This is a genomic window from Streptomyces roseoverticillatus (genome assembly GCF_000719265.1).
GTDB classification, from domain to species: domain Bacteria; phylum Actinomycetota; class Actinomycetes; order Streptomycetales; family Streptomycetaceae; genus Streptomyces; species Streptomyces roseoverticillatus.
In genome coordinates this window covers 1-48,679 of the sequence record NZ_JOFL01000039.1, presented here as the reverse complement: position 1 = coordinate 48,679, position 48,679 = coordinate 1, and the positions used below count along the sequence as shown (strand labels likewise).

General features: G+C 72.7%; 36 protein-coding genes and 1 pseudogene. 27 read left to right on the top strand and 10 right to left on the bottom strand.

What is annotated here, in order from left to right:
* The 4 genes and pseudogenes from IF61_RS0130755 to IF61_RS0130740 all read left to right on the top strand — a co-directional run.
* Positions 1-172 (top strand): annotated as a pseudogene (locus IF61_RS0130755) (flavodoxin-dependent (E)-4-hydroxy-3-methylbut-2-enyl-diphosphate synthase); the annotation flags it as partial.
* Between the two features lie 238 nt (positions 173-410).
* A complete protein-coding gene (locus IF61_RS0130750) occupies positions 411-1,256 on the top strand; it encodes a GNAT family N-acetyltransferase (RefSeq protein ID WP_030369840.1) in 846 nt (281 codons plus the stop codon).
* A 45-nt stretch (positions 1,257-1,301) separates the two neighbouring features.
* Positions 1,302-1,835 carry a GNAT family N-acetyltransferase gene (locus IF61_RS0130745; RefSeq protein WP_030369839.1) on the top strand — a complete coding sequence of 178 codons (534 nt, stop codon included), beginning with the start codon at positions 1,302-1,304 and terminating at the stop codon, positions 1,833-1,835.
* Positions 1,836-2,042: 207 nt separating this feature from the next.
* Positions 2,043-3,740: a proline--tRNA ligase gene (locus IF61_RS0130740; RefSeq protein ID WP_030369838.1), complete on the top strand. Its 1,698-nt coding sequence runs from the start codon at positions 2,043-2,045 to the stop codon at positions 3,738-3,740.
* Between the two features lie 372 nt (positions 3,741-4,112).
* Here IF61_RS0130740 and IF61_RS0130735 read toward each other — a convergent pair whose 3' ends face one another.
* The 3 genes from IF61_RS0130735 to IF61_RS0130725 are packed head-to-tail and all read right to left on the bottom strand — an operon-like array spanning position 4,113 to position 6,168.
* Positions 4,113-5,042 carry an aminoglycoside phosphotransferase family protein gene (locus tag IF61_RS0130735; protein ID WP_030369837.1) on the bottom strand — a complete coding sequence of 310 codons (930 nt, stop codon included), beginning with the start codon at positions 5,040-5,042 and terminating at the stop codon, positions 4,113-4,115.
* Between the two features lie 29 nt (positions 5,043-5,071).
* Complete coding sequence (locus tag IF61_RS0130730; RefSeq protein ID WP_030369836.1) at positions 5,072-5,569, bottom strand: ferritin-like domain-containing protein; 498 nt, start codon at positions 5,567-5,569, stop codon at positions 5,072-5,074.
* On the bottom strand, positions 5,566-6,168 hold the full coding sequence (locus IF61_RS0130725; RefSeq protein ID WP_030369835.1) for a hypothetical protein: 603 nt from the start codon (positions 6,166-6,168) through the stop codon (positions 5,566-5,568). Before IF61_RS0130725 ends, IF61_RS0130730 begins: the two co-directional genes overlap by 4 nt.
* 169 nt (positions 6,169-6,337) lie before the next feature.
* On the opposite strand from IF61_RS0130725, the gene rimP reads away from it, so the two are divergent.
* The 9 genes from rimP (at position 6,338) to IF61_RS0130675 (ending at position 18,974) form a co-directional block, all read left to right on the top strand.
* Entirely contained in the window at positions 6,338-6,883 is a 546-nt protein-coding gene (gene rimP / locus IF61_RS0130720) for a ribosome maturation factor RimP (protein ID WP_030369834.1), read from the top strand.
* A 2-nt stretch (positions 6,884-6,885) separates the two neighbouring features.
* A complete protein-coding gene (gene nusA, locus IF61_RS0130715) occupies positions 6,886-7,887 on the top strand; it encodes a transcription termination factor NusA (RefSeq protein ID WP_030369833.1) in 1,002 nt (333 codons plus the stop codon).
* A 118-nt stretch (positions 7,888-8,005) separates the two neighbouring features.
* On the top strand, positions 8,006-8,287 hold the full coding sequence (locus IF61_RS0130710) for a YlxR family protein (protein ID WP_078660643.1): 282 nt from the start codon (positions 8,006-8,008) through the stop codon (positions 8,285-8,287).
* Positions 8,288-8,470: 183 nt separating this feature from the next.
* On the top strand, positions 8,471-11,521 hold the full coding sequence (infB, locus tag IF61_RS34865) for a translation initiation factor IF-2 (protein WP_078660642.1): 3,051 nt from the start codon (positions 8,471-8,473) through the stop codon (positions 11,519-11,521).
* Between the two features lie 196 nt (positions 11,522-11,717).
* Positions 11,718-12,014: a DUF503 domain-containing protein gene (locus tag IF61_RS0130700; protein ID WP_030369830.1), complete on the top strand. Its 297-nt coding sequence runs from the start codon at positions 11,718-11,720 to the stop codon at positions 12,012-12,014.
* Positions 12,015-12,065: 51 nt separating this feature from the next.
* On the top strand, positions 12,066-12,521 hold the full coding sequence (rbfA, locus tag IF61_RS0130695) for a 30S ribosome-binding factor RbfA (protein ID WP_030369829.1): 456 nt from the start codon (positions 12,066-12,068) through the stop codon (positions 12,519-12,521).
* On the top strand, positions 12,518-13,420 hold the full coding sequence (gene truB, locus IF61_RS0130690; RefSeq protein ID WP_030369828.1) for a tRNA pseudouridine(55) synthase TruB: 903 nt from the start codon (positions 12,518-12,520) through the stop codon (positions 13,418-13,420). The genes rbfA and truB overlap by 4 nt, the downstream gene beginning before the upstream one ends.
* Positions 13,421-13,784: 364 nt before the next feature.
* Positions 13,785-17,957 carry a S1 family serine peptidase gene (locus IF61_RS36710; protein WP_211264960.1) on the top strand — a complete coding sequence of 1,391 codons (4,173 nt, stop codon included), beginning with the start codon at positions 13,785-13,787 and terminating at the stop codon, positions 17,955-17,957.
* Between the two features lie 51 nt (positions 17,958-18,008).
* Entirely contained in the window at positions 18,009-18,974 is a 966-nt protein-coding gene (locus IF61_RS0130675; protein ID WP_030369826.1) for a bifunctional riboflavin kinase/FAD synthetase, read from the top strand.
* Positions 18,975-19,060: 86 nt separating this feature from the next.
* Here IF61_RS0130675 and IF61_RS0130670 read toward each other — a convergent pair whose 3' ends face one another.
* Positions 19,061-22,288: an SCO5717 family growth-regulating ATPase gene (locus tag IF61_RS0130670; RefSeq protein WP_030369825.1), complete on the bottom strand. Its 3,228-nt coding sequence runs from the start codon at positions 22,286-22,288 to the stop codon at positions 19,061-19,063.
* 739 nt (positions 22,289-23,027) lie between these two features.
* On the opposite strand from IF61_RS0130670, the gene IF61_RS32935 reads away from it, so the two are divergent.
* Entirely contained in the window at positions 23,028-24,614 is a 1,587-nt protein-coding gene (locus IF61_RS32935) for an outer membrane protein assembly factor BamB family protein (protein WP_052393303.1), read from the top strand.
* 92 nt (positions 24,615-24,706) lie between these two features.
* On the opposite strand, the gene IF61_RS0130660 is transcribed toward IF61_RS32935, so the two are convergent.
* The gene (locus IF61_RS0130660; RefSeq protein WP_030369823.1) at positions 24,707-25,471 is read right to left on the bottom strand and encodes a hypothetical protein; all 765 of its coding nucleotides are present in this window, start codon (positions 25,469-25,471) and stop codon (positions 24,707-24,709) included.
* Entirely contained in the window at positions 25,471-26,751 is a 1,281-nt protein-coding gene (gene eccE / locus IF61_RS0130655; RefSeq protein WP_078660641.1) for a type VII secretion protein EccE, read from the bottom strand. Before eccE ends, IF61_RS0130660 begins: the two co-directional genes overlap by 1 nt.
* A 181-nt stretch (positions 26,752-26,932) precedes the next feature.
* On the opposite strand from eccE, the gene eccB reads away from it, so the two are divergent.
* The 4 genes from eccB (at position 26,933) to IF61_RS0130635 (ending at position 31,172) form a co-directional block, all read left to right on the top strand.
* Positions 26,933-28,552 carry a type VII secretion protein EccB gene (gene eccB, locus IF61_RS0130650; RefSeq protein WP_030369821.1) on the top strand — a complete coding sequence of 540 codons (1,620 nt, stop codon included), beginning with the start codon at positions 26,933-26,935 and terminating at the stop codon, positions 28,550-28,552.
* Positions 28,553-28,560: 8 nt separating this feature from the next.
* Positions 28,561-30,141, top strand: coding sequence for a type VII secretion-associated serine protease mycosin (gene mycP, locus IF61_RS34855; RefSeq protein ID WP_078660640.1), 1,581 nt, complete (start codon positions 28,561-28,563; stop codon positions 30,139-30,141).
* A 253-nt stretch (positions 30,142-30,394) separates the two neighbouring features.
* On the top strand, positions 30,395-30,787 hold the full coding sequence (locus IF61_RS0130640; protein WP_052393302.1) for a WXG100 family type VII secretion target: 393 nt from the start codon (positions 30,395-30,397) through the stop codon (positions 30,785-30,787).
* Positions 30,788-30,863: 76 nt separating this feature from the next.
* The gene (locus IF61_RS0130635; RefSeq protein WP_030369818.1) at positions 30,864-31,172 is read left to right on the top strand and encodes a WXG100 family type VII secretion target; all 309 of its coding nucleotides are present in this window, start codon (positions 30,864-30,866) and stop codon (positions 31,170-31,172) included.
* 125 nt (positions 31,173-31,297) lie between these two features.
* On the opposite strand, the gene IF61_RS0130630 is transcribed toward IF61_RS0130635, so the two are convergent.
* Entirely contained in the window at positions 31,298-31,528 is a 231-nt protein-coding gene (locus IF61_RS0130630) for a DUF397 domain-containing protein (protein WP_030369817.1), read from the bottom strand.
* A 273-nt stretch (positions 31,529-31,801) separates the two neighbouring features.
* Complete coding sequence (locus IF61_RS0130625) at positions 31,802-35,758, bottom strand: type VII secretion protein EccC (RefSeq protein WP_030369816.1); 3,957 nt, start codon at positions 35,756-35,758, stop codon at positions 31,802-31,804.
* Between the two features lie 240 nt (positions 35,759-35,998).
* On the opposite strand from IF61_RS0130625, the gene eccD reads away from it, so the two are divergent.
* The 6 genes from eccD (at position 35,999) to IF61_RS0130595 (ending at position 43,348) form a co-directional block, all read left to right on the top strand.
* Positions 35,999-37,453, top strand: a complete 1,455-nt coding sequence (gene eccD, locus IF61_RS0130620) for a type VII secretion integral membrane protein EccD (RefSeq protein ID WP_030369815.1) — start codon at positions 35,999-36,001, stop codon at positions 37,451-37,453.
* Between the two features lie 475 nt (positions 37,454-37,928).
* Positions 37,929-38,216, top strand: a complete 288-nt coding sequence (gene rpsO / locus IF61_RS0130615; RefSeq protein WP_030369814.1) for a 30S ribosomal protein S15 — start codon at positions 37,929-37,931, stop codon at positions 38,214-38,216.
* Positions 38,217-38,480: 264 nt separating this feature from the next.
* Positions 38,481-40,706: a polyribonucleotide nucleotidyltransferase gene (locus tag IF61_RS0130610; protein ID WP_030369813.1), complete on the top strand. Its 2,226-nt coding sequence runs from the start codon at positions 38,481-38,483 to the stop codon at positions 40,704-40,706.
* Positions 40,703-42,082, top strand: a complete 1,380-nt coding sequence (locus IF61_RS0130605; protein WP_030369812.1) for a M16 family metallopeptidase — start codon at positions 40,703-40,705, stop codon at positions 42,080-42,082. Before IF61_RS0130610 ends, IF61_RS0130605 begins: the two co-directional genes overlap by 4 nt.
* 49 nt (positions 42,083-42,131) lie before the next feature.
* A complete protein-coding gene (dapB, locus tag IF61_RS0130600; protein WP_030369811.1) occupies positions 42,132-42,884 on the top strand; it encodes a 4-hydroxy-tetrahydrodipicolinate reductase in 753 nt (250 codons plus the stop codon).
* Positions 42,885-42,889: 5 nt separating this feature from the next.
* Entirely contained in the window at positions 42,890-43,348 is a 459-nt protein-coding gene (locus tag IF61_RS0130595; RefSeq protein WP_030369810.1) for a tetratricopeptide repeat protein, read from the top strand.
* A gap of 115 nt (positions 43,349-43,463) precedes the next feature.
* Here the strand turns inward: IF61_RS0130595 and IF61_RS0130590 are convergent, their stop codons facing one another.
* Positions 43,464-44,030 carry a PH domain-containing protein gene (locus IF61_RS0130590; protein ID WP_030369809.1) on the bottom strand — a complete coding sequence of 189 codons (567 nt, stop codon included), beginning with the start codon at positions 44,028-44,030 and terminating at the stop codon, positions 43,464-43,466.
* A gap of 125 nt (positions 44,031-44,155) precedes the next feature.
* Entirely contained in the window at positions 44,156-44,398 is a 243-nt protein-coding gene (locus IF61_RS0130585; RefSeq protein WP_030369808.1) for a hypothetical protein, read from the bottom strand.
* Positions 44,399-44,620: 222 nt separating this feature from the next.
* Here IF61_RS0130585 and thyX point away from each other — a divergent pair, with 222 nt between their 5' ends.
* The 3 genes from thyX to IF61_RS0130570 all read left to right on the top strand — a co-directional run bounded on the left by thyX (position 44,621) and on the right by IF61_RS0130570 (position 48,312).
* Positions 44,621-45,370, top strand: a complete 750-nt coding sequence (gene thyX / locus IF61_RS0130580) for an FAD-dependent thymidylate synthase (protein ID WP_030369807.1) — start codon at positions 44,621-44,623, stop codon at positions 45,368-45,370.
* 189 nt (positions 45,371-45,559) lie between these two features.
* The gene (dapA, locus tag IF61_RS0130575) at positions 45,560-46,462 is read left to right on the top strand and encodes a 4-hydroxy-tetrahydrodipicolinate synthase (RefSeq protein ID WP_030369806.1); all 903 of its coding nucleotides are present in this window, start codon (positions 45,560-45,562) and stop codon (positions 46,460-46,462) included.
* A gap of 164 nt (positions 46,463-46,626) precedes the next feature.
* Positions 46,627-48,312 carry a ribonuclease J gene (locus tag IF61_RS0130570; protein WP_030369805.1) on the top strand — a complete coding sequence of 562 codons (1,686 nt, stop codon included), beginning with the start codon at positions 46,627-46,629 and terminating at the stop codon, positions 48,310-48,312.
* Positions 48,313-48,679: the final 367 nt, after the last annotated feature.

The following is a 48,679-nucleotide window of genomic DNA, read 5'->3' as shown; positions in this document are numbered from 1 at the left end:
GGTGGCCTCGGGCAATGGCAAGGGGCAGATCTTCGTCAAGGGCGAGGTCATCAAGACCGTGCCGGAGTCGAAGATCGTGGAGACCCTCATCGAGGAAGCCCTGAAGATCGCCGAGCAGATGCAGAAGGACGGCGTCGAGTCCGGCGAGCCCAAGATCAGCATTGCCGGCTGACCACTGCCCCCGCGCCTCGTGCACCTGAGCACGAGGCCGCCCCGTGCACCTGTGCACGAGCCGCCTCATGCGCCCGCGCATGAGGCAGTGCCCCGCCTTCCGTCCAGTACGGGGCGGGGCACCGCTGTTTCCCGCCCCATGCGGGCCGCGAAGGGGGTGCGTCCCGAGGCCTGGAGGTACAGTTCCAAGACCTGTTTCCCATGGCCTCGGGCCCCGCGACGGTGAGGCAAGACCACACGTGCTGACGACGACCACCACCAAGGTCCTGGAGCCCGGCGACATCGAGGCCGCCCTCGCCGTCCTCGGCCGCGACCCCGTCGCCAACGCCTTCGTCGCCGCCCGCGTCCAGGTCGCGGGTCTCGACCCCTGGCGGCTCGGCGGCGAGATGTGGGGCTGGTACGCCGACGGGCGCCTCGAATCCCTCTGTTACGCCGGCGCCAACCTCGTCCCCATCTGCGCCGGACCCGAGGCCGTACGGGCCTTCGCCGACCGCGCACGCCGCGCGGGGCGCCGCTGCTCGTCCATCGTGGGCCCCGCGGAGGCCACCGCCGCGCTGTGGTCGCTCCTCGAGCCCCACTGGGGCCCCGCGCGGGAGGTGCGCACGCACCAGCCCCTCATGGTCACCCGCTCCATGCCCGCCGACATCGAGCCCGACCCGTTCGTCCGCCGCATCCGCAAGGACGAGATGGAAGTGATCATGCCGGCCTGCGTGGCCATGTTCACCGAAGAGGTCGGCGTCTCTCCGCTCGCCGGCGACGGAGGCCTCCTCTACCAGGCCCGGGTCGCCGAGCTCGTCGGCTCCGGCCGCTCCTTCGCCCGCATCGAGGACGGCCGCGTCGTCTTCAAGGCGGAGATCGGCGCCGCCACGCCCCAGGCCTGCCAGATCCAGGGCGTCTGGGTCGCCCCCGAGCACCGCGGCCGCGGCCTGTCCGTCACCGGCATGGCGGCCGTCCTGCGCTACGCCCTCGCCGAGGTGTCGCCGGTCGTCAGCCTTTACGTGAACGACTACAACACCGCCGCACGGGCCGCCTACCGGCGTGTGGGCTTCGAGGAGACCGGCGCGTTCATGAGCGTGCTGTTCTGAGCCGCCCGGCCCCGTGTGCGGGGTACGGGCGGGTAGCCTCCCCGCATGGATGACATCGTGGTCGGGCCGCTCGACCTCGCCGCGCGGGTCGACGACGCACTGGCCGTGCAGGCACTGGCCTTCGGGCTCACCGAGGAAGAGATCGCCGTACGGCGCCACATCGTGCTGCGCCACCTCGCCTCCCGCGGCTCCCGCGCCCTCGGGGCGACCACCGGCAGCGGGCGCCTCGTCGGCTTCGTCTACGGCATGCCGAATGACCGCGGCCACTGGTGGTCAGGGGTCGTCGAACCGTATCTGCGCGCCACCGGCACCGACGACTGGCTCGACGACTCCTTCGTCATCACCGAGCTGCACGTCCACCCCGACTTCCAGAAACGGGGCATCGGGAGGTCTCTCATCACCATGATCACCGACATTGCCGCGGAGCCCCGCTCGATCCTCTCGGCCATCGACACCGAATCGCCCGCCCGCGCCCTCTACCGCAAGCTCGGGTACCGCGACCTGGCACGCCCCGTGCACTTCCCCAGCGCGCCCAGCCCGTACGTGGTGATGGGGGCACCGCTGCCCTTGCTGGGGTGATGGCGCAGACGGAAGCGGGCGGGGCGCGCCGCTCCGATCGTGGGGCGCCCCACGGCCCGGCGGACCCGCCTCATGCCGCCCTGTTGGGATGCCCAACGATTGAGCATGAGGCGGCTGACGCCAGCGTCACCGGGAACTCGTTTCAGGGGTGCCCCCGGCTCCCGCTAGGCTCCTGACAATTCCCTACGCCCTGCCAGGAGACCGACCATGGCCCATGTCCAGCGCATGTCCACGACGCTGCTGAAGACGCTGCGCGACGACCCTGCCGACGCGGAGACCGCCAGCCACAAGCTGCTGGTCCGTGCCGGCTACGTCCGCCGCTCGTCCGCCGGTGTCTGGACCTGGCTGCCGCTCGGCAAGAAGGTGCTGGACAACGTCTCGCGCGTGGTGCGGGAGGAGATGGACGCCATCGGGGGCCAGGAGGTCCTGCTGCCCGCGCTGCTGCCCAAGGAGCCGTACGAGGCGAGCGGGCGCTGGGAAGAGTACGGCGACCTCCTCTTCCGCCTCAAGGACCGCAAGGGCGCCGACTACCTGCTGGGCCCCACGCACGAAGAGATCTTCACCCTCACCGTCAAGGACCAGTGCACGTCCTACAAGGACCTGCCCGTGATCCTCTACCAGATCCAGACCAAGTACCGGGACGAGGCGCGCCCCCGCTCCGGCGTGCTGCGCGGGCGCGAGTTCCAGATGAAGGACTCCTACTCGTTCGACACCACCGACGAGGGGCTCGCCGAGTCCTACCGCCTGCACCGCGAGGCGTACACCCGCATCTTCGAGCGCCTCGGCCTCGACTACCGCGTCGTCTCGGCCGTCTCGGGCGCCATGGGCGGCTCGGCGTCCGAGGAGTTCCTGGCGCCCGCCGCAGCGGGTGAGGACACCTTCGTGGACTGCCCCCGGTGCGACTACGCCGCCAACACCGAAGCCGTGACCGTCGCCGTGAGCCCCGCGGACCCCGCCGGCCACGGCCCCGTCGAGGAGCTCGACACCCCGGACACGCCCACCATCGAGACGCTCGCGGCCCACCTCGGCGTACCGCCCTCCGCGACCCTGAAGAACCTCCTCGTCAAGGTCGACGGCGAGATCACCGCCGTCGGCGTGCCCGGCGACCGCGAGGTCGACCTCGGCAAGCTGGGGGAGCACCTGGCGCCCGCCGTCGTCGAACTGGTCACGGCCGAGGACTTCGAGGGCCGGCCCGAACTCGTACGGGGCTACGTCGGCCCGCAGGGCCTCGGTCTGCGCTACATCGCCGACCCGCGCGTGGCACCCGGCACGGCCTGGATCACCGGCGCCAACAAGTCCGGCAAGCACGCCCGCAACGTGGTGTGCGGCCGGGACTTCGAGGTCGACCAGTACCTCGACGTCGTCGTGGTCGAGCCGGGCGACCCCTGCCCCTCCTGCGGGGCGGGCCTGGAGATCGGGCGGGCGATCGAGATCGGCCACATCTTCCAGCTGGGCCGCAAGTACGCCGACGCGTTCGGCCTCGACGTCCTCGGGCAGAACGGCAAGCCGGTCCGCGTCACCATGGGCTCGTACGGCATCGGCGTCTCGCGCGCCGTGGCGGCGCTCGCGGAGCAGACGCACGACGAGGCCGGCCTGTGCTGGCCCCGCGAGGTCGCGCCCGCCGACGTCCACGTCGTCGCCGCGGGCAAGGCCGTGCAGACCGAACTCGCCCTGGAGCTCGCCGACAAGCTGGGCTCCGCGGGAGTCCGGGTCCTCGTTGACGACCGCAACGGTGTCTCCCCGGGCGTGAAGTTCACCGACGCCGAGCTGATCGGCGTGCCGACCATCCTGGTGGTCGGCCGCGGCGCGCCCCAGGGCATCGTCGAGCTCAAGGACCGCCGCACCGGCACCCGTGAGGAACTGCCGGTCGCCGAGGCGATCGAGCGCCTCAGCGCCCTCCGCTGACGTTCCGTCGGAGACGGTCGGGGCCTCGTGCCCCGACCGCATGAGGCGGGCCGGCGGACCCGCATGAGGCCGTCATTGCGACGGCGCGCGCATGGCCACCCACCTGCATGAGGCGCCCCCGCATGAGGCGCCGTATGTGCCGCATGGAGCGCTGCGCATGAGGCGGCGTCCTGCATGAGGCAGCGTCCTGCATGAGGCGGTGCCCCGCATGAGGCGGCGCCCCGCATGAGGCGGCCCGCCGTACGGGGCTGCGGCGCATGAGGCGCAGGGTTGAAGCAACGAGGCATGGCCGAAGAGCCTCATCCGGCCCCGCCTCATGCCCGCCTCATGCCCGCCCCGTGCCCTCCCGCCCGGGCCCCTGCCTCTGCCCCCTCAGAGCATCCCCGCGAACTCCAGCAGGAGTTCGCCCCGTGCGCGGGCACCGCCGGAGAGTTCCCGTACGCCTGCTTCGGCGGCGCGGAAGAGGGTCCAGCCCCGCAGCCGGTTGTTGTCGACGTCCAGGGCGTCGGCCAGCTTGGCCACACGCCGGCGGGCGATTGCCGCGGCGCCGGGGGAGGCCATCAGGGTGTCGACGCGGTCCAGGGCGAGCCACGCGAGGTCGTAGGCGCGCTCGCCCACCAGCGGCCTGGGGCCGACGGCCAGCCACGGGGCCCGGTCGCCCGCCAGCACCTTGCCCTGCTGGTAGTTGCCGTGCAGCAAGGACGGTGCCTCGCCGGAGTCGGCAGTCAGCGCGTCCCGCAGTTCCAGGGCCTCGTCGACGACGGTCCGCGCGTCGGCGGCCCACGGCTCCTCGGACCGCTTTCGCAGCGCGCCCGCCAGCCGTGCCGTGTGGTCGGCCACCGTCGTGAAGGGATGGTCCTCCGTGGGCCGCACCCACAGCCGCTGCAGCGTTGCGGTCGCCTCCAGGACGGCCTTCGGCTCCGCAAGGGACCGCAGGCTCACACCGGGCCGCAGTCGCTCCAGGAGGAGCGCGCCCGCCTCCGGCTCGGCGCGCAGTACCCGGACCGCCCCCAGGCCGTTCCAGTGCGCGAGCGCCGCGTGCTCCAGTGCGGCGGCCCCGACCGGCGTCTCCAGCTTGAGCACGGCGCCCGTGCCGTCCGCCCGGTGGGCAAGGACGACGACGCTGCTCCGCCCGCCCGGCTGGTGCACCCGTTCGGGCGCCAGCTCCCAGCGCTCCGCGAAGTCGCGCACCCGTTCCGGCAGCGACGCGAGCCACTGGTGGGCGGCTTCGTCCGCCGGCTCGGAGCCCAGGGCCCGCACCAGCCGCTCCGGTGGTGCGAAGCGGTCGTCGGCGTTGCTCATCCCTGTGCTGTCCTTTTCGTCTTCGCTGGTCAGGTGCGGTCGGGTGAACCGCTCGGCTGGTCCGGAGCGTTCCGCTCCGTGAGCCCAGGGAAGGCTACGCCGCCGCCGCGCCAGCGCACGGCGCGCACTGCCGCCTCCCGCAGCGCACCGGCGGCCTCGCCCCGTAGGGCACCGCCTGCGGCACCCACGAGATCGGCGTACACGGCCGCGACGCGTGCCTCCAGTTCCGCCGCCAGCCGTACGGCGCCGTCCGCGTCGGTGACGGCGAACGGCAGCGCGTATCCGGCGGCCGCGGCTTCCGGCACGCCGCCCAGGTCCCGCACGGCGCGGCTCATCGCATCCCGCCGCGCGCGGTGCGCGTCGTACGCCTCACGCGCCTCCGCCGCCCGCTCCTGCGCGACACGCGCGCCGACGACCCCGTAGCCGTAGACGGCGGCATGCTCGGCCCCGAGCGCGGCCTGTGCGGCCTGCAGCGCCCTTCGTGCGGCGGGGTCCTTCGGCGCGCGAGGGCTCGCGGTCTCCGTCATGAGTCACTCCCCAGCAGGTACGCGTGGGCCGCTCCGGCGGCGGCCACGGAGGCGAGCAGCCGGGCGAGTTCGGGCGAGGCGGAGCCGAGACCCTTGGTGCGGCTGTCCGCCGTGCGCCGCTCGGCGTCGGCCAGCGCCGTCAGCGCGGCCTTCTCGTCGCCCGGCACGCCGTCCGCACGGGGCGATGAGGAGGAACCGGCCGGCGAGGAAGCACCGGCGGCGGGCGAAGGGCCGGGGGGAGACGCGGAGCGCGAAGAAGACGAAGGGGAGGAGGAGTCCGACGCCCCCCGCGCCGCCCCGAACGCCTCCGCATGGCGCGCCACCTCCCCGCGCAGCGGACGCAGCCGCTCCGCGAGCCCCCCGTGCACCGCGAGCGTGGCGTCGTAACGCGACAGCAGGTCCAGCGAGGCGCGCCCCGCAGCGGCCCGCAGGCGCTCGTCGCCCGAGCGGCCCGAGGCGTCGGAAGACGCCCCCGTGCCGCCGGAACAGCCGGTCAGCAGCCCCCCGCCGGCGGCGCTCAGCAGAGCCGCCGCGCCCCCCGCCAGTACCCTGCGTCGGTGCGGGCCGGCCGGGCCCCGCGTCGTCGTCGTGAACGCCACGTTCCTCTTTCCGCCGGTCGGGTCATGATCACCGCACGTGAGCGTACCGGCGCGCCACCCGATGGCCACGGACGAGGCACCGAATCGTCAGTCGGCTGCCGGAACAGATAGGCTTTGACCTGACACGCGACTTTCCCACAACAGCACACGCGGCCGAGGAGTCACCCGGATGAGCACCACCCAGAGCGAGCGGCTGCGCGAGCTGCTGGCCCCTCTCGTGAGCGCGCGGGAGCTGGATCTGGAAGAGATCGAGGTGACCACGGCGGGCAAGCGGCGTGTGCTGCGCATCGTGGTGGACTCCGATGCGGGGGTCGAGCTGGACGAGTGCGCGGAAGTCAGCCGCGCCGTCTCCGAGAAGCTCGACGAGACGGACGCCATGGGCGGCGCCCCGTACGTTCTGGAAGTCACCTCTCCCGGCGCCGACCGACCCCTGACCGAGCACCGTCACTACGTGCGTGCCACCGGCCGCCTGATCAAGGCGCAGCTCACCGAGGGCGGGGAGCTCGTGGCCCGCATCATCGCGGTGGACGACGAGGGGCTGGACATGGAGGTCCCCGGGGTGAAGGGCCGCAAGCCCACCTCGCGGCGACTGGCCTTCGGCGAGATCGCCAAGGCGCGCGTGGAGATCGAGTTCAACCGCAAGGCCGCGGAGAAGACCGCAGACGCGGCGGCACAGGCCGCCGACGAATCCGACGAGAGCCAAGAGGAGGCGTAGCCGTGGACATCGACATGAGTGCCCTGCGGGGTCTGGTGCGAGAGAAGGAGATCTCCTTCGACCTGCTGGTCGAGGCGATCGAGTCGGCCCTCCTCATCGCCTACCACCGCACCGAGGGAAGCCGCCGCCGCGCCCGCGTGGAGCTGGACCGCTCGACCGGTCACGTGACGGTGTGGGCCAAGGAGGACCCGCAGGACCTGGAGGAGGGCGAGGAGCCCCGCGAGTTCGACGACACGCCGTCCGGCTTCGGCCGGATCGCCGCGACCACCGCCAAGCAGGTCATCCTCCAGCGTCTGCGCGACGCCGAGGACGAGATCACTTTCGGTGAGTTCGCGGGCCGTGAGGGCGACGTCGTCGCGGGCATCGTCCAGCAGGGCAAGGACCCGAAGAACGTCCTGGTGGACATCGGCAAGCTGGAGGCCATCCTGCCGGTGCAGGAGCAGGTCCCCGGCGAGGAGTACAAGCACGGCACGCGCCTGCGCACGTACGTCGTACGGGTGGCGAAGGGCGTGCGCGGCCCGTCCGTCACGCTCTCGCGCACCCACCCGAATCTGGTCAAGAAGCTCTTCTCCCTCGAGGTACCGGAGATCGCCGACGGCTCCGTGGAGATCGCCGCCATCGCCCGTGAGGCCGGTCACCGCACCAAGATCGCGGTCCGCTCCACGCGCTCCGGCCTCAACGCCAAGGGCGCCTGCATCGGCCCCATGGGCGGCCGGGTCCGCAACGTCATGGCGGAGCTGCACGGCGAGAAGATCGACATCGTCGACTGGTCGGACGACCCCGCCGAGCTGGTGGCCCACGCCCTGTCCCCCGCACGGGTGAGCAAGGTCGAGATCGTGGATCTCGCCGCGCGCTCCGCCCGGGTGACCGTGCCCGACTACCAGCTCTCCCTGGCGATCGGCAAGGAGGGGCAGAACGCCCGCCTGGCCGCGCGCCTCACCGGGTGGCGCATCGACATCCGCCCGGACACCGAGCAGCCCGACCGGGAATCCGGCCGAGCCTGATCACGTTCACCATGCCGGGGTCCGCATTCCTGCGGGCCCCGGCATCGTGGCCGAAACGCATACGTGCCCGATCACTGCCCCCCAGGGGTGGGGACGGCGCGGGGAGGTAGACTGAAGAGTGTCTGGCCGGACGCATGCCCGCGCATGCCCTGAGCGAACCTGTGTGGGATGCCGGGAGCGAGCGGCCAAGGGCGATCTGCTGCGGATCGTGATGATCGAGGGCGCCTGCGTCCCCGACCTTCGCGGTACGCTGCCCGGCCGGGGTGCTTCTGTGCACCCCACACTGGTCTGTCTCGACCTGGCGGTCCGCCGCCGGGCGTTTCCCAGGGCCTTCAAAAGCCCGGGGCCGCTCGATACGGCGGAGCTCCGCCGGTGCATCGAACAGATCGAACCGCAGTAGTTCGGCCCCGCGTCCGCGGGGTATGGCCCCACTGTAAGAAGCACGGCACGGGTAACCGTGCGGTCAGGTACCTCGCGAGTTGGAAGTAGGTCGAGATTGCGATGAGCACTCGATGAGTACGCGATGAGTACGCCCATGAAGTAGCGACGGTCCGGTGGACACCCCGGACCTAGAAGGAGCGAAGTGGCTAAGGTCCGGGTATACGAACTCGCCAAGGAGTTCGGAGTGGAGAGCAAGGTCGTCATGGCCAAGCTCCAAGAACTTGGTGAATTCGTCCGTTCGGCGTCCTCGACGATCGAGGCGCCGGTTGTCCGCAAGTTGACTGACGCACTGCAGGGACCCGGCGGCGCCGGTAAGCCCGGTGCGAAGCCCGCGGCGCCGCGCAAGTCCGCGGCCCCCAAGCCGGGTGCCCCCACTCCGGGTGCGCCCCGTCCCGCCGCCCCCAAGCCGGCGGCGGAGGCAGCTGCCCCCAAGCCGTCCCAGGCCGCGCCGACCCCCGGCCCGCGCCCGGGTCCGAAGCCTGCCCCGGCGGCTCCGGCCAAGCCGGCCCCGGTCACCCCGGTGCCCGCTGCGGAGTTCTCCGCCCCGGCGCCGGCCCAGCAGGCTCCGTCCGCGCCGCGCCCCGGCGCGGCGCCCGGTCCGCGTCCCGGCGGCGCCCGCCCCGGCCCCGCCGGTCAGCGTGACGGCGGCCGTCCCGAGCGCGGTCCGCGTCCCGGTGGTGCGGGCGAGCGTGCCCCGCGTCCCGGTGGCGCCCGTCCGGCCGGTCCCCGTCCGGGCAACAACCCCTTCACCTCCGGCGGCTCCACGGGCATGGCCCGTCCGCAGGCCCCCCGTCCCGGTGGCGCTCCGCGTCCCGGTGGTCAGGGTGCCCCGGGCGCTCCGCGTCCGCAGGGCGGTCCCGGTGGTGCTCCCCGTCCGCAGGGTCCGGGCGGCGCTCGTCCGACCCCGGGCGGCATGCCCCGTCCGCAGGGTGCCCCCGGTGGCGCCCCGCGTCCCGGTGGTGCCCCCTCCGGTAACCGCCCGAACCCGGGCATGATGCCGCAGCGTCCGGCTGCCGGCCCGCGTCCGGGCCCCGGTGGCGGCGGTCGCGGTCCCGGCGGCGGTGCCGGTCGTCCCGGTGGCGGCGGCGGTGCCCGTCCGGGCTTCGCCGGTCGTCCGGCCGGTCCCGGTGGCGGCGGTCGTCCCGGTGGCGGCGGCGGCTTCGCCGGTCGTCCCGGTGGCGGTGGCCCCGGTGGCGGTGGCGGCGGCTTCGGTGGCGGTCGTCCCGGCTTCGGTGGCCGTCCCGGCGGTCCGGGTGCCCGTGGCGGCACGCAGGGCGCCTTCGGCCGTCCCGGCGGTCCGGCGCGTCGTGGCCGCAAGTCCAAGCGTCAGCGGCGCCAGGAGTACGAGGCCATGCAGGCCCCGTCCGTGGGCGGCGTGATGCTGCCTCGCGGCGGCGGCGAGACCATTCGCCTGTCGCGTGGTGCCTCCCTCACCGACTTCGCGGAGAAGATCGGCGCCAACCCGGCGTCGCTCGTCGCCGTGATGATGAACCTCGGCGAGATGGTCACGGCCACGCAGTCCGTCTCGGACGAGACGCTGCAGCTCCTCGGCGGCGAGATGAACTACACGGTTCAGATCGTCAGCCCCGAGGAGGAGGACCGCGAGCTGCTCGAGTCCTTCGACATCGAGTTCGGTGAGAACGAGGGCGGCGAGGAGATGCTCGTCGCGCGTCCGCCGGTCGTGACCGTCATGGGTCACGTCGACCACGGTAAGACGCGACTCCTCGACGCGATCCGCAAGACCAACGTGGTCGCGGGCGAGGCCGGTGGCATCACCCAGCACATCGGTGCCTACCAGGTCTCCACCGACGTCAACGACGAAGAGCGCAAGATCACCTTCATCGACACCCCGGGTCACGAGGCGTTCACCGCCATGCGTGCCCGTGGTGCCAAGTCGACCGACATCGCGATCCTCGTGGTGGCGGCCAACGACGGTGTCATGCCGCAGACGATCGAGGCCCTGAACCACGCCAAGGCGGCCGACGTGCCGATCGTGGTCGCGGTCAACAAGATCGACGTCGAGGGCGCCGACCCGACGAAGGTGCGCGGTCAGCTCACCGAGTTCGGTCTGGTGGCCGAGGAGTACGGCGGCGACACGATGTTCGTCGACATCTCCGCCAAGCAGGGTCTGAACATCGACAAGCTGCTCGAGGCTGTCGTCCTCACCGCCGACGCCGCGCTCGACCTGCGCGCCAACGCGGAGCAGGACGCGCAGGGCATCGCGATCGAGGCCCACCTCGACCGTGGCCGCGGCGCCGTGGCCACCGTGCTCGTCCAGCGCGGTACCCTCCGCGTCGGTGACACGATGGTCGCCGGTGACGCCTACGGCCGTGTTCGCGCCATGCTCGACGACAAGGGCCAGAACGTCGAGGAAGCGGGTCCGTCGACCCCCGTCCTCGTCCTGGGTCTCACCAACGTCCCGGGCGCCGGCGACAACTTCCTCGTCGTCGACGAGGACCGCACGGCTCGCCAGATCGCCGAGAAGCGCGCTGCGCGTGAGCGCAACGCCGCCTTCGCCAAGCGCACCCGCCGGGTGTCCCTCGAGGACCTCGACAAGGTGCTCAAGGCCGGTCTGGTCCAGGACCTCAACATCATCATCAAGGGCGACGCGTCCGGTTCGGTGGAGGCTCTCGAGTCCTCGCTGCTCCAGCTCGACGTCGGCGAAGAGGTTGAGATCCGGATCCTGCACCGTGGTGTGGGTGCGGTCACCGAGTCCGACATCAACCTGGCGACCGGCTCCGACGCCATCGTCATCGGCTTCAACGTCCGCGCCGAGGGCCGTGCCACGCAGATGGCCGAGCGCGAGGGCGTCGACGTCCGGTACTACTCGGTCATCTACCAGGCGATCGAGGAGATCGAGGCGGCCCTCAAGGGCATGCTGAAGCCGGAGTACGAAGAGGTCGAGCTGGGTACGGCGGAGATCCGCGAGATCTTCCGCTCGTCCAAGCTGGGCAACATCGCGGGTGTCCTCATCCGTTCCGGCGAGGTCAAGCGCAACACCAAGGCGCGCCTCATCCGCGACGGCAAGGTCATCGCGGAAGAGCTCAACATCGTCGGTCTGCGTCGCTTCAAGGACGACGTCACCGAGATCCGCGAAGGCTTCGAGGGCGGTATCAACCTCGGCAACTTCAACGACATCAAGATCGACGACGTCATCGCGACGTACGAGATGCGCGAGAAGCCGCGCGGCTGATCGTGTAGCTGCCCGCGCGTAGCGCGGTCCACCAGGGATGGTGGTCGGGCGACGGGCGGGCTCGATCCGGGGCCGGTCGGCGGAGATATTCCGTCGATCGGCCCCGGCCGTTGCGTGTACGGTTCGAAGAGCTCGTACACCGACACGTACCGGCAGGTACACCTCACGCCTCCCGGGTGGGCCTCACCCGTCACGCATGTATGCAGGGACTCTGTCCTTCGACCTCCTCCTCGGCGACGTACGGTCGCTGAAGGAGAAGCGCTCCGTCGTCCGCCCGATCGTCGCCGAGCTGCACCGCAAGTACGCGGTGAGCGTGGCGGAGGTCGGCGACCAGGACCTCTACCGCCGGGCGACAATCGGCGTGGCGGCGGTCTCCGGGGACGCGGGGCACCTCACCGACCTACTGGACCGCTGCGAGCGCTGGGTCGCCGCACGTCCCGAAGTGGAGCTGCTCTCGGTCAGGCGGCGGTTCCACGGCGACCACGACGACTGAGCGCGTCACCGGCGCCACAAGCACAATGGACAAGAAGAAGGAGACGGACCAGTGGCCGACAACGCGCGTGCGAAAAGGCTGGCGGACCTCATCCGCGAGGTGATCGCCCAGAAGCTGCAGCGCGGAATCAAGGACCCGCGGCTCGGCTCGCATGTGACCATCACGGACACCCGGGTCACCGGCGACCTGCGGGAGGCTACGGTCTTCTACACGGTCTACGGTGACGACGAGGACCGCGCCAGCGCGGCCGCCGGGCTGGAGAGCGCCAAGGGCATCCTGCGCTCGGAGGTCGGCCGTGCGGCCGGCATCAAGTTCACGCCGACCCTGACGTTCGTGGCGGACGCCCTCCCGGAGAACGCCCGCACCATCGAGGACCTCCTCGACCGGGCCCGCGCCTCCGACGCCCAGGTGCGCGAGGCGTCCTCGGGCGCTGCGTACGCGGGCGAGGCCGACCCGTACCGCAAGCCGGGCGAGGGCGAGGACGACAAGGACGCTGCCGGCGAATGAAGCACAAGGAGACCCCGCCGGACGGCCTCGTCATCGTCGACAAGCCGGCCGGCTTCACCTCGCACGACGTCGTCGCGAAGATGCGCGGCATCGCGCGGACCCGGCGCGTGGGCCACGCGGGGACGCTCGACCCGATGGCGACGGGCGTCCTCGTCCTCGGCATCGAGCGGGCGACCAAGCTTCTCGGTCACCTCGCGCTGACCGAGAAGGAGTACGTCGCGACGATCCGCCTGGGGCAGAACACCGTGACGGACGACGCCGAGGGCGAGATCACGTCCTCGGCCGACGCCTCCGCGGTCACCCGTGAGGCGATCGACGCCGGCGTCGCCAAGCTCACCGGCGCCATCATGCAGGTGCCGTCGAAGGTCAGCGCGATCAAGATCGACGGCAAGCGGTCGTACAAGCGGGCACGCGAGGGCGAGGACTTCGAGATCCCCGCCCGCCCGGTGACCGTCTCGTCCTTCGCGGTGCACGCCGTGCACCCGGCCGAGGCCGCGGACGGCACCCCCGTGCAGGACCTGCTGGTCTCCGTCGTGTGTTCCTCCGGTACGTACGTACGGGCCCTCGCTCGCGACCTGGGGGCCGACACGGGCGTGGGAGGCCACCTGACGGCCCTGCGGCGCACGCGCGTCGGCCCGTACGGGCTGGGCGACGCCCGCACGCTGGACCAGCTCCAGGAGGAGCTGACGATCATGCCCGTCGCCGAGGCGGCCGCGGCCGCCTTCCAGCGCTGGGACGTCACGGAGGAGCAGGCGCGCCTGCTCGCCAACGGCGTGCGGATACGGGTCCCGCTCTTCGAGACGACGGGGCCGATCGCGGCCTTCGGTCCGGACGGGCGCTTCCTGGTCCTGCTGGAGAATCAGGGCGGCCGGGCGAAGAGCCTGGCGGTCTTCGGCTAGCCCCGGGGGCTTACCAGCCTGGCTTACCAGCCCCCAGAGGCCTTCGGCCCCGGCCCCGGGCTGTGCATGAGGCGCAGCCCGGGGCCTCGGCATGCACCGGGGCGTTCGCGTACCCAGCTGGGGGCGTACCCGTACCCGAAGGCCCCACTACCGTGGGGCGGGAGACTGCCGTCCGGCCGCTCCCGCCCCACGATCCCCCTCCTCACAGCTGTCTATCCACACCGCGCCCACAATTCACCCCAATGGGCAGGCGCTCGGAGTGAACGGTGGGAGTGGAAGGGGGCGCGTTCCCGCTGTGATCTGGTCCTGCCGATCATCCCCTGCCTACCGTCGGGGACAAGTGCACGGCGGGGAGGTTCGGCGGATGAGCGGTCGGCGGACTGATGCGGACGAGTTCCTGGTACGCATCAGAGACCTCGCCGGGAGGCCGCGCGGTACGGGCTTCATCGCCGACGACCGCGGCACGATGATCACCAGCCATGAGGCCGTCGACGGCCTCGCGCGCCTCGTGCTGCTGGCCCCGGGCGACCGTACGTGCCTGGTGGGCGCCGACGCGGTGACGTCCCTCCCGGGCTGCGACCTGGCACTGGTGCGCACGGAGGGGCTCGGAGTGGCCCCGTTGCCCGTCGCGGCCGCGGAGCGCATCGAGGACGGGGCGGGCGTCCGGCTGCGGGCGGGCCACTGGCAGCGCGCCCAGGTCATCGGAGAGGCGCTCGTCACCTACACGGCCACGGACCGCTTCCACCTGCTCGACGCCGCGGTCGAACTCTCCCTGGGCGAGCGCGACGGCCTCAGGCTCGGCGAGGAGGCCACCGGAGGGCCGGTCCTGGACGCCCGCATGGGCACAGTCGTCGCGGTCCTCGGTACCGCGCTCCATGCGGAACGCCGGTCCGGGGGTTTCGCGATCCCGCTCCGTGCGGCGGCCGCCGCCACCCCCGACGGCCCCCTGGCCGTCCTGCTGGAGCGGAACGCGGCCACCGTCCCCGCCTTCGGCCCCGACCTCAACCTCGCGGGAGCCCTCCAGCTCACGGCGACCTCGCTCGGCCCGATCATCACGGCGCGCGACTGGCGCGACCCCGTGGAGCGCCCGGAGATCGCCCGCGAGTTCACCCGCTTCCTGGAGCCGGACGAAGAGGACGAGGAGACCGCGGGCACGGAAGGCGCCGACGCCGACGCGCCCGCGGACACCGGCGAGCGGATGCCCGAGGACGCCGAGCGGCCGCCCGCCCCCGAACCGCCGCCCGACGAACCCGGGCCCGCCCCGGCCGGCACGGGGGCCCCGGGCGTCGTCGTGGTGACCGTCCCGCCGAGCGCATGGCGGGGCACCCCGGGCGGCGGCCCCGGCGGGCGCTGGATCGGGGACCTGCCCGGCGCGCGGAACCCCGCCGACCCGCCGGACACTCCTGCGCCCCATGCCCCGGACGAACCGGCGCCCGAGGACAGCCCCGCACCGGCCGTCCTCGGGCTCGTCGGGGGCCCCGGGACCGGTCGCACGACCGAGCTCCTCTCCCTCGCCGCGCGGCGCGCGCGGGGCCCCGAACCGGCCCCCACCCTCTGGCTGCGCGGCGCGGACCTGGAGGAGGGCGACAGCAGCCTGCGGGACGCGGTCGCGCGCGCCCTAGCGGCAGCCGCGCGGATCGTCACGGCCTCCGCAGGCGCCGCCGGCACGGTGGGGGATCCCGCCGAGGCCACTCCCGAGGCCGTGGCCGCCCTGGGGCACCGCGTGGGGCGGCCCCTCCTCGTCGTCCTGGACGGCCCCGAGGAGGTCCCCCCCGTCCTCGCGCACGCCCTGCCGGCCTGGACCGCGGCGACCGCCGACTGGCTGGAGGAGACGTCCGCGCGCCTCGTCGTCGCCTGCCGCCCCGAGCACTGGGAGACCGCCGGCGACCTCTTCCCGCGCACGGCACTCCACGTGTCGGCGGCCTCCGCCACCCCGCGCAGCCTCCCGCCGTGCGTGAGCCTGACCGACCTCGGCCCCCTGCAGGCCGAGCGGGCCCGCGCCCTCTACGGCATCCCGCCCGACGCCATCCACCACACGGACGCCGCCCACCCGCTCGCCCTCCGGCTGCTCTCCGAGGTGCGGGCGGCGCTCCCGGACGGCACCGCGCCCGGCGGCCGGCTTTGTGAGGACGGGGCGCGGCCCCCCGACCGCTGGGACGTCTTCTCCGCCTACCTGGACCTCGTCTGCCTGCGCATCGCCGTCCGGCTGGCCGCCGGGCGCCGCCCCGCGCTGCGCGGCACGGCGGTGCGCCGGCTCGCCGCGCGCGTGGCCGGCCAGGTGCATGAGGCGGCCCGCCGGTGCCTCGGCCCCGGGCAGGGCGAGCTGGAGCGCGAGGCCTTCGAAGAGCTCTTCCCGTGGCGCAACGGCTGGGCCTCCGCCGTCCTCACGGAGGGCCTGCTCGTCCCGGCCGGCACCGGCTACCGCTTCGCGCACGAGGAGTTCGCCGACTGGCTGCAGGGCGCCCACCTCGACCTCGACGCCGCCCTGCACACCCTCGTCCACCGCTGGTACGAGCCCGAGGAGGGCGCCGGCGAGCACGACGCCCTGCCGCCACGGCCGGGCGGCGGGCCCGCGCCGGAGGGCCACGTGCCGCCGCCCCCCGGATCCAGCCGCGCCCCGCGCTCCACGGCCGCACGCCGCCGCAGCCGCCGCGCGGCCCGGCAGAAGGCCCGCAAGCCGCTGCCCGTGCCCCGCCACCGCATCGGCCCCGTCCTGCAGGCCCTCCTGCTCCTGGCGCGGCGCTCCGGCCCCGACGCGCTCGCCCGCCGCCTGGGCGCCCTGGTGGACGCGGTGGCCGCGCTCCCGTCGTCCGAGCAGTCCGCCGACCCGGACGACGGGGGCCGCCCCGCGCTGCCCGACCCCGCCTGGTGGGCGGCCCACCTCCTCGGCGAGACCCTCCTGCGCGTCCCCGACGCCACCCCGTACCTGGGCGCCCTCCGGCGCCTCGCCGAGCGCCTCACGGGGCGCTCCCTGGCCCTCGGCGGCTTCGACAGCGGAGCCACCGGGTCCCTGGGCGGCCTCGCCGAATTCGGGCCCTGGTTCTGGCTCCGGCTGCCCCTCGGGCTCGCCGAGCGGCTCGACCTGCTGCGGCTGCTGCTGCCCGCCGACGCGCCGCCCCCCGGCCAGACCCCGTACCAGCCCCATGCCCTGGAGAGCTCCGCGCCGAGCCACGTGCAGGCCCAGCAGCCGCCCCAGCCGCCCCACACGGACCGCTTCCTGCCCGCGGTCATGACCGTCCTCGCCGAGGAGCCGTGCGCCGCGCAGGCCCTGCTGTGCCGCTGGTTCTCCGACGAACGCCCCCTGCAGGCCGCCCCGTACGGCGATCACCTCCGGCTCACGGTCTCCACCGCCGCCCAGGTCCTGCTCCACACCCACCGGCACCGCGCCGTCGACGACCTCGCCGAAGCGCTCGTGGACGCCGCCCACCCCCGCGCCGACGAGCTCCTCGCCGCCCTCGCCGAGGACGAGCCGTCCGCCATCTGCCGCGCCGTGGACCGGTGGGCCCACGACGACCGCATCGAGCGGCACGTGGCGGCGGCCGCGTACGCCCTCAAGGCCGCCCCGCACGTGATCACCGCGGCCGACCGCGAGCTGCTGCGCTACGCCGCGCTCGCCCTGCTGGCCCGCCCCGCGGAAGGCACCCTGCACGGCACGGCGCTCGCCCTGCTCGTCCGCGACCGGGAGACCCGCGCCAAGCACCTCCAGCGCGCCCTCGACCTCTTCGCGGCGTGCGATCCGCACCTCCCGGCCGGGGCCCTCGCCCCCGCCCTGACCACCCACCCCGAACCCGTCCTCGCCGCCTACCGCGCCCGGCTCTACGTACGCGGCGACGGGCCCGGAGACGTGCTCCGCACCCTCGCCGAGGTCACCACCCCGGCCCTCGCCCGGAGGGCGGCGGCCCTCGTCCAGGAGTACGTCGAGCACCATCCGGAAGGCGCGGAGCTCGCCGCCGCGTTCGTGGACCGCCGGCTCGAGGAGGGCCCCGCGGCCCGCTCCGTCCTCTTCCCGCTCGTCGTCCACCTGCTCAGCAGCCGCCCGCCCCAGGTGCGCCGCGCCCTGGCCCCCGTCCTGGCCTTCCCCGGCACACCGCTGTCGAGGCCCCTGCGGCAGGAACTGCTGGAGGTCCTTCTGGAGCGCGAGCAGTACGGGCCCTTCGAGCGCGACGTCACCGTGCTGGACGCCCTCCTGCGCGCGGCGGCCGCGGGCGCCGCCGAGCGCACCGAGGCCCGTACCCGCGACCTCGTCCACCGCACCGGTCTGCTGATGGCCCGCAGCCCCGAGGGGGCGGCGTGCTTCGACCGCCGCATGGTGCAGCTGGCCCGGGAGATCCCCGTCTTCGGGGAGCAAGTGCTGCGCTGGCTGCGCTCCGCGCCCGCGCAGTGGGCCGTCGTGGTGGGCCCGCGGGCCCGCATCAAGCTCACTGCCTGGGCCGGGGACGAGGGCGCCGCGGAGCACACGGGCCGTGCGGACTCCCCTGACCTGACAGTCACAGGACCGGCCGATGCGGGGCGCCGAGAACCGGCATGGCACTCTTAGTCCTGCGTAATCAACAGACAAAAGTTCGGGTTCGGGCGAGGAGCGGGCACAGTGCAGCGCTGGCGTGGCTTGGAGGACATCCCCCAGGACTGGGGGCGCAGCGTCGTCACCATCGGCTCGTACGACGGGGTGCACCGCGGGCACCAGCTGATCATCGGGCGGGCCGTGGAGCGGGCGCGTGAGCTCGGCGTGCCCTCGGTCGTGGTGACGTTCGACCCGCACCCGAGCGAGGTCGTCCGGCCGGGCAGCCACCCGCCGCTGCTGGCGCCGCACCACCGCCGTGCGGAGCTCATGGCGGGGCTGGGCGTCGACGCGGTGCTGATCCTGCCGTTCACGGCGGAGTTCTCGAAGCTCTCGCCCGCCGAGTTCGTGGTGAAGGTGCTCGTCGACAAGCTGCACGCCAAGCTTGTCGTGGAAGGGCCCAACTTCCGCTTCGGCCACCGGGCTGCGGGCACCGTCGACTTCCTCGCGGAGCTCGGCGCCACGTACGACTACGACGTGGAGGTCATCGACCTCCACGTGAGCGGCGAGGCGGGCGGGGGAGAGCCGTTCTCCTCCACCCTGACCCGCCGTCTGGTCGCCGAGGGCGACGTCGCGGGCGCGATGGAGATCCTCGGCCGCCCGCACCGCGTCGAGGGCGTCGTGGTGCGCGGCGCGCAGCGGGGCCGGGAACTCGGCTACCCGACGGCCAACGTCGAGACGCTGCCCCACACCGCGATCCCCGCCGACGGCGTCTACGCCGGCTGGCTGACCGTGGGCGGCGAGTCGATGCCGGCGGCGATCTCCGTCGGCACGAACGTGCAGTTCGACGCGACGGAACGCACCGTAGAGGCGTACGCCATCGACCGGACCGACCTCGACCTCTACGGGCTCCATGCGGCCGTGGACTTCCTGGCCTACCTGCGCGGCATGGAGAAGTTCGAGTCGATCGAAGCCCTGCTGCTGTGCATGGCGGGCGACGTGAAGCGGGCGCGGGACCTGGTGGCGGTGCACGAGAAGGAGAAGGACGCCGTCTGACGGCCGGCGCCCTGAGGGACATGTGAGGAGGGCCCCATGCGGCGATCGCCGCATGGGGCCCTCCTCGTGCTCCGCTCCGTGCGGTGCTACTGCTGCGGGTAGCCGTACCCGGCCGGCGCGCCGGGCTGCCCCTGCTGCGGGTACGGGCCCGGCTGCTGGGGCGGCTGCGCGCCTCCGTAGGGGCCCTGCGGGCCGTAGGGGTGGTACGGACCGGGAGCCGGCTGGCCGGGCTGCTGGGCCTGCTCCGGGGCGTACGGGGCGGCGGGCATCTGCCCCATGGGGGCGGCATGCGGCTGCTGCGGCTGCTGTGGTGCGGGCTCCCCGCCCCACACGCCGCGCTGCTGCTGGGCCCGGGTGAAGTCCTCCGCGACCATGGCCGAGAGGTTGAAGTACGCCTCACGCGTCTTCGGCCGCATCATCTCCAGGTCGACCTCGGCGCCGGTCGCCAGGTGCTCGTCGAACGGGACGACGACCACGCCGCGGCACCGCTGCTCGAAGTGCGACACGATGTCCTCGACCTTGATCATCTTGCCGGTTTCGCGGACCCCGGAGATGACCGTGACGCTGCGCGAGACGAGATCGGCGTAGCCGTGCGCATGGAGCCAGTCGAGCGTGGTGCTGGCGCTGCTCGCGCCGTCGACGGACGGCGTGGAGACGATGATCAGCTGGTCGGCGAGGTCGAGGACGCCGCGCATGGCGCTGTAGAGGAGACCGGTGCCCGAGTCGGTGAGGATGACCGGGTACTGCCGGCCCAGCAGGTCTATCGCCCGCCGGTAGTCCTCGTCGTTGAAGGTCGTGGAGACCGCCGGGTCCACGTCGTTGGCGATGATCTCCAGGCCGGAGGGCGCCTGCGAGGTGTACCGGCGGATGTCCATGTAGCTGTGCAGGCTGGGGATCGCCGAGACGAGGTCACGGATCGTCGCGCCCGTCTCGCGCCGCACGCGGCGGCCCAGCGTGCCCGCGTCGGGGTTGGCGTCGATCGCGAGGATCTTGTCCTGGCGCTCGCTGGCGAGCGTCGCGCCGAGCGCGGTGGTCGTGGTCGTCTTGCCGACGCCGCCCTTGAGGCTGATCACGGCGATCCGGTAGCAGGAGAGGACGGGCGTACGGATCAGCTCCAGCTTGCGCTGCCGCTCCGCCTCCTCCTTCTTCCCGCCGAACTTGAAGCGGGGCGTGGCGATCTGCTTCTTCGGCTTCGGCTTGCTGCGCAGCAGCCGCTCCGAGGACAGCTCCATGGAAGCGGTGAACCCGAGCGGGGCCCCGTGCACGGAACGCTGCCGCTGCTCCGGCGTCACCGTGGGCCAGCCCCCGGCGCGCGGGTCGTTGGGCAGCCCGCCCTGTGCTCCGTCCGGGGCGGGCGGGAGGCCGCTGCCGTCGGCGTACGGGTACGGGTAGGGGGCGGGCGCTGCAGCCGCCTCATGCCCGCCCGTGGGGCCTGGCTGCGCCTGCGCGGCCGGGGGCAGTGCGGGAGAGCCGCTGAAGCCGTTCTGGACGTGAGGGAGTTGCTGCGCTTCGGCGTGGGGCGCCGGCGCCGCGGGGGGCTGCTGGGCGTCGGGGCGCGGGGAGCCGTCGAGGGACGGCGGTACGGGGGCACCGTTCACGTCGGCGCGAGGGGCACCGTCGAGCGCAGGGGGCACTGGGGCATAAGGCGCGGGGGCATGGGGCGCGGCGGCGTCCGGGCGCGGGTACCCGTAACCACCCTGCAGTGCTGGGGCGTTCGGTGCCTGCAGCGCGGGGGCCTCATGCGGGTTGGTGAGGCCCTGCGGTGCCGGGGCGGCCGCGTTCTGCGCGGGAGGCAGGACGGAGGGCTGCTGCGGCTGCACATGGGGCGCCGGAGGGAAGGCATAGGGCGCGGGGGCAGGCGCCTCGTGCACCTCAGGGCGCGGGTACCCGTAGCCGTCCTGCGGGGCCGGGGCGGCCGCATACGGTGCCGGCGCTGCGGGGAGCTGCTGGGCGTCGGGGCGCGGGGAGCCGTCGAGGGGCGGCGGTACGGGGGCGCCGTGCGCGTCGGGGCGCGGGTACCCGTATCCGTCCTGCGGCGCCGGGGCGTTCGGCGCGGGCGGGACCGGTGCGGTCCGGGCGTCCGGCTGCGGGAGGGGCGGCGCCGGCGGGTAGGAAGCCGGCGCTCCTCCGTGCGGAGGCACGGGGGCGCCACCGGCCCCGTGCGCGGCCGCCTGGGGCTCCGCAGGGGCCTGCTGCGCACCGCCGGCCGCAGGCACGCCGGAACCGCCCTGGTGGGCCTGGGGCGCACCGTACGGGGCCGGGGCGGGCGGGAAGCTCTGCGGGGCCGCGTGAGGCGGCGCAGGGGCGTCGGACGGCGGCTGCGCGTCCGGTCCAGGCGCCGGGGCCGGTGCCGCCGGGGCGAAGTCCGGGGGGAGAGGGGGCAGTGCGGCCTGGGGGACCGACGGCGGGGCCCACGGGGCTCCCTGCGCGTCCTGTCCCGTCTCCGCCGACTGCCCGGCCCCATCGGCAACCCTGTCCCGCGGAGCGGTGGCGGAGAACCGCATGGTGCCCTCGGGGCGTGAGGCGGCGACCTCGGTCTCGGAGGCGGCAGGGTCCGCGCTCTCGGAAGCCGAGGCTGCCCCCGAGCCGCCCTCGGCGGCCGGGGAACCCGCAGCAGTCACGGACGAAGCTGCTCCCGATCCCTGTTCGGCTTCTGCCTTCCGGTCCTCGCTGACAGCGCTGCCCGCGGAGGAAGTGCTGCCGTCCGCCGACGGGTTCGCGCCGGACCCGGCGTGGGGCGGTGCGTCGTGGCCCCCGTCGGCCTCATGCGCCTGCCCCGTGCCCGCCTCGGCGTCGGCCCCGTGCGGGCCGGCCGAGTCGGCGTTGTCACCCGGGGCGGAGACGTCACCCGCGGCAGGCGCCGCGCCGGTGAGGCCCCCGGCTGCCGGGTTCTGTGCGTCGGACACCACTGCGGCGGTCTGCGCCGCCGCGGCCTCTGCCTGCGCCGCCGCCGCGGAGAACCGCATCGTGGCAGGGCTGTTGACTCCATCTTCCGCGGAAGGAACGGCGGAAGTGGAGGAGGCCCCGGCAGCGGGCTCCGTGCGGTTGTTCCGGTCCTCGGGTGCCGAAGGCGGCATCGGCAGCGGTTCACCCGAAGGCGGGGGCGGCAGGACCGGCTGCACGTCACCCCCGGCGCCGCCTTGCCCCGCCGCCGGCGTCACGGCGGAGGAGGCGTTCTGCGTGTACCAGGCAGGGGGCGTGTAGTCGATGGTGAACTCGCCCGTGCTGTCGGTTTCCTGCTCGTGACCGGCGTCGGACCGGTCCTCGCCGGCTGCGGACCCGCCTGCGCGGATCTCGTCCCGATCGCTGCTCACATTGCCTCCTGGTGTGGTCTAGCGCCCATGAAATGCCTGTCGGGCCCGACCGTTCCCGTCGTCCGACCGCCCGGGGGTCCCCCGTTTGCGACGGGGGATGCCGTGGAGGTCCCCCGTCCGTACACGCACCCAGCCTAATCGCCATACGCACCGCCGGGGCAGGCCCGCCCCCGCCCCACCGGCCGCCCCGTGCGTCACCTGCGGCCCCGTGCCGGAGCAACCGGACCGGTGGGGCGCGGGAGTCCAGTGATACAAAGATTTCCCGCTCGAGTGTCACAACAGCGCGGGATCCGCGCCCGATTCGCTCCTTTCCGGCTGAATGGTCAATGCATTCCGTCCGGATCGCGGGGGGAGGCCGAAACGCGCGACGGGCCCCGCACACAAGAGGTATGCGCTGATGGTCCAGCCGCCCCAGTCCCCACCGATGCCGCCGAACGAGCCTCCCAAGGGCGGATCCGGCGCACCACAGGACCCGGCCCCGAAGACTCCGCAGCAGCCGCCTCAGGCCCCGCCGACGGATGCGCCCCATGCCGCGCCTCAGGCCCCGCCCCACGCCGCGCCCCAGGCACCGGCCCCGGATGCGCCCCATGCCCAGCCTCAGGCCCCCGCCCAGACTGCGCCTCAGGTTCCGCCCGGTGCCCGGCCTCAGGCCCCGCCCCATGCCCCTGCCCAGCAGCCCGTCCAGCCGCCACTGCCCCCGGCGGCTCCCCCCACGCCGCCTCCGCCCGGCACCCCGCCCGTGCAAGCCGCATGGGGCGGCCCCACGGCCCCCGGCGCCCCGCCGGCCCCCGCCCCCTTCCCGCCGCCGAACCCGAACCCGTACGCGCAGCAGCCGCAACCGGGCCCGTACGGCGCCTATCCGCCCCCCGGGCAGCCCTTCGGCGCCCCGCCGCACCCCATGCCCCCTGCCGGCGCCCCGGGCGGGAGGAGGACGGCTGTCGTCATCGGCGCGGCCGTCGCCGTCCTGCTCGCCGCCGGAGGCGGCGTATGGGCCCTGGCAGGCGGTGGTAGCGGCTCTGACCGGCCGGAGGCGCACCACAGTGCCTCGCCCACGCCGAAGCCGAAGGAGAGCACCGGCGGCGACAGCGGCGGCACGGCGGGCCCGCGCGACGGCGGGGACGACCCCAACGAAGGCCGCCGGGCCGGCGAGGCCAAGGTCCTCGTCGACCAGAACGGCCCTCAGGTCGAGCGCGCGGGCTCCGCGGTGCCCGGGGTGTGGGTGTTCGGCGACTACGTCGTCAAGACCGTCCAGGAGAAGGTCATCGCCTACTCCACCTCCGACGGCAAGGAGAAGTGGACCATCACGCTGCCCAAGAGGGTCTGCGCGGCGCCCGCGAACGTCACCGACGACGGCAAGGTCGTGGTGGCGTACGACATCGGCGAGAAGGACTCCTGCGGCAACTACGCCATGCTCGACCTCAAGGAGGGCAAGAAGGGCTGGGACAAGCCGATCCCCAAGTCGGGCGGGTTCGCCGAGAGCTTCATCGGCCTCGACATGGCCCTCAGCGGCAACGCCGTCGGTGCCGCGTGGTTCGGCGGCTCCGGCATGGTCCAGGTGAGCGACGGGGAGCCCATTCCCACCCCCGGGCTGGAGGCCGGCTGTTCCGTCGACGGCTTCGCGGGCGGCAAGGCGATGCTGCGTTCGTGGCACTGCGTCAGCGACCACACGTCGCACATCGAGAAGCTCGACACCTCCACGGGCAAGCCGGAGTGGACGTACGACGGCCGCAAGGGGCTCAGTACCCAGAAGATCTACTCCACCGAGCCGGCCGTCGTCTCCCTCGAGTCGGAGGACGAGAAGTCCGGCGGCGTCATCGCCCTCAAGGACGGCAAGGAGCGCTCGGTCATCGACCTCGGCAAGGAGTCGTACACGCCGACCTGCGGCGGGTCGATCACGGGGCACGACCTGGGCGGCTGCCAGGGCGTCGCCGCGACCGACAGCACCCTCTACCTGCCGACCGGAGGCGAGAACAGCTACTCGGACGGCAACGAGATCCACGCCTTCGACCTCGACACCGGCAAGCGCAAGTGGGCGTCGAAGAAGACCAAGCCCGAACTCATGCCGATCCGGGCCGAGGGGGACAAGGTCTTCGCGTACCAGAGGCCCTCGTACGACAAGGCCGGCGCCGTGGTGAGCGTCGGCCCCGACGGCGAGCCGAAGCCCGTGCTGCAGGCCCCGCAGGCCACCCTGCAGGCCGAGAGCCGGTTCTTCCGCGCCAAGTACTTGTACGAGGGCGACCGCCTTGTCATCGCCGCCACGCGTCTGTCGGACAGCGGCCCGGAGGGCGGCGACGACAAGCTGCTTCTCGTCCTCGGCAAGGGCTGACACGGCCGGCCGGTCCGGCGGACCGGCGGCACGGTCAAAGGGGCGCGCACCGACCGGTGCGCGCCCCTTTGACGCAGTCGTAAGGCGGTCCGTCAGTCCATGCGGCGCGGGGCGCCCAGCAGCCTCGTCTCGGCCTCCGTCGCCCGCACGTCGACGTACGTCCACGCCCCCCGGGCGCACCACAGCGTCACCGTCTCCGGAAGCGTGGGCAGCGCCTCGATGTCGGCCTGAGGCAGCCCCAGGAGCCGGCCGAGCAGCTCCGCCTCCTGCGGCGAGACCCGCTGGATGCCGACGACACCGACACCGCCCAGCAGGCGTGGGGCGTCCGGCCCCACGTAGGGGAGCAGCGTCAAGACCGACTGCCAGGGCGCGGTCACGACCCGGCCCCGGGGCGGCCGTACGCCGCAGTCGCGCACGACCAGCACCGGGCTGTGCACCGACGGGCCCTGCGGCGGCACCCGGCCGACGTCGTGCAGGGTCACGCACGGCTGCCCGCCGTTGGCGGCCTGGGCGAGCGCGGTCCACAGCCCGCGGCGGCCGGTCTCCACGGCGATCCGAGCCCCGGTACCGGCCGTCCGCAGGGCGATCACCTGGGCCGTCCAGGCGCCGCCGATCAGGACGGCGTCGAACGGCACGGGGCGGGCCACCCCGAGGACCGCGGGCGCCTCATGCGGGTCGGTGCCGATGACCACACCGTCGTCACCGACGGGCAGGGCCAGCGCCTCGAACTCCTCGGCGGCGAGCTCGTGCCGGCCGCGGCGTGGCCCGAGCAGCCCGCGCCCGGCCCGTAGCCACCCGGTACGGGCGGCGGCGGGCGAACCGGGGACCGCAGGGGAGGAGGGCGTAGTGGTGGCCATCAGCGCGTACCTCCCAGGGGCAGAGTGGCGAGCATGCCGGGCACCTGCTCGTGGTCGAGCCGCACGAGGCCGGTCCGTGCGGTGCGCGCCGCACGCTCCAGTTCCCGTCGCGTCGCGGCCAGTTCGTCGGAGCTGCGCCCTGTCACCCGGACGTGCGCGGTCACCGTCGGCGCATGACGCCCGTTGCGCAGGCCTCCGCGCCCCAGCGTCAGGCTCAGCGTCGTCGACAGGGCGGGCAGCGAGGTGAGCATCGCGGCGAGCTGCGGCAGCGGCACGGCTCCCGGCCCGAGCTGCGGCCAGCGCGCCAGCCAGTACGTCGTGTGCCACCGGTCGTCGCACCGCAGTGCCCGGGAGCTCTCCAGCGTGCGCCGTGCGGGCGTGGCGGATCGCGCGGCCTGCGCGGAGGCCACAGGGTTGACGTTCGCCGCCGTGGACAGCGCGGCCGTCAGCTCCTCCTCGGACAGCAGCACCGCCCGGAACCCGGCCCCCTGCAGCCGGCTCGCCAGCTGGTCCGCCGCGCGCAGCACACAGCGGCGCGCGCCCTCCTCGCCCCCGCCGCGCGCCTCGACCGCCTCCGGGCACAGCTCGGGGTCGAGCTTGAGGGCGACCCATGTCGTCCGTACCGCGGGGGCTCCGGACAGGGCCTGGAGCGGCGCGTAGTTCCGCGCGGCCAGCGCCTCCGAAGGCAGGTGCGGGGCCGGCGCCGGCAGGGTGTTCTGCACCGCCTGCACGGATTCCAGCCGGATGCCGTCGACGTCCAAAGCGTCCCGCAACAAAGTCAGCGGCAGCGCCTTTTCCGTCCGCATGGGGCGCAGCGGCGCATCCACGGCGTCGACGCGCAGCACAGCCGTCACGAACGTGCCGTCCCCCACGAGGCCGACCGCCCGCTGCCCGCGGTCCGTGAACGTGCTCGTCCGCAGGGCCGGTTCGCACTCCACGACCGGAGCGATCGCCGGGTCCGTGCCCGCGTCGGCCGGTACCGCGCGCCGGATGCGGGTGCGCAGCGTCAGCGAGGCCAGCAGCGACTCGGCCACCGGCCGCTGACCCAGCGGCACCAGCGCGAGCAGCACCAGCACCACAGCCACCACGGCAGCCGGCGCGAGCAGCAGCGGGCCGGCCGCCCACCCGAGCAGCACGAGGCCCGCGGCGACCTCGATCAGCACCAGCTGCTGCAGGCGCACCGGGCCGGTGCCCCCGCCCCGTGCCGAGGCCCGCGGGGCGACTGCGATCGCCCCGGGCGCGCCATTGCCCCGCGCCCGCACCTGCGTTGCGGCACCCATGCCCGTCACAGCCCCCTCAGCCGTCTCCGGCCGCCTCCATGGGCCGGCCGGGAATCCGATCAGCGGCATGCCCTGACAGCCGCGCTGATCCCTACCGGCATAGTAGGGGCCGGTACGACAACCCGACCAAGCGCAGCGCCTGTCGACCGACGCCGACGACCAGAGGAGAGAGCGGCTACACATGGCATCACGGCGGGATGAGCTCAACGCCTACATCTTCGCGAGGAAGCGCACGATCGCGGCCTTCCTGCAGCCTTCGCCCAACGGGACGGAGGAGGGAGCGCCCCGCCCCCTGCGCGCGGTCCTGCCCGGCCTCGTCGCCGGGGCGGTGCTGGTCGCAGGCTTCGGCGCCTGGGGCATGTTCCGGCCGACCGCACCCAAAGGCTGGGACGACGAGGCCGCACACGTCATCGTCGGCAGCCAGTCCACCACCCGCTACGTCGTCCTGACGACGGACGACAAGAAGCAGCTGCACCCCGTCCTCAACTTCGCCTCCGCGAAGCTGCTCCTGGCCCCCGACAAGTCCAGTGTCATCAAGGTGAAGGAGGAGGAGCTCGACAACGGCCACATCCCGCGCGGCCCCACGCTCGGCATCCCGTACGCTCCCGACCGCATGCCCGGCGCCGACGAGGCGGGCAAGCAGAAGCAGTGGGCCGTCTGCGAGCAGCCCGGCGGCACGGGGCGGACCACCCAGAAGGCCGTCTTCCTCTTCGCCGGGCGCGACCCGAAGCTGAAGAAGCTCACCGGCGAACAGCGCCTGCGAGGCAACCAGGCCCTGTACGTGCAGGGGCCGGACGGGGCCCGCTATCTCGTGGACCCCCAGGGCACCAAGTACTTGCTCGGCGGTGACGACTGGCGGTCCGCCGACGCCTCCGACCACAACCTGCTGCTCCGCTCCGTCTTCAACGACGGGGCCCGCGCCCAGCCCGTCACCAAGGACTGGCTGGACACCCTGCACGACGGCGCGCCCATCGTCTTCCCGGAGACCGGCGGCGACATCGGCGCGAACGCGGGCATCGGCACCCTGCCGGGCAAGGCCGACCGCGTCGGCACCGTCCTCGAAGCACCCACCGGCAGCGGCACCCAGAACTACGTCGTGCTCCGCGGCAAGGTCCAGCGCGTCTCGCCGCTCGTGGCCAAGCTGCTCCTGAACAGCAGGAAGCTGGCGGAGCTCGGTCAGGCCGGCGTGCCCGAGCGGGTGAGCGCGGCCGCCTTCACCCCGGCGGAGGACGAGTTCTACGGGCAGTACCACTGGCCCGCCACGGTGCCCCGGCAGGCGAACTTCACCGGGGCCGGCGACGCCGCCAAGAACACCGTGTGCAGCATCTTCGGGGGCATGTCCGCGGGCGGCACCCCCGAACTCGCCACCTGGGCGGGCACCGAGTACCCGGCGACGATCCCGGACGGCGCCACCAGTGCGTACGTCACCCCGGGCTCCGGGCTCCTCTACCGGCAGGTCACGGGGCGCCAGACCAACAGCGGATCGGTCTTCCTCGTCACCGACACGGGGCTGCGCTACGCGGTCCAGTCCAACAGCGACAGCGGCGCGGGCAAGTCGAAGATCGGTGAGAAGGTCACCCCGTCGGTGGGCCCCGACGGCCCGGCCGAGACGCCGCATGAGGCGCCGCACGGGGCGGCGGACACCGCCGGATCCGCCGGCCCCGCCGAGACCGACCAGGCACGCACCAGGCTCGGCTACGGAAAGGTCGATCCCCTGCCGGTGCCGGCGAACTGGTCCCAGTTCCTGCCGACGGGGCCGCGGCTGGACACCAACAGCGCCAAGCAGCCGCAGGGATCGTGAGACAGCTGATGCCACGAACCACCACAGCACTCGCTCTCGCCCTGTCGGCGGCACTCACCGTGAGCGTGACGGCCGCATCCGCAGCCGTGGTGACGTCCCCTGCCGCGGGGAGGGGTGCCGTACCCCCGCATGAGGCCTCCCCCGTGCCGGTGAACCTGGACGGCAGTGGTGAGTGCACCTACCCCGCCAAGCCCATCAAAGGCACTCCCTGGTCCCTCCAGCGGATCCTGCTCGACCGCCTCTGGCAGGACACCAAGGGCCGGGACAGCGCCGGCCGGCCGGTCCGTGTGGCCGTCATCGACACGGGCGTCGACGTCAAGAACCCGCAGCTGAAGGGTGCTGTCGACGCCGAGAGCGGAGCCGACCTGCTCACCGGCATGCCGGAGGCGGCCAAGGACGGCACCACGGCCGGCGTCGCCAAGGACGGGACCGGAGTGAGGGCGGACGCGAAGGATGGGCCCCAGGCACCCGCGCCCGGGCCGTCCCCCAGCCCCGCCGCAGGGGCGAAGGACCACAAGAAGGACAAGAGCTCGCCGTCGCCCGGTGCGTCGCCGAGCCCGTCGGCGGGCGACAAGAACGCGTCCGGGAAGCCGGAGAAGTCCCCGGAGCCGAGTCCGTCCAAGAGCCCCGAGAAGAGCCCGGAGAAGCCGCCGGAGAAGGAGCCCGAGAAGCCGAAGCCCGATCCGACCCTCGACCTCGTGGGCCACGGCACCAAGGTCGCGGGCATCATCGCGGCCCGCCCGGCTCCCGGCAGCGGCTTCGCCGGCATCGCCCCGGAGTCGGTCATCATCCCGATCCGCCAGAACGACGAGAAGGGCACGGGCACGTCCCGCACTCTCGCCCAGGGCATCGGCCTGGCCGTCGCCGCCGGAGCGCGCGTCATCAACATCTCCCAGGACACGACGAAGGCCCTGCGCCCCGACTCCGACCTCGAACTCGCCGTCAAGGACGCCCTGGACAAAGACGTCGTCGTGGTCGCCTCGGCGGGCAACGACGGCCTCAGCGGTGAGGTCAAGGAGACCTACCCCGCCGCGTACAAGGGCGTCCTGGCGGTGGCCGCGTCCGACCGCAACAACGAGCGCGCTTCCTTCTCGCAGCCCGGCGAGTTCGTGGGCGTCGCCGCGCCCGGCGTCGAGATGGTCTCCACCGTTCCCCTGGGCGGCCAGTGCGTCGACAACGGCACCAGCTTCTCCGCCCCGTACGTGGCCGGCGTCGCCGCCCTCATCCGCGCCAAGCACCCCGACTGGAAGCAGCACCAGGTCGTGGCCCAGATCGAGCAGACCGCGGAGCGCGCCACCAACGGCCACGACCGTTACATCGGCTGGGGCGTCGTCGACCCGGTCCGCGCCCTCACCGAGGACGCCCACCCGCTCGACCGCGTCACGCCGGCCAAGCCCCAGGCGCGCAACGTACGGGCCCCCGACGTGGCCCCGCTCGCCGCGGGGGAGTCCCCGCAGCAGCGGAAGGAACGCCTCGCCACGTACGTCCTGGGAGGGGTGGCCGTGCTCGTCGCGACGATCGCGGGGGCGGCCGTCGTGGCCCGGGACTACCGGCGGCGCCGGGGGCTGCCCGGCCCGCGAGATCTATGACGATATGTCACGACTGCCAAACAGACCTGGTATGTACGTGGTTGGGGCACGCGCCGTGAGTGGCTAGAGTGACATGAGCGCCCTCGCGGGCGCACCAGGGGAGGGCTCGAAGCGGTGACCGGGCGGTGGGCGCGCCGACCACGGGACGGTGCACGGCACGCGATCCGGCGCCGGCGTCGCCCCGCCCCGCACTGCCGGTGTCCGGCGTCATTTACACAATCGGAAGACAGGCCCTTCGGGGGAAAGGCGGAACATGTCGGGTTCGGAGAAGGACAGTCACAAGGTCACTGACGAGGCGTTCAAGACCTTCACGGACGCCATCGACAAGACCAGCGGACATTTCTCGGCCAACGTGCGCCAGCTGGCGAACGTCATCGCCACGCTGGACGGCGGCTCGTGGAAGGGCGAGGCCCACCAGGCCTTCCGCAAGGCGCAGAAAGACCTGAACGACGAGCACGACCGCGTGCGCCGGATGATCGACCGCGTGCGGGAGGCCGTCGTCCTGACGCACCGCTCCTCCGGGGCGACCGACGCGGAGATCGCCGCCCAGATGAGGGGCGTCGACGTCAACGGCGGCGGTTCCTCGCACGGGGGCGCCGGCGGCGGCCACGGCACGCCGCCGCCCAGCAAGATCGACCTCCACTGAACCGGCCCGGGCGTCCGCGCCCGCCGGTCCCGATTCACTTTCGACCGACGAACGACACCACAAAGGGTGGGGACACATGGCAGACCAGGGTGGAGAGCTTGTAGTCCGCTACAGCTCCCTGACGACCGCGCACGACGACATCAAGAAGGCCTCTGGTGTGATCGAGCGGGAGCTCGAGGACATGCGCGCCGCCGTGGAAAAGGTCGCAGCAGGCTGGCACGGTGAGGCCCACCAGATGATGCTGCAGGTGGATGCCGAGTTCCGTAAGCGGAGCGCGCACATCCATGCGACGCTCAAGCAGGTCGCGGACCTCGTTCTTAAGGGTGGCGAGCACTTCCACGCGACCGACAAGAAGGCCTCGCAGCTCTTCGACATCAGCTACTGAGCCAGGCTACTGAGGCAGGCTTTGAGCGAGCTGCTGAACCAGCCGCTGACGGGCCGTATGGCCGCACGCAGGGGGTGGGCAGCCGGGGCACTGGCTGCCCACCCCCTGCGTGTTTGCCCGCCGGATTACTTGAGATCGAACTCGCCGTCACGCGCACCCAGCACGAAGGCCCGCCACTCGGCCGGGGTGTAGCGCAGGACGGTTTCGTGGTCGGTCGAGGACCGCATCGCCACTGCGCCATCGGAGAAGTAGGCGATCTCGACGCGCTCCTCGTCGTCTTTGGCCTCGGGCGCGCTCAGCCATTCGAGACCGGAGATGTCACGGGCGTAGAGCTCGTCCTTCTCGTGTTCGTCCATGGAGCAGGGGCCGCCTTTCGGTGCGCAATTCCGCCGGATATCCGTAGGCGCCACGCCAGTTGACGCCCACGGGGGCAACAGTCGTGAGCAGCGTACTCCGGATGGATCCACCACAGAGTTGGTTCCGGGACGGTACTCGCAGAATGCCCGTGGCGTGGCGCGAAGTGGTATAGGCAGGCGTTCCGGGACGGTCGTGCCGGCCCGTAGCACCGGCCGGTCGCGCACGGGGCGGCGGTGAATTCGCCACCCCTGCGCCTCACGCCGCCCCGCCCCTCACACTTCCTCGGGCAGCCACCCCACCTGCACCAGCGGCACTCCCCGCTTCCGCGACACGAAGTACCCGCGCCCCGGCGGCATCTGGTGCGGCCGCACGCCGCCGAGCAGGTCGCCCTCGCCCGGGTCGCCGGACAGGAGCACGCCCTGGGGGCCCAGCTCCTTCACCCGCTGCATGAAGGTCTCGTACATCGACCGGGACGCGCCCGCCGAGCTGCGCGCGATGATGAAGCGCACGCCGACGTCGCGCGCGAAGGGCAGGTTCTCGGTGAGGACGGCGAGCGGGTTCCCGCTGCTGGTGGAGACGAGCTCGTAGTCGTCGATGATGACGAAGAACCGCGGGCCCGACCACCAGCTGCGGTCGCGCAGCTGCTGCGGCGTGATGTCGGGCTGCGGGGAGCGCCGCTCCATGAGGCGGTTGAGGGCGTCGGCGTGCACCGTCAGGGCCGAGGCGACCGGCGCGTACTCCAGCAGGTGCGTGGCGGGGACGACGTCCAGGAGCGTCCGGCGGTAGTCGCCGACCACGATCTTCGCCTCGTCGGGGCTGTACCGCTCCGTGATCTGCTTGGCCAGGAGGCGCAGCAGGGCGGTCTTGCCGGACTCGCTCTCGCCGAAGACGAGGAAGAACGGGTCCGTCTCGAAGTCGACGAAGACCGGCTCCAGGTTGGTCTCGTCGATGCCGAAGGCCACGCCGTGCTGCGGTTGCTCGAATCCCTTGGGAAGGTCGTCGGCGCGCAGCCGGCGCGGCAGGAGCCGCACTCCGGGCGCGGTGGGGCCGCCCCACGCCTCGCTGACGGCGCGCACCATGGCGGCGGTGCCGTCGGTGAGGGTCTCGGGGTCGCTGTCGGAGTCGATGCGGGGCACGGCGGCCATGAAGTGGAGCTTTTCGGGGAGCTGGCCGCGGCCGGGCACCCCGGCGGGGACGTTGGCGGCGACCTTGCGGTCGAACTCCGAGTCCATGGTGTCGCCGAGGCGCAGTTCGAGCCGGTTGAGGAGCTGGTCCTTGAGGGAGGCGCGCACCTCCATGTTGCGGGAGGCGGTCACCACGAGGTGGACGCCGTAGCCCAGGCCGCGCGCCGCGACGTCGGCGACGAGGCCCTCCAGCATCTCGTACTCCTGCCGGAAGCTCGCCCAGCCGTCGACGATGAGGAAGACGTCGCCCCACGGCTGGTCCGTGATCTCGCCCGACGCCCGCAACCGCCGGAACGTGCCGATCGAGTCGATGGCGTTCGCCCGGAAGTACTCCTCGCGGCGGGCCAGGACGCCCGCCACCTCGGCGACCGTACGGCGCACCCGCTCGGGGTCGAGCCGGGACGCCACGCCGCCCACGTGCGGCAGGCCCTCGATGGCGCTCATGCCGCCGCCGCCGAAGTCCAGCCCGTAGAACTGCACCTCGGCCGGGGTGTGCGTCAGTGCGAAGGCCGACACCAGCGTCCGCATCAGCGTCGACTTACCTGACTGCGGCCCGCCTACGACGAGCATGTTGCCCGCCGCGCCCGAGAAGTCGCGGTAGAGCACGTCCCGGCGCTGCTCGAAGGGCTTGTCGACCAGGCCGAGCGGGACGCTGAGGCGGCCGAGGCGCGGATGCCCGGGCGCCGTGAGGCCGCGGCCCGGCACGGCCGAAAGGGGCGGCAGGAGCTCGTCGAGGGCCGCGGACCGGTCCAGCGGCGGCAGCCACACCTGGTGGGCCGGCGGGCCCTGGCCCTCCAGCCGGCGCACGATCACGTCGAGGACCGTGTCGGCCAGCGCGTCGTCGCCCGGGCCGGGCGACGACGGCGTCGCGGGCGCCGGGTCGGTGTAGGTGACGGGGACCGGTTCGGCGGTGAACAGCACGGGGCGGCGGTCGACCGGCAGCGGCCCCGTGCGGGGCCCCGTGCCGGCGGCCGACCGGTACGTGCCCGAGACGTACGCCGCCTTGAAGCGCGTCATCTCGTCCGTGCCGAACTTCAGGTAGCCGGAGCCCGGCACCGACGGCAGGTGGTACGCGTCCGGCACGCCGATCGCCGTGCGCGACTCCGCGGCCGAGAACGTCCGCAGACCGATCCGGTACGACAGGTACGTCTCCAGGCCGCGCAGCCGGCCCTCCTCCAGCCGCTGCGAGGCCAGCAGCAGGTGCACGCCCAGGGACCGGCCGATGCGGCCGATCTGGATGAACATGTCGATGAAGTCGGGCTTGGCCGTCAACAGCTCGCTGAACTCGTCGATCACCAGGACGAGTGAAGCCAGCGGCTCCAGTGCCGCACCGGCCGCCCGCGCCTTCTCGTAGTCGTGGAGGTTGGCGTAGTTGCCCGCCGACCGCAGCAGCTCCTGGCGGCGCTGCAGCTCGCCGGTGATCGAGTCGCGCATGCGGTCGACCAGCGTCAGGTCGTCGGCGAGGTTGGTGATCACGGCGGCCACGTGCGGCATCTCCGACATGCCCGCGAACGTCGCACCGCCCTTGAAGTCGGCCAGGACGAAGTTCAGCGTCTCGGAGCTGTGCGTGACCGCGAGCCCCAGGACCAACGTGCGCAGCAGCTCCGACTTGCCGGAACCGGTCGCGCCGACGCACAGGCCGTGCGGCCCCATGCCGTCCTGCGCGGCCTCCTTCAGGTCCAGCATCACGGGGGCGCCGTCCTCGCTGACGCCGATCGGCACCCGCAGCCGCTCCGCCGCCGACCGCGGCCGCCACGTACGCGCCACCTCCACCGAGCCCGCGTCGCCCAGCCCCAGCAGATCGGTGAAGTCCAGGTTCGCCAGCAGCGGCTCGTCGCCGTCGCCGCCCCCGCCCATGCGCATCGGCGCCAGCTGCCGCGCGAGCGCCTCCGCGGCCTCCATGGCCAGCGTGTCCGGCATCCCCTCGTAGACCGCGACCTGCGACATCAGCCGCAGCGAACCCGGCTGCACGACCACCGACAGCCCGCCGCGCGGCTCGCCCAGATCACCGGTCACCACCTCGACGACGGTCACTCCCTGCAGCCCCTCGGGCGCCGCGAACACCGAGTCCGCCGACACCGAGGCACCGTCCAGCACGACCACCACGTGCGGCTGGTCCAGCACCGGCTGACCGTCCCGGCTGAAGCGCGTACGGCCCTCCAGGCGCGGCCGCAGCAGGTCCTCCAGCTCCGCCAGGTCGTCCCCGATCAGCCGCCTCGCGCCGGCCCCGTCCACCGCCCCGGGCACCTGTACGTGGGGCAGCCACTTCGTCCACTCCCAGTACGACGCCGCGCCCCGTGCCGAGACCACGGCCACGACGAGGTCGTCCGGCGAATGCAGCGTCACCAGCTGCGCCACCAGGGCCCGCGCCGCCCCGTGCACCGACTCCGGGTCGCCCGACAGCGTCACGTGGTAGAAGGCGCGCAACGACAGCGCCACCGGCATGCCGTCCAGCGAACCGTGCGTCGCCAGGAACTGCTGCATCGCCCCCGTCGTCAGCGGCTCCAGCTCGTCTATCGGCGCCGTCTCGGGCGCCACCAGCGGCGTCGCGAGCTGCTGCGTGCCCAGCCCGACGCGGACCTGCGCGAAGTCATCGTCGCTCGCGCGCCGTTCCCACAGCCTCGTGCCCTCGGCCACCACCGACCACAGCTGGTCGGGGGAGGGGTGCAGGTAGAACTGCGCGTCCCGCTGCGCCTTGGCCGTGCGCTGCACGGTGCGCCGGGTCTGCGACAAGTACTTGAGGTAGTCGCGGCGCATGTCCGCGGTCTGCCCCTGGGTGCCCTGCCGGTGCCGGACGATCATCGCGACGGTCATGCCGAGCGTCGAGCACATCATCAGCACGCCCATGATCTTCATCATCGGGGCGGCGCCCGGCATGAAGAAGTACACCATCGACGAGGCCATGCCGAGCGTCGGCAGCAGCTGCATCAGCAGCCCCTCCTGACGGCCCCTCGGCAGCTCCGGCGGCGCCTCCAGGAGGACCTCCTCGCCGGGCACCTCCGGCGGCAGGGCCCTCGGGGGACGACTGACCACGATCTGGCTCACCGGATGCCTCAACCCCTCCGCACGGCAAGAACAGTTCCGCGTGGTACCGCCTGTCGCCCCGACGGCGACGGCCCCCCTGCGCGGAACGGTGATCCTATCGGCGTACGCGCAAGAGCCCCCCGATAGGGTGGCCGCACAGTCGCGCACAGCCGCGCGCGGGCCCGTACGCACGGGGCGGGAACAGCCGCCCGCGGAGCACGGCCGCGCACCGTGAACCAAGTGAATCAAGGGGCCTGATAGGTGAGTACGTCCGCTGCGACCGGCTTCTGCCGAGTGACCGTCGTCGCGCCCGACAGCCGGATCGACGTCGCCCTGCCGGACGACATCGCCGTCGCCGACGTGTACCCGGAGATCCTGCGCCTGACCGGCCAGACCCAGCCGGCAGGCACCCCCACCGGCTACCACCTCGTACGCCGCGACGGCACCGTCCTCGACAGTGCCCGCTCGCTCGCCGCCCAGCGCGTCCTGGACGGCGACCTGCTCGCCCTGCGGCCCTTCGCGGAGTCCCTGCCGCCCGCCGTGCACGACGACGTCAGCGATGCCGTCGCCTCCGCCGTCACCCGCGACCACACCCTCTGGAACGACGGCCTCCTGCGCGCCTGCGGCCTGGCCGGCGGAGCGCTGCTGCTCGCCCTCATGGGCCTCGCCCTGTGGTTCGCCGACCCCGGCCGGCACGACATGCACGGCCTGCCGGGCGCCGTCGCAGCCGCCGTCGGCGTGCTGCTGACGGCCTTCGCGGGCGTACGGGCCCGGGTGTACGCGGACCGCGGGTCCGCCGTCGCCCTGGGCCTCGCCGCCCTCCCGCACGTGATGATCGCCGGGGCGGGGATCCTCGCCCCCGCCCCGGGCGAGGGAGCGGGCAGGCTGCAGTTCCTGCTGGGCTGCGCGGCCGTGCTCGTCGCCGCCGCCGTGCTCGTCGCCGTCATGCCGGCCGGCGACGCCCCCTTCGTCGCCGCCCTGGCCGCCGCGGCCACCGGCACCGTGGCCGCCTTCTGCGCGGTCCTCACCGAGGCACGCCCGGCCGACGCCGCCGCCGTCTGCGCTGTCGTCGCCATAGGAGCCGTCGCCTTCCTGCCCGGCCTCTCCGCCCGCGTCGCCCGCCTCCCCATCGGCTACGCCGCCCCGCGCTCCGCGACCACCGCGGACCGGCCGGCCTCCCGCGGCGGCGCCCCGCAGGCCGACCCCGTGGACGCCCCGCGCATCGCCGCCCAGGTCCGCCGCGGCCACGAACTGCTGCTCGGCCTCGTCGGCGGCTGCGCGGCCGTCGTGACCGGCTCCACGGCCGTCCTGGCCTTCGCCCCGGGCAGCGATCCGTGGCCCCGGCTCCTCGCCCTCACCGCCGGCCTGGCGATGCTGCTGCGCGCCCGCCTCTTCCGCTACACAGCCCAGGTCGCCGCCGTCCTCGGCGCGGGCCTCGCGGCCCTCGTCCTGCTCGTCCTCGGCCTCTCCCTCATGCCTCCCGCCGGTGCGACCGGCGGCTCCCTCGACGTCCGCACGCTCTGGCTGGCCGCCGCCGTCACCCTCGGTGGAGGACTGCTCACCGCCGTCGCACTGATCGTCCCCGCCAAGGGCCTGTCACCCTTTTGGGGGCGCGTCTCCGACCTGGCCGAGAGCACCCTGCTCCTGGCGCTCGTGCCCTTGTGCCTGGCGGTCCTCGACCTGTACTCGGCGGCTCGCAGCCTTTCGGCGGGCTGACGCGCCGCATGGGGCGCCCGTCCGCCGCATGAGGCGCCCGCATGAGGCCCCGCACGGGGCGCCCCCAGGCCTCCGCATGAGGCGGGTATGAGGCCTCGCACCCCCAGGCCCCGCATGAGGCGGCACTCCAGGCCCCGCATGAGGCGGCACTCCAGGCCCCGCATGAGGCGGCACTCCAGGCCCCGCATGAGGCGGCACTCCAGGCCCCGCATGAGGCGGCGCCCCAGGCCTCGCATGAGGCGGCGCCCCAGGCCTCGCATGAGGCCCCGCGCGGCCCCCGCCCCCTCCGCGGCCTCCCCCGCTGGTCCGGGCTGGTACTCTGTGCAACGGCCGTTTGTGTACGCGCCTCCGGAGCACCCTTCGCGGGTCTCTGGGGACAGCGCCCAGCGGACCCCGCCTCCCGAGTAACGGAAGCTCCCTTGAGAAAGAGACCAAGGGCACTCGGTGGCCAAAAGACACTCAGAAGGAGTATCGCGTGTCGCTCGACGCCGCTACGAAGAAGCAGATCATGGCCGAGTTCGCCACCAAGGAGGGCGACACCGGCTCCCCCGAGGTCCAGGTTGCGATGCTCACCCGCCGCATCGCGGACCTGACCGAGCACCTGAAGATGCACAAGCACGACCACCACTCCCGTCGTGGTCTGCTGCTCCTGGTCGGTCAGCGTCGCCGCCTGCTGCAGTACCTGGCCAAGAAGGACATCACGCGCTTCCGCGCCCTGGTCGAGCGCCTCGGCATCCGCCGCGGTGCCGCCGGCGCCAAGTAAGACACCGTGAAGGGAGCGGTTCCCACCGTCTGGGGGCCGCTCCCTTTGCGTATCTCGTGGACAGCAGAAGCTTTGTAGTCTGGTTCCACGACGGCATCCGTGCCGAACCGTACGAGGAGGAGCGCTCAGCTCGCCGCCGGTCCTCGGTAGTGGCCCCCGGATCAGGGAAATCCGGGTGCTTCGATCGAAGACCGGCCAGCACAGACGCTCCTCCGCCACCGTCCCCGCCACACGGGCGGGGACGCAGACGAGGAGATATCCCTAGTGGAGAACGAGACCCACTACGCCGAGGCCGTCATCGACAACGGCGCCTTCGGCACCCGCACCATCCGCTTCGAGACGGGCCGCCTGGCCAAGCAGGCCGCCGGTTCCGCCGTGGCGTACCTGGACGACGACACCATGGTGCTGTCGGCCACCACCGCTTCCAAGAAGCCCAAGGACCAGCTCGACTTCTTCCCCCTGACGGTGGACGTCGAGGAGCGGATGTACGCGGCCGGCAAGATCCCCGGCTCCTTCTTCCGCCGTGAGGGCCGCCCCTCCGAGGACGCGGTCCTCACCTGCCGCCTGATCGACCGGCCGCTGCGCCCCTCCTTCAAGAAGGGCCTGCGCAACGAGATCCAGATCGTCGAGACGGTCATGGCCCTCAACCCCGACCACCTCTACGACGTGGTCGCGATCAACGCCGCCTCCTGCTCCACGCAGCTCGCGGGCCTGCCCTTCTCCGGTCCGATCGGCGCCACCCGCGTCGCTCTGATCAAGGGCCAGTGGGTGGCGTTCCCGACCCACACCGAGCTCGAGGACGCCGTCTTCGACATGGTCGTGGCCGGCCGCGTCCTGGAGGACGGCGACGTCGCGATCATGATGGTCGAGGCCGAGGCCACCGAGAAGACCATCCAGCTGGTCAAGGACGGCGCCGACGCCCCCACCGAGGAGGTCGTCGCCGCCGGTCTCGAGGCCGCGAAGCCCTTCATCAAGGTCCTGTGCCGCGCCCAGTCCGAGCTCGCCGCCCAGGCCGCCAAGCCCGAGGGTGAGTTCCCGGTCTTCCTGGACTACCAGGACGACGTCCTGGCCGCCCTGACCAAGGCCGTCCGCGACGAGCTCGCCCAGGCGCTCACCATCGCCGGCAAGCAGGAGCGCGAGACCGAGATCGACCGCGTCAAGGAGCTCGCCGCCGAGAAGCTCCTGCCGGAGTTCGAGGGCCGCGAGAAGGAGATCTCCGCCGCGTACCGCTCGCTGACCAAGTCCCTGGTCCGTGAGCGCGTCATCAAGGAGAAGAAGCGCATCGACGGCCGTGGCGTGACGGACATCCGCACGCTCGCCGCCGAGGTCGAGGCCATCCCGCGCGTTCACGGCTCCGCCCTGTTCGAGCGTGGCGAGACCCAGATCCTGGGCGTCACCACCCTCAACATGCTCCGCATGGAGCAGCAGCTGGACACCCTCTCCCCGGTGACCCGCAAGCGCTACATGCACAACTACAACTTCCCGCCGTACTCCGTCGGCGAGACCGGCCGCGTCGGTTCGCCGAAGCGCCGCGAGATCGGCCACGGCGCCCTGGCCGAGCGGGCCATCGTGCCCGTGCTGCCGACGCGCGAGGAGTTCCCCTACGCCATCCGCCAGGTCTCCGAGGCGCTGGGCTCCAACGGCTCGACGTCCATGGGCTCGGTCTGCGCCTCCACCATGTCGCTGCTGAACGCCGGTGTGCCGCTGAAGGCCCCCGTCGCCGGCATCGCCATGGGCCTGATCTCCCAGGAGATCGACGGCAAGACGCACTACGTCGCCCTCACCGACATCCTCGGTGCGGAGGACGCCTTCGGCGACATGGACTTCAAGGTCGCCGGCACCAAGGAGTTCGTGACCGCCCTCCAGCTCGACACCAAGCTGGACGGCATCCCGGCCTCCGTCCTGGCCGCGGCCCTCAAGCAGGCCCGCGACGCGCGTCTGCACATCCTCGACGTGATGATGGAGGCCATCGACACGCCGGACGAGATGTCCGCCTACGCCCCGCGGATCATCACCGTCAAGATCCCGGTGGACAAGATCGGTGAGGTCATCGGCCCCAAGGGCAAGATGATCAACCAGATCCAGGAGGACACCGGCGCCGAGATCACGATCGAGGACGACGGCACCATCTACATCGGTGCCGCCGACGGCCCCTCCGCCGAGGCCGCCCGCGCCACGATCAACGGCATCGCCAACCCGACCATGCCGGAGGTCGGCGAGCGCTACCTGGGTACGGTCGTCAAGACCACCACCTTCGGTGCCTTCGTCTCCCTCATGCCGGGCAAGGACGGCCTGCTGCACATCTCGCAGATCCGCAAGCTCGCCGGCGGCAAGCGCGTGGAGAACGTCGAGGACGTGCTCGGCGTGGGCCAGAAGGTTCAGGTCGAGATCGCCGAGATCGACCAGCGCGGCAAGCTCTCCCTGATCCCGGTCATCGAGGGCGAGGACGCCGACAAGGCCGACGAGACCAAGGACGAGTCCGCCAAGTGACGTCCCGTAGTACACGGAAGACGGCCCGCACCTCCTCGGAGGGGCGGGCCGTCGCCCGTACCCAAACGCTTCTCAAGGGCGAGAACGGCATCGGAACGGTCCGCCGCACCACCCTCCCGGGCGGCCTGCGCATCGTCACCGAGACCCTGCCGTCCGTGCGCTCCGCGACCTTCGGTATCTGGGCCAACGTCGGCTCCCGCGACGAGACCCCGGCCCTGAACGGCGCCACCCACTACCTGGAGCACCTGCTCTTCAAGGGCACGGCCAAGCGCAGCGCGCTGGACATCTCCTCGGCCATCGACGCCGTCGGCGGCGAGATGAACGCGTTCACGGCCAAGGAGTACACGTGCTACTACGCGCGCGTGCTCGACACCGACCTGCCGCTGGCCATCGACGTCGTCTGCGACATGCTCACCGGCTCGCTGATCGACGCGGCGGACGTCGACGCCGAGCGGGGCGTGATCCTCGAAGAGATCGCGATGACGGAGGACGACCCCGGCGACTGCGTGCACGACCTGTTCGCGCACACCATGCTGGGCGACACCCCCCTCGGCCGCCCCGTGCTCGGCACGGTCGACACCATCAACGCCCTCACCCGCGACCAGATCGCCCGCTTCTACAAGAAGCACTACGACCCCACGCGCCTCGTCGTGGCCGCCGCGGGCAACGTCGACCACGCCAAGGTCGTCCGCCAGGTGCGCGCCGCCTTCGACCGGGCCGGCGCCCTGAACCGTACGGACGCGACGCCCGTCGACCCGCGCTCCGGCGCCCGTACGATCCGCACCGCCGGCCGCGTGGAGGTCCTCGGCCGCAAGACCGAGCAGGCGCACGTCGTCCTCGGCATGCCGGGCCTGGCGCGCACGGACGACCGCCGCTGGGCGCTCGGCGTGCTCAACACCGCCCTCGGCGGCGGCATGAGCTCCCGGCTCTTCCAGGAGGTCCGGGAGAAGCGCGGCCTCGCCTACTCCGTCTACTCCTACACCTCGGGCTACGCCGACTGCGGCCTCTTCGGCGTCTACGCCGGATGCCGCCCGAGCCAGGTCCACGACGTGCTGAAGATCTGCCGCGACGAGCTGGACAAGGTCGCGTCGGAGGGCCTGCCGGACGAGGAGATCAGCCGCGCCGTGGGGCAGCTCGCCGGCTCCACCGTCCTCGGCCTGGAGGACACCGGTGCGCTCATGAACCGCATCGGCAAGAGCGAGCTGTGCTGGGGGGACCAGATGTCGGTCGACGACATGCTGGCCCGCATCTCGGCCGTCACCCCGGACGAGGTCCGGGAGGTGGCCCGCGATGTACTGGGACAGCGTCCTTCGCTGTCCGTCATCGGCCCGCTGAAGGACAAGCAGGCCGCACGCCTGCACGAGGCCGTTTCTTAATCGCTGAGTCGATATCGCCGGGACGATTGGTTCGAGGGAAGCAGGGACGATGAGCAAGCTGCGCGTGGCGGTCATCGGCGCCGGGGGCCGGATCGGCTCCGAGGCCGTACGGGCCGTCGAGGCCGCCGACGACATGGAGCTGGTGGCCGCGCTGGGCCGGGGCGACAAGCTGGAGACGCTGACGGAGGCGGGAGCCCAGGTCGCGGTCGAGCTGACGCACCCCGACTCGGTCATGGAGAACCTGGAGTTCTGCGTCCGCAACGGCATCCACGGCGTCGTCGGCACCACCGGCTGGACCGAGGACCGCCTCGCGCGGCTGAACGCCTGGCTCGGCGCCTCGCCGTCGACCGGCGTGCTCATCGCCCCGAACTTCTCCATCGGGGCCGTCCTGACCATGACCTTCGCCCGGCAGGCGGCCCGCTTCTTCGAGTCCGCCGAGATCGTCGAGCTGCACCACCCCAACAAGGCCGACGCCCCCTCCGGCACGGCCACCCGCACCGCGCAGCTCATCGCCGCCGCGCGGCACGAGGCGGGCTGCCCCCCGCAGCCCGACGCCACCACGACGGCCCTGGAGGGCGCACGGGGCGCCGACGTCGACGGCGTGCCCGTGCACGCGGTGCGGCTCCGCGGCCTCCTGGCCCACCAGGAGGTGCTGTTCGGTGACACCGGCGAGACGCTCACCATCCGGCACGACTCGCTGCACCACAGCTGCTTCATGCCGGGCATCCTGCTCGGCGCACGGCGCGTCGTCTCGACCCCGGGCCTGACGTTCGGCCTGGAACACTTCCTGGACCTGGGCTGAGGACCGTGCGCGCCAAAATCGTCTACTTCGCCCTGGCCGCCGTCCTGGTCGTCTACTTCGTCCTGGTCGGCAGCCGCGGGGTGATGCTCATCCAGCAGGGCACCGCCGTCACCGTCGCCTTCGGCGCGGCGGTGCTGGTCCTGCCGTTCATCGGCGCCTGGTTCCTCTACCAGACCACCAGGTTCGCGCGCGACGCCAACCGCCTCGCGCGGGAGCTGGACGCCGAGGGCGGGCTGCCGGTGGACGAGCTGGTGCGGACGCCGGGCGGCCGCATCGACCGGGACTCCGCGGACGCGGTCTTCGCCAAGCGCAAGGCCGAGACGGAGCACGCCCCGTCGGACTGGCGCGCCTGGTTCCGGCTGGCCGTCGCCTACCACGACGCCCGGGACACCCCCCGCGCCCGCAAGGCCATGCAGCGGGCGATCGCCCTCCACGACGGCAGGCCGGTACGGGTGGACGCGTAGCGCCCCGCCGGCGGGCATCCTCCTTCCGCCGCGGCGGCGAGGGGCCACGACGTAGCAGACGGCGGTGCCGCCCCATGCCAGGCATGGGGCGGCACCGCCGTTCGCGTACGGCCGGTCAGCGGCGGAAGTCCGCCGCCCAGCCCTCCACCGCGTCGCACGCGATGTCGAACGCCTGGGGCCGTCCGAGGAAGTCCGCCCCGTGGCTGGTGACGAGCGTCGCCAGCGGCGCACCGCCCGCGCGCTCCACGACGACCGCCTGCCCCTGCACGGTGCGGGGGAGACCCAGCCACCGCACGGGCTGCCGCACGGTGCGCACGCCCGTCACGTCCGCCCACGGCACCGTCTTCGCGGACAGCAGCCGTACGTGACGCAGCCCGCGCTCGCCCACCCACACGCCGACCCGCACGAGGCGGACGGCCGCCACGATCACCAGGACGGCGACGGCCACGCAGACCCCCGCCCCGGGCAGGGACCCGGCCACAGCGATGATCATCGCCGCGAAGAGGACGTACGAGGCGAGCAGCAGCAACAGCGCGGTGACGCCGACGCGCCACGGGCCGGGCCGGTACGGGCGGCGCCAGCGCGCCGGTTTCTCGTCGTGCCCGGCGGGCGGGACGGCCGCGGCGGTGGCGGGCGCGAGCTCCTCGACGTCGCGGTCGGCGGTCAGAAAGGGCAGGGGCACGAGGGTTCCTCACTCATCAGCACGCACGCTCGAATGGCTGTGCCCGGTGAGGCTATAGAAAAGGGCGGGACCCGGGCACACCAGGGTCGGTGCGCCGGATCCCACCCTCGGTGGTCACCTGCCGGTCAGCGGCCGTCCGAGGCCTCGGAACGCTGCGACTGGTGCGTGTCCTGCGTGCTGGGCTGCAGCGACGGCATCCCGAACAGCAGCGCCCCGACCAGCCCCGTCGTCACCGTCAGCCCCACGAGCACACGGCCGGCTATCTGCGAGCGGCTCGCGCGTTCTCGGGGCGGCCGGGTGACGTTGCTGCGGTAGCGCTCGGCCTCGGCGACGAAGGCGAACGGCACGGGCTCTCGCCGGCGGAACATGGGGGCTCTCCTAGGAACCTCGAAAAACGTGCTGTCCTACGTAAGGACGATCGAACGCGGCCACTGGTGCCCGTTTTCAGTGACTTCTGTGAAAAATCTCAACCAGTGGGCGGCTTCCCCCGGCCGCGGCGGGGCCGTAGGGGCGCCGCCTGCGGACCGGTTGTCAGTGGTGGCCCGTAGGCTGGTCGCCGCCCGAGCACTGCAACTGGAAGGACCCCGCCGGTGACCGACAGCCCCACCGAGACCGCCAAGGAAGCCGAGCCGACGTTTCGCGGCGATGTGACCGTCGAGCTGGTCAAGCACAGCGCGTCCGACTCCGACGTGCTGTGGGCGGCCCGCGTCTCCACCGCCGGCGAGCAGTCCCTGGAAGAGATCACCAAGGACCCCGAGCGGTCCAAGGGGCTGATCAACTACCTGATGCGCGACCGCCACGGCAGCCCCTTCGAGCACAACTCGATGACGTTCTTCATCAGCGCGCCGATCTTCGTCTTCCGCGAGTTCATGCGCCACCGCGTGGGCTGGTCGTACAACGAGGAGTCCGGACGCTACCGCGAGCTGCAGCCCGTCTTCTACGTCCCGGACGCCGAGCGCAAGCTCGTCCAGGAGGGCCGCCCCGGCAAGTACGTCTTCGTCGAGGGCACCGAGGCGCAGCACGAGCTCACCACGCGCGTCATGGAGAACACCTACCGCGAGGCCTACGAGGCCTACCAGGAGATGCTGGCCGCCGGCGTCGCCCGCGAGGTCGCGCGCTCGGTCCTGCCGGTCGGCCTGTTCTCGTCCATGTACGCCACGTGCAACGCGCGCTCGCTGATGCACTTCCTCGGCCTGCGCACCCAGCACGAGCAGGCGGCCGTGCCCTCCTTCCCGCAGCGCGAGATCGAGATGGTCGGCGAGAAGATGGAGGCGGAGTGGGCGAAGCTCATGCCGCTCACGTACGCCGCGTTCAACAAGAACGGCCGCGTCGCCCCCTGACGGGACAGGACGGACGGGAAGTCGTACGGCCCGGTAGCTTAGGTGTCCGTATTGCGGCTTTTCATGGCTTTAATCTAGTCTGAAAAGACGGACCCGGCACTGCTTGAACCCCCGAGCAGGCAGTGCCGGGATCCCTTTGGCACTCCCCGAGGGGGCACCTCACGGTGAGCAACGAGTAGCGTGGCCCTCATGGCTCCGACCTCCACACCGCAGACGCCCTTCGGGCGGGTCCTGACCGCCATGGTCACGCCCTTCTCCGCTGACGGTGCCCTCGACCTCGACGGCGCTCAGCGGCTCGCCACCCACCTCGTGGACGCCGGTAACGACGGCCTGATCGTCAACGGCACCACCGGCGAGTCCCCCACCACCAGCGATGCGGAGAAAGCCCAGCTCGTACGGGCCGTGGTCGAGGCGGTCGGAGACCGCGCCCACGTGATCGCCGGAGCCGGCACCAACCACACGCACCACAGCGTCGAGCTGGCCCGCGCCGCCGAGAAGGCGGGCGCCCACGGCCTCCTCGTCGTCACGCCGTACTACAACAAGCCCCCGCAGGAGGGCCTGGTCCGGCACTTCACCGCCGTCGCCGACGCCACCGACCTCCCGGTGATGGTCTACGACATCCCCGGCCGCAGCGGCGTCGCCATCGAGACCGAGACACTCGTCCGGCTGGCGGAGCACCCCCGCATCGTCGCCAACAAGGACGCCAAGGGCGACCTGTCCGCGACGAGCTGGGCCATCGCCCGCTCGGGGCTCGCCTGGTACTCGGGCGACGACATGCTGAACCTGCCGCAGCTCGCCGTCGGCGCCGCCGGCTTCGTCTCCGTCGCCGGCCACTTCGTCGCCGGTGACCTGCGCGCCATGGCCGACGCCTTCCTGTCCGGCGACAACGCCAAGGCCACGGCGATCCACCAGAAGCTGCTCCCGGTCTTCACCGGCCTCTTCCGCACCCAGGGCGTCATGACCACCAAGGCCGCCCTGGGCCTGCAGGGACTGCCCGCGGGCCCCGTGCGGCTGCCGCTCGTCGAGCTCACCGAGCAGGAGACCGAGCAGCTCAAGCGCGACCTCACGGCGGGCGGCGTCCAGCTCGGCTGACGCCCCGCCCCGGCGGACCGGCTCCCGGGCCCGGCCGCCCACGGACTTCACAACTGAACACGCCAGTACTTCACAACTGAACACCGCCAACAACTGCAAGTGCACGAAGGTCACGCGCGCCATATGTCCTGCGGGCATGTGGCGTGCGTGGTGAGGAGAGTCTTTTGAGCCACCCGCATCCTGAACTCGGTCCCCCGCCGAAGCTCCCCGAGGGCGGCCTGCGCGTCACCCCGCTCGGCGGCCTGGGGGAGATCGGTCGCAACATGACGGTCTTCGAATACGGCGGCCGCCTGCTGATCGTCGACTGCGGAGTGCTCTTCCCCGAGGAGGAGCAGCCCGGAATCGACCTGATCCTGCCCGACTTCTCGTCCATCCGTGACCGCCTCGACGACATCGACGGCATCGTGCTCACGCACGGTCACGAGGACCACATCGGCGGCGTTCCCTACCTGCTCCGCGAGAAGCCGGACATCCCGCTGATCGGCTCCAAGCTGACCCTGGCCCTCATCGAGGCCAAGCTGCAGGAGCACCGCATCCGCCCGTACACCCTCGAGGTCGCCGAGGGCGACCGCGAGCGCCTGGGCCCCTTCGACTGCGAGTTCATCGCGGTCAACCACTCCATCCCGGACGCGCTGGCCGTCGCCATCCGCACCCCCGCCGGCATGGCCGTGCACACCGGTGACTTCAAGATGGACCAGCTGCCGCTGGACCGCCGCCTCACCGACCTGCCGGCCTTCGCCAGGCTGGGCGAGGAAGGCATCGACCTGCTGCTCGTGGACTCCACGAACGCCGAGGTCCCCGGCTTCGTGCCGCCCGAGCGCGACATCTCCGGCGTACTGCGCCAGGTGTTCGCGGGCGCGCAGAAGCGCATCATCGTGGCCAGCTTCGCCAGCCACGTGCACCGCATCCAGCAGATCCTCGACGCCGCCCACGAGTACGGGCGCCGCGTCGCCTTCGTCGGCCGCTCGATGGTCCGCAACATGGGCATCGCCCGCGACCTGGGCTACCTGCGGATCCCCGCGGGCCTCGTCGTGGACGTGAAGACGCTGGATGACCTGCCGGACGACGAGGTCGTGCTGGTGTGCACCGGTTCCCAGGGCGAGCCGATGGCGGCCCTGTCCCGGATGGCCAACCGCGACCACCAGATCCGGATCGTCCAGGGCGACACCGTCATCCTGGCCTCGTCCCTCATCCCGGGCAACGAGAACGCGGTCTACCGCGTGATCAACGGTCTGACCCGCTGGGGCGCCAACGTCGTCCACAAGGGCAACGCCCGGGTCCACGTCTCGGGTCACGCCTCCGCGGGCGAGCTGCTGTACTTCTACAACATCTGCAAGCCCAGGAACCTGATGCCGGTGCACGGCGAATGGCGTCACCTGCGGGCCAACGCGGAGCTCGGCGCGCTCACGGGCGTTCCGAAGAACCACATCGTGATCGCCGAGGACGGCGTCGTGGTCGACCTGGTGGACGGTGCGGCGAAGATCGTCGGCAAGGTCCAGGCGGGTTACGTGTACGTGGACGGCCTCTCGGTCGGCGACGTCACCGAGACCTCGCTCAAGGACCGCCGCATCCTCGGCGACGAGGGCATCATCTCCGTGTTCATCGTGGTCGACAGCACGACAGGCAAGGTGGTGAGCGGGCCGCAGATCCAGGCTCGGGGTTCGGGCATCGACGACGCCGCGTTCTCGGCGGTCGTCCCGAAGATCGAGGAAGTGATCGGCAAGTCCGCGTCCGACGGGGTCGTGGAGCCGCACCAGCTCCAGCAGCTCGTCCGCCGGACGATGGGCAAGTGGGTCTCCGACACCTACCGCCGGCGCCCGATGATCCTCCCTGTGGTCGTCGAGGTCTGACGCTTCGTCAACCGAACGGACGGCCGCCCCGCTGCCGATTTGCATCCGGGCGCGGCCGTCCAGTAGGTTTACGTCTCCACCGCGAGGGGAACGCCCAAACGTTCGTGACGAACGTGAAGGATCGTTCCGGAGCGGTGGGGAATTCCGACCGGAGAGATCTGATAAAGTCGGGATCACCGCCGGAAAGCGAAAGCTGAAAGGCGAAACCCCGCTCCAACAGGGGGCCGGAAACGGAATTCGGACCGACTGCTTCGATTAAGAAGCGGGGGGACCGGAAAACGGATCTGGTAAGGTTGGAAACAACGAAGGGAAGCGCCCGGAGGAAAGCCCGAGAGGGTGAGTACAAAGGAAGCGTCCGTTCCTTGAG

What these genes read in the sequence shown, in the direction of transcription:
- IF61_RS0130735 (WP_030369837.1), bottom strand. Translation starts at nt 5,042, where the DNA reads ATGAGCAACGCCGACGACCGCTTCGCACCACCGGAGCGGCTGGTGCGG.
- IF61_RS0130745 (WP_030369839.1), top strand. Translation starts at nt 1,302, where the DNA reads ATGGATGACATCGTGGTCGGGCCGCTCGACCTCGCCGCGCGGGTCGAC.
- IF61_RS0130660 (WP_030369823.1), bottom strand. Translation starts at nt 25,471, where the DNA reads ATGGCCACCACTACGCCCTCCTCCCCTGCGGTCCCCGGTTCGCCCGCC.
- eccB (WP_030369821.1), top strand. Translation starts at nt 26,933, where the DNA reads ATGGCATCACGGCGGGATGAGCTCAACGCCTACATCTTCGCGAGGAAG.
- mycP (WP_078660640.1), top strand. Translation starts at nt 28,561, where the DNA reads ATGCCACGAACCACCACAGCACTCGCTCTCGCCCTGTCGGCGGCACTC.
- IF61_RS0130630 (WP_030369817.1), bottom strand. Translation starts at nt 31,528, where the DNA reads ATGGACGAACACGAGAAGGACGAGCTCTACGCCCGTGACATCTCCGGT.
- IF61_RS0130740 (WP_030369838.1), top strand. Translation starts at nt 2,043, where the DNA reads ATGGCCCATGTCCAGCGCATGTCCACGACGCTGCTGAAGACGCTGCGC.
- dapA (WP_030369806.1), top strand. Translation starts at nt 45,560, where the DNA reads ATGGCTCCGACCTCCACACCGCAGACGCCCTTCGGGCGGGTCCTGACC.
- IF61_RS36710 (WP_211264960.1), top strand. Translation starts at nt 13,785, where the DNA reads ATGAGCGGTCGGCGGACTGATGCGGACGAGTTCCTGGTACGCATCAGA.
- rimP (WP_030369834.1), top strand. Translation starts at nt 6,338, where the DNA reads ATGAGCACCACCCAGAGCGAGCGGCTGCGCGAGCTGCTGGCCCCTCTC.
- IF61_RS0130585 (WP_030369808.1), bottom strand. Translation starts at nt 44,398, where the DNA reads ATGTTCCGCCGGCGAGAGCCCGTGCCGTTCGCCTTCGTCGCCGAGGCC.
- IF61_RS0130730 (WP_030369836.1), bottom strand. Translation starts at nt 5,569, where the DNA reads ATGACGGAGACCGCGAGCCCTCGCGCGCCGAAGGACCCCGCCGCACGA.
- IF61_RS0130640 (WP_052393302.1), top strand. Translation starts at nt 30,395, where the DNA reads ATGTCGGGTTCGGAGAAGGACAGTCACAAGGTCACTGACGAGGCGTTC.
- eccE (WP_078660641.1), bottom strand. Translation starts at nt 26,751, where the DNA reads ATGGGTGCCGCAACGCAGGTGCGGGCGCGGGGCAATGGCGCGCCCGGG.
- truB (WP_030369828.1), top strand. Translation starts at nt 12,518, where the DNA reads ATGAAGCACAAGGAGACCCCGCCGGACGGCCTCGTCATCGTCGACAAG.
- dapB (WP_030369811.1), top strand. Translation starts at nt 42,132, where the DNA reads ATGAGCAAGCTGCGCGTGGCGGTCATCGGCGCCGGGGGCCGGATCGGC.
- IF61_RS0130700 (WP_030369830.1), top strand. Translation starts at nt 11,718, where the DNA reads ATGTATGCAGGGACTCTGTCCTTCGACCTCCTCCTCGGCGACGTACGG.
- IF61_RS0130635 (WP_030369818.1), top strand. Translation starts at nt 30,864, where the DNA reads ATGGCAGACCAGGGTGGAGAGCTTGTAGTCCGCTACAGCTCCCTGACG.